The organism is Niveispirillum sp., assembly GCF_017996735.1.
Lineage (GTDB): Bacteria > Pseudomonadota > Alphaproteobacteria > Azospirillales > Azospirillaceae > Niveispirillum.
The window spans coordinates 1-57671 of sequence record NZ_JAGOGJ010000020.1 but is presented as its reverse complement, the minus strand read 5'-3'; the positions used below and the strand labels follow the sequence as shown (position 1 = coordinate 57671).

49 protein-coding genes (1 of these 49 running past the window's edge) are annotated in these 57671 nt (G+C 64.7%); 16 read left to right on the top strand and 33 right to left on the bottom strand.

Features of this window, described 5'->3' with window-relative positions; genetic code table 11:
• On the bottom strand, positions 1-1673 hold the 5' portion of the coding sequence (locus KBA48_RS09395; RefSeq protein ID WP_292905533.1) for a TonB-dependent receptor. It extends 571 nt beyond the left edge of the window; 1673 of the gene's 2244 nt are visible here — the first part of the coding sequence; its start codon is at positions 1671-1673; its stop codon lies beyond the left edge, outside the window.
• Positions 1674-1977: 304 nt separating this feature from the next.
• Positions 1978-2892 (bottom strand): LysR family transcriptional regulator, encoded by a 915-nt coding sequence (locus tag KBA48_RS09390; protein ID WP_292905531.1) that lies wholly within the window; start codon positions 2890-2892, stop codon positions 1978-1980.
• A gap of 118 nt (positions 2893-3010) precedes the next feature.
• Between KBA48_RS09390 and KBA48_RS09385 the strand changes: the two genes are divergently transcribed.
• Together KBA48_RS09385 and KBA48_RS09380 are read left to right on the top strand one after the other, a co-directional pair.
• A complete protein-coding gene (locus KBA48_RS09385; protein WP_292905529.1) occupies positions 3011-3796 on the top strand; it encodes an SDR family NAD(P)-dependent oxidoreductase in 786 nt (261 codons plus the stop codon).
• A gap of 20 nt (positions 3797-3816) precedes the next feature.
• On the top strand, positions 3817-4725 hold the full coding sequence (locus tag KBA48_RS09380) for an NAD-dependent epimerase/dehydratase family protein (protein ID WP_292905527.1): 909 nt from the start codon (positions 3817-3819) through the stop codon (positions 4723-4725).
• Here the strand turns inward: KBA48_RS09380 and KBA48_RS09375 are convergent.
• The 14 genes from KBA48_RS09375 to KBA48_RS09310 all read right to left on the bottom strand — a co-directional run bounded on the left by KBA48_RS09375 (position 4716) and on the right by KBA48_RS09310 (position 16787).
• The gene (locus KBA48_RS09375) at positions 4716-5489 is read right to left on the bottom strand and encodes a cyclase family protein (protein ID WP_292905525.1); all 774 of its coding nucleotides are present in this window, start codon (positions 5487-5489) and stop codon (positions 4716-4718) included. The two genes, KBA48_RS09380 and KBA48_RS09375, sit on opposite strands and share 10 nt — an antisense overlap.
• A 5-nt stretch (positions 5490-5494) precedes the next feature.
• Positions 5495-5788, bottom strand: coding sequence for a 2Fe-2S iron-sulfur cluster-binding protein (locus tag KBA48_RS09370; protein ID WP_292905523.1), 294 nt, complete (start codon positions 5786-5788; stop codon positions 5495-5497).
• Entirely contained in the window at positions 5785-6948 is a 1164-nt protein-coding gene (locus KBA48_RS09365; protein WP_292905521.1) for a prolyl oligopeptidase family serine peptidase, read from the bottom strand. Before KBA48_RS09365 ends, KBA48_RS09370 begins: the two co-directional genes overlap by 4 nt.
• 3 nt (positions 6949-6951) lie before the next feature.
• The gene (locus KBA48_RS09360; RefSeq protein WP_292905519.1) at positions 6952-7854 is read right to left on the bottom strand and encodes a VOC family protein; all 903 of its coding nucleotides are present in this window, start codon (positions 7852-7854) and stop codon (positions 6952-6954) included.
• Between the two features lie 20 nt (positions 7855-7874).
• Entirely contained in the window at positions 7875-8996 is a 1122-nt protein-coding gene (locus tag KBA48_RS09355; RefSeq protein WP_292905517.1) for an FAD-dependent oxidoreductase, read from the bottom strand.
• A 187-nt stretch (positions 8997-9183) separates the two neighbouring features.
• Positions 9184-10155: a fumarylacetoacetate hydrolase family protein gene (locus KBA48_RS09350; protein ID WP_292905515.1), complete on the bottom strand. Its 972-nt coding sequence runs from the start codon at positions 10153-10155 to the stop codon at positions 9184-9186.
• Between the two features lie 110 nt (positions 10156-10265).
• A complete protein-coding gene (locus KBA48_RS09345) occupies positions 10266-10694 on the bottom strand; it encodes a nuclear transport factor 2 family protein (protein WP_292905513.1) in 429 nt (142 codons plus the stop codon).
• 31 nt (positions 10695-10725) lie between these two features.
• A complete protein-coding gene (locus KBA48_RS09340; RefSeq protein WP_292905511.1) occupies positions 10726-11421 on the bottom strand; it encodes an alpha/beta hydrolase in 696 nt (231 codons plus the stop codon).
• Between the two features lie 44 nt (positions 11422-11465).
• On the bottom strand, positions 11466-12407 hold the full coding sequence (locus tag KBA48_RS09335) for a Gfo/Idh/MocA family oxidoreductase (protein WP_292905509.1): 942 nt from the start codon (positions 12405-12407) through the stop codon (positions 11466-11468).
• Positions 12404-13246, bottom strand: coding sequence for a class III extradiol dioxygenase subunit beta (locus tag KBA48_RS09330; RefSeq protein WP_292905507.1), 843 nt, complete (start codon positions 13244-13246; stop codon positions 12404-12406). The genes KBA48_RS09335 and KBA48_RS09330 overlap by 4 nt, the downstream gene beginning before the upstream one ends.
• 1 nt (position 13247) lies before the next feature.
• The gene (gene ligA, locus KBA48_RS09325; protein ID WP_292905505.1) at positions 13248-13667 is read right to left on the bottom strand and encodes a protocatechuate 4,5-dioxygenase subunit alpha; all 420 of its coding nucleotides are present in this window, start codon (positions 13665-13667) and stop codon (positions 13248-13250) included.
• Positions 13664-14689 (bottom strand): amidohydrolase family protein, encoded by a 1026-nt coding sequence (locus tag KBA48_RS09320; RefSeq protein WP_292905503.1) that lies wholly within the window; start codon positions 14687-14689, stop codon positions 13664-13666. Before KBA48_RS09320 ends, ligA begins: the two co-directional genes overlap by 4 nt.
• Complete coding sequence (locus KBA48_RS09315) at positions 14686-15561, bottom strand: NAD(P)-dependent oxidoreductase (RefSeq protein ID WP_292905501.1); 876 nt, start codon at positions 15559-15561, stop codon at positions 14686-14688. The genes KBA48_RS09320 and KBA48_RS09315 overlap by 4 nt, the downstream gene beginning before the upstream one ends.
• A 62-nt stretch (positions 15562-15623) precedes the next feature.
• Positions 15624-16787 carry a LysR family transcriptional regulator gene (locus KBA48_RS09310; RefSeq protein ID WP_292905499.1) on the bottom strand — a complete coding sequence of 388 codons (1164 nt, stop codon included), beginning with the start codon at positions 16785-16787 and terminating at the stop codon, positions 15624-15626.
• Between the two features lie 103 nt (positions 16788-16890).
• On the opposite strand from KBA48_RS09310, the gene ligK reads away from it, so the two are divergent.
• Both ligK and KBA48_RS09300 read left to right on the top strand, forming a co-directional pair.
• Entirely contained in the window at positions 16891-17565 is a 675-nt protein-coding gene (ligK, locus tag KBA48_RS09305) for a 4-carboxy-4-hydroxy-2-oxoadipate aldolase/oxaloacetate decarboxylase (RefSeq protein ID WP_292905497.1), read from the top strand.
• Positions 17558-18628 (top strand): 4-oxalomesaconate tautomerase, encoded by a 1071-nt coding sequence (locus tag KBA48_RS09300; RefSeq protein ID WP_292905495.1) that lies wholly within the window; start codon positions 17558-17560, stop codon positions 18626-18628. Before ligK ends, KBA48_RS09300 begins: the two co-directional genes overlap by 8 nt.
• A 291-nt stretch (positions 18629-18919) precedes the next feature.
• On the opposite strand, the gene KBA48_RS09295 is transcribed toward KBA48_RS09300, so the two are convergent.
• The 5 genes from KBA48_RS09295 to KBA48_RS09275 all read right to left on the bottom strand — a co-directional run bounded on the left by KBA48_RS09295 (position 18920) and on the right by KBA48_RS09275 (position 25611).
• Positions 18920-19540 carry a 2-dehydro-3-deoxy-6-phosphogalactonate aldolase gene (locus tag KBA48_RS09295; RefSeq protein WP_292905493.1) on the bottom strand — a complete coding sequence of 207 codons (621 nt, stop codon included), beginning with the start codon at positions 19538-19540 and terminating at the stop codon, positions 18920-18922.
• The gene (locus tag KBA48_RS09290; RefSeq protein ID WP_292905491.1) at positions 19540-20415 is read right to left on the bottom strand and encodes a 2-dehydro-3-deoxygalactonokinase; all 876 of its coding nucleotides are present in this window, start codon (positions 20413-20415) and stop codon (positions 19540-19542) included. Before KBA48_RS09290 ends, KBA48_RS09295 begins: the two co-directional genes overlap by 1 nt.
• Before the next feature lie 21 nt (positions 20416-20436).
• Positions 20437-22005 (bottom strand): beta-N-acetylhexosaminidase, encoded by a 1569-nt coding sequence (locus KBA48_RS09285; protein WP_292905489.1) that lies wholly within the window; start codon positions 22003-22005, stop codon positions 20437-20439.
• Positions 22002-24770 carry a TonB-dependent receptor gene (locus tag KBA48_RS09280; protein ID WP_292905487.1) on the bottom strand — a complete coding sequence of 923 codons (2769 nt, stop codon included), beginning with the start codon at positions 24768-24770 and terminating at the stop codon, positions 22002-22004. The genes KBA48_RS09285 and KBA48_RS09280 overlap by 4 nt, the downstream gene beginning before the upstream one ends.
• Positions 24771-24924: 154 nt before the next feature.
• The gene (locus KBA48_RS09275; protein WP_292905485.1) at positions 24925-25611 is read right to left on the bottom strand and encodes a hypothetical protein; all 687 of its coding nucleotides are present in this window, start codon (positions 25609-25611) and stop codon (positions 24925-24927) included.
• 49 nt (positions 25612-25660) lie between these two features.
• Here KBA48_RS09275 and KBA48_RS09270 point away from each other — a divergent pair, with 49 nt between their 5' ends.
• A complete protein-coding gene (locus tag KBA48_RS09270) occupies positions 25661-27229 on the top strand; it encodes a tetratricopeptide repeat-containing sulfotransferase family protein (protein ID WP_292905483.1) in 1569 nt (522 codons plus the stop codon).
• Here KBA48_RS09270 and KBA48_RS09265 read toward each other — a convergent pair.
• From KBA48_RS09265 to KBA48_RS09245, 5 genes are read right to left on the bottom strand one after another with little or no spacing between them, the layout of a single operon-like run.
• The gene (locus KBA48_RS09265; protein ID WP_292905481.1) at positions 27215-28669 is read right to left on the bottom strand and encodes an amidohydrolase family protein; all 1455 of its coding nucleotides are present in this window, start codon (positions 28667-28669) and stop codon (positions 27215-27217) included. The two genes, KBA48_RS09270 and KBA48_RS09265, sit on opposite strands and share 15 nt — an antisense overlap.
• A 13-nt stretch (positions 28670-28682) precedes the next feature.
• Positions 28683-29954: an alanine racemase gene (locus KBA48_RS09260; protein ID WP_292905479.1), complete on the bottom strand. Its 1272-nt coding sequence runs from the start codon at positions 29952-29954 to the stop codon at positions 28683-28685.
• A gap of 2 nt (positions 29955-29956) precedes the next feature.
• Positions 29957-30733 carry an SDR family oxidoreductase gene (locus KBA48_RS09255; protein ID WP_292905477.1) on the bottom strand — a complete coding sequence of 259 codons (777 nt, stop codon included), beginning with the start codon at positions 30731-30733 and terminating at the stop codon, positions 29957-29959.
• The gene (locus KBA48_RS09250) at positions 30726-31886 is read right to left on the bottom strand and encodes a hypothetical protein (protein WP_292905475.1); all 1161 of its coding nucleotides are present in this window, start codon (positions 31884-31886) and stop codon (positions 30726-30728) included. Before KBA48_RS09250 ends, KBA48_RS09255 begins: the two co-directional genes overlap by 8 nt.
• A gap of 2 nt (positions 31887-31888) precedes the next feature.
• The gene (locus KBA48_RS09245) at positions 31889-32278 is read right to left on the bottom strand and encodes a RidA family protein (RefSeq protein ID WP_292905545.1); all 390 of its coding nucleotides are present in this window, start codon (positions 32276-32278) and stop codon (positions 31889-31891) included.
• A gap of 370 nt (positions 32279-32648) precedes the next feature.
• Here KBA48_RS09245 and KBA48_RS09240 point away from each other — a divergent pair, with 370 nt between their 5' ends.
• The 3 genes from KBA48_RS09240 (at position 32649) to KBA48_RS09230 (ending at position 35706) form a co-directional block, all read left to right on the top strand.
• Positions 32649-33572, top strand: coding sequence for a MurR/RpiR family transcriptional regulator (locus KBA48_RS09240; RefSeq protein WP_292905473.1), 924 nt, complete (start codon positions 32649-32651; stop codon positions 33570-33572).
• Between the two features lie 260 nt (positions 33573-33832).
• Positions 33833-35095, top strand: a complete 1263-nt coding sequence (locus KBA48_RS09235; protein ID WP_292905471.1) for a sugar MFS transporter — start codon at positions 33833-33835, stop codon at positions 35093-35095.
• Positions 35096-35109: 14 nt separating this feature from the next.
• Positions 35110-35706 (top strand): aspartyl/asparaginyl beta-hydroxylase domain-containing protein, encoded by a 597-nt coding sequence (locus KBA48_RS09230; RefSeq protein ID WP_292905469.1) that lies wholly within the window; start codon positions 35110-35112, stop codon positions 35704-35706.
• Positions 35707-35805: 99 nt separating this feature from the next.
• On the opposite strand, the gene folD is transcribed toward KBA48_RS09230, so the two are convergent.
• The 5 genes from folD to KBA48_RS09205 are packed head-to-tail and all read right to left on the bottom strand — an operon-like array spanning position 35806 to position 41791.
• Positions 35806-36708, bottom strand: coding sequence for a bifunctional methylenetetrahydrofolate dehydrogenase/methenyltetrahydrofolate cyclohydrolase FolD (gene folD, locus KBA48_RS09225; protein ID WP_292905467.1), 903 nt, complete (start codon positions 36706-36708; stop codon positions 35806-35808).
• A gap of 38 nt (positions 36709-36746) precedes the next feature.
• On the bottom strand, positions 36747-37328 hold the full coding sequence (locus KBA48_RS09220) for a sarcosine oxidase subunit gamma (RefSeq protein WP_292905465.1): 582 nt from the start codon (positions 37326-37328) through the stop codon (positions 36747-36749).
• Positions 37321-40254 (bottom strand): sarcosine oxidase subunit alpha family protein, encoded by a 2934-nt coding sequence (locus tag KBA48_RS09215; protein WP_292905464.1) that lies wholly within the window; start codon positions 40252-40254, stop codon positions 37321-37323. The genes KBA48_RS09220 and KBA48_RS09215 overlap by 8 nt, the downstream gene beginning before the upstream one ends.
• On the bottom strand, positions 40254-40532 hold the full coding sequence (locus tag KBA48_RS09210) for a sarcosine oxidase subunit delta (protein WP_292905463.1): 279 nt from the start codon (positions 40530-40532) through the stop codon (positions 40254-40256). Before KBA48_RS09210 ends, KBA48_RS09215 begins: the two co-directional genes overlap by 1 nt.
• Positions 40533-40540: 8 nt before the next feature.
• Complete coding sequence (locus KBA48_RS09205) at positions 40541-41791, bottom strand: sarcosine oxidase subunit beta family protein (protein WP_292905461.1); 1251 nt, start codon at positions 41789-41791, stop codon at positions 40541-40543.
• 314 nt (positions 41792-42105) lie between these two features.
• On the opposite strand from KBA48_RS09205, the gene purU reads away from it, so the two are divergent.
• Positions 42106-42966 (top strand): formyltetrahydrofolate deformylase, encoded by an 861-nt coding sequence (gene purU, locus KBA48_RS09200; protein ID WP_292905459.1) that lies wholly within the window; start codon positions 42106-42108, stop codon positions 42964-42966.
• Between the two features lie 107 nt (positions 42967-43073).
• On the opposite strand, the gene KBA48_RS09195 is transcribed toward purU, so the two are convergent.
• On the bottom strand, positions 43074-43715 hold the full coding sequence (locus KBA48_RS09195) for a TetR/AcrR family transcriptional regulator (protein ID WP_292905457.1): 642 nt from the start codon (positions 43713-43715) through the stop codon (positions 43074-43076).
• 258 nt (positions 43716-43973) lie between these two features.
• On the opposite strand from KBA48_RS09195, the gene KBA48_RS09190 reads away from it, so the two are divergent.
• The 7 genes from KBA48_RS09190 (at position 43974) to KBA48_RS09160 (ending at position 55708) form a co-directional block, all read left to right on the top strand.
• Positions 43974-45212 carry an amidohydrolase family protein gene (locus tag KBA48_RS09190; protein ID WP_292905455.1) on the top strand — a complete coding sequence of 413 codons (1239 nt, stop codon included), beginning with the start codon at positions 43974-43976 and terminating at the stop codon, positions 45210-45212.
• A 348-nt stretch (positions 45213-45560) separates the two neighbouring features.
• Positions 45561-47774, top strand: coding sequence for a TonB-dependent receptor (locus tag KBA48_RS09185; RefSeq protein WP_292905453.1), 2214 nt, complete (start codon positions 45561-45563; stop codon positions 47772-47774).
• A gap of 47 nt (positions 47775-47821) precedes the next feature.
• Positions 47822-49456 carry a hypothetical protein gene (locus tag KBA48_RS09180; protein WP_292905451.1) on the top strand — a complete coding sequence of 545 codons (1635 nt, stop codon included), beginning with the start codon at positions 47822-47824 and terminating at the stop codon, positions 49454-49456.
• A complete protein-coding gene (locus tag KBA48_RS09175) occupies positions 49453-50859 on the top strand; it encodes an FAD-linked oxidase C-terminal domain-containing protein (protein WP_292905449.1) in 1407 nt (468 codons plus the stop codon). Before KBA48_RS09180 ends, KBA48_RS09175 begins: the two co-directional genes overlap by 4 nt.
• Before the next feature lie 83 nt (positions 50860-50942).
• The gene (locus KBA48_RS09170; protein WP_292905447.1) at positions 50943-52166 is read left to right on the top strand and encodes an MFS transporter; all 1224 of its coding nucleotides are present in this window, start codon (positions 50943-50945) and stop codon (positions 52164-52166) included.
• 252 nt (positions 52167-52418) lie between these two features.
• Positions 52419-54566 carry a TonB-dependent receptor gene (locus KBA48_RS09165; protein WP_292905445.1) on the top strand — a complete coding sequence of 716 codons (2148 nt, stop codon included), beginning with the start codon at positions 52419-52421 and terminating at the stop codon, positions 54564-54566.
• Positions 54567-54664: 98 nt separating this feature from the next.
• Positions 54665-55708 (top strand): alpha/beta hydrolase-fold protein, encoded by a 1044-nt coding sequence (locus tag KBA48_RS09160; protein WP_292905443.1) that lies wholly within the window; start codon positions 54665-54667, stop codon positions 55706-55708.
• A 65-nt stretch (positions 55709-55773) separates the two neighbouring features.
• On the opposite strand, the gene KBA48_RS09155 is transcribed toward KBA48_RS09160, so the two are convergent.
• Entirely contained in the window at positions 55774-57468 is a 1695-nt protein-coding gene (locus tag KBA48_RS09155) for a DUF885 family protein (RefSeq protein WP_292905441.1), read from the bottom strand.
• Positions 57469-57671 lie beyond the last annotated feature (203 nt).

Genomic DNA, 57671 nt, shown 5'->3' with positions numbered 1-57671 from the left:
CCGACATTGGCCGTCACGGACGCCTGGCCATAGACACCGGGACGAACCTCGACGGGGCCGATATAGCCGATCTGCTGATCCTTATAATCCCACCAGAACGCTTCGGCGTTCAGTTGCAGGCGGTTGTCCATGAACCGGTTCTTGGACCCGACCGTATAGGCCGTCAGCTTTTCCGGATCGAAGCTGTTCTTGCCCACCGCCGGGTAGAAGCCACCCGCCTTGAAGCCGGTCGCGATATTGGCATAGAGCAGCGATTGCGGCCCGGCATCATATTCGATGCCGGCTTTCCAGGTGACGCTGTTGAAATTCTCGTCACCGATGGCGGTCACGAAGGGCGGGTTGGGGTTGCTGACGCTGCTCTGGCGGACAGGGGTCTCCTGCTGCTTATTCTCATGCGTGTAGCGGACACCGGCAACCAGACGCAGCCCCTCGGCGACGTCATAGGTCCCCTGGCCGAACGCGGCCTTGCTGACCAGTTCCTGGTGCGGCATGAAGGTCGTGGTGGACAGCCCGCCCTGGAAGAAGCTGTTCAGCGCATTGACCTCGTCCCGGAACCAGAAGGCGCCAATGACATAGCGGAAGGCGCTGTCCTCAGCCGACGCGAAACGCACCTCCACCGAGCTTTGCTTGGACACTTCCTGTACTCTACCCTGGAAGCCGACGCTGTAGAAAAGGAAGTCCGGGCGGCTGTCGCGATAAGCGGGCAGAACCGTCAGGGTGCCGGCATCGAACTGGTAATCCAGCGTCGCCGTCACGCCCCAGAAGGTATTGTCATTAAAACCATCATCCTTGGGCGGCACCACCAGCCCGGGATTGATCAGGCCCGGGAAACGCAGGCGCAGTTCAGCAATGCTGGCCGTTTCCGATCCGCCGATCCGGTCCTTCACCGCGGGTGCCGTCGGGCTCAGGCTGCCGGGCACCAGGATGCCGCCCACACCCTTGCCACCCTGGTGGAAATAATCGCCCGACAGCAGCAGGCTCAGCCGGTCATCCGGTTCCCACAGCAGCGAGGCGCGGGCCGCCTGGCCTTCCTCATCATCGTAACCATCGGACAGGTAGCCGTTACGGTCCACCACCTGCCCCGCAACACGCAGGGCCAGCGTGTCGCTGACCGGGGTGTTGATCATGCCATTGGCCTTGCGCAGCCTGTAATTGCCGATTTCGAAGCCGGCATCGCCAGCGGTGCGGCTATTGTCGGGCCGGTTGGGGATGACGTTGACGGCGCCGCCAGTGGCGTTGCGGCCATAAAGCGTGCCCTGCGGTCCCTTCAGCACCTCGACACGGGCCAGATCGAAGAAGGTGCCCACCGGCGCCGTGGGCCGACCGATGAAGACGCCGCCATAGTTGAAGGCGATGGCATTTTCAGAGAAGGAATTAGGGCCCAGCGTGCCGACACCGCGCAGATAGAAGCCGGTATTGGACCCGCCGCCCGGCTGTACCACCAGGGCCGGCACCAGCTTGGTCAGGCCCGTCGTATCCGTGACGCCGGCCGTGATCAGATCGTCAGCGGAGACAGCCGACACCGCCACGGCCACCTTCTGCAGGTTCTCCGACCGGCGCTGGGCAGTGACGACAATCTCTTCCAACGTGCCGGTATCGGTGGATTGTGCCTGGACAGGGTAGGCTGCGACGGCGGTCAGGATGGCCGTGGACAACAGCAGGGGGGCACGCATTCTGGCTTCCTCCATGGTTCATCACCCACCACCCGGACAAGGTGGGGGCGTTTCCGGACGTGGCGCCGGATTAGGGATCAGACCGGAAAGTGACGAATGGGGGTGACAGGGTCCGTGCGGACGGTCCTGCCGCGTCGCGGTCATGAAGACTAAAATTTTGCCGCCAATGGCCGCCTTTCGCGGCCCCCTCCCCAAACGCCGACCTTCTGGCCAGTCTGATGTTTTTGGTTAGGCAACCATATCAGCGGCGAATGCATCACCGAAATCGTAATTTCTGATCCAACCTATCACTCTGGCCAATGGTTCAGCCGGCATCCTGTTCGGCGGCACAGCGGCGCATCAGGCTGCGGAACCAGACCAGGGCCGGGTCACGCTGAAAATGCCGATGCCATTGCACCATCTCCGTCAGCACCGGAAACTCGATGGGCAGCGGCAGGATACGCAGGGGAAGACGCTGCACATAAAGCCGCGCCAGCCGTTCATGCATGGTGGCCAGCAGATCCGTTCCGATCAGCATGCTGGGCACCGTAGTGAAGTCGGCCACGAACAGCTCGGCGTTGCGGCTATGGCCGAACCGGTCCAGAAACCATTGATCGAAACTGGGGGCACGTCGCTGGCCGAACCGCACCAGCACATGGCTTAGCGCCATATATTGCTCAAAGCTGATCGTGTCCGCGACCTTGGTATTCCCCTCCCACACCACGACGACATGGGTGTCGGTGAACAGTTTTTCCTTGGGATGATCGGGATCGGTGAAATTGTCGGGCGTGATGACAAAATCCACATGGCCCCGTGACAGCCGCTCCAGCACCAGATCATCCATGCCGTCGATTTCCACCTTGATACCGGGCGCCAGCCCCCGCGCCTCCCGGATCACCCGGGCCAACAGCACTTCGGTTACGTAATCCGATGCGTGCATGCGGATGGTGCGGGTGGCACTGGCGGGATCGAAGCTTGGCTTGGTTTCGATGGCGGCCTGGATTTGCATCAGGATATCGCGCACCGGCTCCGCCAGGCTTTCGGCCAGCGGGGTGGGCACCATCGACCGGCCGATCTGGGCCAGGATATCATCGTCGAAAAATTCGCGCAGACGGGCCAGATTGCCGCTGACGGCCGACTGGCTAAGGTTCAGGCGATTGGCCGCGCGCGATACGCTGCGTTCTTCCAGCAGCACATCCAGCACCACCAGCAGGTTCAGGTCCAGTTTCTGGAACCGCATTGTTTATCCTCCCATCCATCGGTCATGCCGATAGTTTGGTTCAGTAAATACGACTTCGGTGATGGACGTACAGCCCCTATCGTCGTCCCATCGACTTTCCCCCTGCCAAGGACTCCCCATGAACGCGACCGGCTATGGCCGCCTGTTCGACCTATCCGGTCGTCATGCCCTGGTCACCGGCGGACAGCGCGGGCTGGGTCTGGCCATTGCCACGGCCCTGGCCGGCCATGGCGCCACGGTGTGGATTTGCAGTGAGGATGCATCAGGCTGCGAAACGGCGGCGCAGGGGTTGCAGGCGCAGGGGCTGGCCGTACATGCCATTGCCTGCGACGTGATGGATCGCGCGGCGCTGTCCGCCCTGGTGGAACGGGTAACGGCGGCCCGGCCGCTGGATATCCTGGTCTGCAATGCCGGCGTGGCGCCGCATGCCGGGCCCATCAGCACGGCCAGTGACGCTGACTGGCAGGCGACCATGACCATCAATCTGCAAAGTGTGCTGTGGCTGGCCGGCATGGTCCTGCCCGGCATGGCGGCGGCGGGGGGCGGCAGCATGATCATCATGTCCTCCCTCGCCGGCCTGCGGGGGAACAAGGCGCTGGGCCTCTACGCCCTGTCCAAGGCTGCCAATGCGCAGTTGGCGCGCAATCTGGCCGTGGAATGGGGACCGTCCAACATCCGGGTCAATGCCATCTCCCCCGGTTTCATCCGCACCGATCTGGCGCGTGACCTGCTGTCCAATCCGGCCTTCATGGAACGGCGCATGGCCATGACGCCCCTGCGCCGACCAGGAGAGGTGACAGAGGTGGCCGGCGTCGCCGTCATGCTGGCGTCCGCCGCCGGGGCCTTCATCACGGGACAGAATATCGTGATTGATGGCGGCACCCTTATCACCGATGGAAGCTGAAGAAAGAGCGGAGAAACGCCGTGCATATCCTGATCACCGGCGCCGACGGTTTTGTCGGCCGTGCGCTTGTCCGCCGTCTGCTGTCGGGTACCCAAGCCCGTCTGACCCTGGTGGATCAGCGGTTCGGGGACCTGCCCGACGATCCGCGCCTATGCCCTGTCACCGGCAGTATCGCTGACAGCGCCCTGTGGAGCGACGCCTTGGCCCTTCCCGCCGATATCGTCTTTCATCTGGCCAGTGTGCCGGGCGGGCTGGCGGAGCGGGAATTTGACCTGGGCATGGCGGTGAACCTGCAGGGCACCCTGGGCCTGCTGGACGCGCTGCGGCGGCAGGGTCAGCCGGCAAAACTCGTCTTTGCCAGCAGCGTCGCCGTCTATGGCGACCCGCTGCCGGCCACGGTCGATGATGCCACCCCGCCCCGCCCCACCCTGTCCTATGGCGTACAGAAGCTGGCGGCAGAATTGATGGTGACCGAATACAGCCGGCGCGGCTTTATCGACGGGTGCAGCCTGCGCCTGCCCGGCATCGTGGCGCGCCCGCCGGCCCCCTCGGGCCTGATATCGGCCTTCATGAGCGAGGTAATGTGGGCGGCCGTGGAACGGCGCCCCGTGACCCTGCCCGTCGGGCCGGATGCTGTGTGCTGGTGGATGTCGGTGGCGTCCGCCGTGGATGCGCTGCTTCATGCCGTCACCCTGCCGGGACAGGGGCAGGTCTGGCTGCCGCCCGTCCTGCGGCTGACCATCGGCGAGTTGGTGGAGGCCCTGGCCCGCCGGTTCGGGCCGGTGGCCGTGACCTATGCCCCGGACCCGATGGTGGAGGCACGGTTTGGCCGCCAGCCGCCGCTGCGGGCGGATCGGGCACTGGCGGCGGGGTTCCTTGATGATGGGACCGTGGACCGGCTGATCGACCGGTCCCTGGATCAATCCTGAAGGATGGCGACGGCGCGGGTCCAGCCCGCACTGGCGGCCCGCACCTTGACGGGGAAGCAGGCGACGGTAAAGCCGGTGTCGGGCAGTGCCTCCAGGTTGGTCAGTTTTTCCATGTGGCAATAGCCAACATCCTTGCCGACATAGTGCCCCTCCCAGATCAGCGACGCGTCGCCCGTTTCCTTGAACTTCGCGGCGGTGAAGGGGAATGGCGCATCCCAGCTCCAGCCGTCGATGCCCGTGACGCGCACGCCGCGTTCGACCAGATACAAGGTCGCCTCCCGCCCCATGCCGCACCCTTTGGCCAGGAAGTCCGGCGTGCCATAGGCGGCAGCGGCGGCGGTGTTGACCAGCACGATATCCAGCGGCTGCAGCACATGGCCGATGCGGGCCAGTTCGGCCTCCACCTCGGCCGCCGTCACCACATGACCATCGGGCAGGTGACGGAAATCCAGCTTCACACCGGGGCGGAAACACCAGTCCAGCGGCACCTCGTCGATGGTGATGGCCCGTTTGCCGCCATCCATCGTGGAATGGTAATGCCAGGGTGCGTCCATATGGGTACCGTTATGGGTGGTCAGCTCCACCCATTCCGCCGCCGGCCCCTCGCCGTCGGGCAATTGCTCGGCCTTCAGGCCGGGGAACATCTGGCAATATTCCGCCGCCCCCTCGGCGTGGCTGGCATAACGGATCTTGGGCCGCATGAAGGGCGGGTCGGCGGGCACGTCATTTTCCAGATGCACCGACAGATCGACGATACGCGGCATGGCGCTTACTCCGGCTCGATGATTTCAACGCGCAGCCCGGTGGCGGGCCGCATCTGGCAGGCAAGACGGATGGCGGGGTCTGTAATGTCCAACTGACGGCGCAGATGCGCCTCATCCGGCCCCATCGGGCCGGGATCGCCCGACAGAACCCGCACCCGGCAGGTGCCACAAATGCAGCAACCGCCGCACAGGGCCGTGATCATTCCACGGTCCTGGACGGCGATGGCCTCAAACAGGGACTGGCCGGGCGTGACGTCCACCGTCACCTCCCCGCCAGTCCTATGCAGCGTCACACTCACGCCGTCCGCCCGCCCAGGGTCTCGGCAAACCAGTCGGCGATATAGTCGCGGCCGAACGACATGTTGTCGGCCCCGACATGTTCAACGCCCCCTTCCCGCTCGGTGAAGATTTTCAGTTCACGCCGGGGGGAGTTCACCAGTTGATCATAGGTCTGGTGGGCGTAATCGACGGAGATTTGGCGGTCCCTGGCCCCATGGGTGACCAGGAACGGCACCTTGATCCGGTCCAGCACCCCGTTCAGATGCATGCCTTCCGCCTTGGCGAAGAAATCATCCATGTCCGTGGCGCCAAAGACCCAGCGCACATGGCCCCAGTAATGCGGAACCGGGTTCTCTCCTTCCCGCTTCAGGCGCTTCTGCTGCACTTCGCGCCAATCATGGTTGGCACCCCATACGGCGCCGCTGGCAAAACGCGGCTCGAACGCCACCGCGCGCGGGGTGAAGTACCCGCCGAGCGAGATGCCGACCATGCCGATCCTGTCGGCGATCACATCGGGCCGGGCGGCCAGATAATCGAAGGCGGGCGTGGCCCAGCGTTCGGTTTCATGCGTGGCGTACAGGTTGTTGGCGCGCAGCGCCTCGCCCGTGCCCGGCTGGTCGATGCACAGGGTGGAGATGCCGCGCTTGGCCAGCGCCTGCGGCAGCCAGGACCAGAACAGCAGCTCCTTGCAGCTATCCAGCCCGTTGACATACAGCACGCAGGGCGCCGGCCCCTCCACCCCTTCGGCGCGCGTGAACAGGCCGGGGATGAAGCTGTCGCCGAACGGGATCTCGACACGGGTGCAGTTCTCCCGCGACAGGGCCGTGCCCTTACGGAAGGCATCCTGGCCTTTGCGGAAGGTCTCCTCCCGGCCCGGATGGCCGTGGCCCTGCATCCGTTCAGCGGTGATGTAATAGAGCGAGGCGCGTTGCAGCTTGGCCCCGGCGGAAAAGGCCCGTCCGCGTGCCTCATCCTCCGCCGCCAGTCCCACCAGCTTATCCGCCATGGCTACCCATTGCGCCAGGAAGGCGCCGGTGCCGGCATCCTCGCCGCGTGCCGCCGCGTCCAGCAGGGGGCGGCACATATCCTCGATCTCACCGACCCGACCACCGCTTTCGATGGCGATGTTGACGGACAGGTTCCAGATGTAATTGTTGGGGAAATACTGGAACAAAGCCATGGTTCAGACCCCCACTGCCTGGAACAGGCCCGCATCGGGCGCCGGGTGCGGCATGGTCTGCGGCCCGCCGCTGCCGGCGCCCCACTGATCCATGGTTTCCGGTGTGGGCTTGTGAACGGTGGCGACCCAGGTGGCGTCATCCACCTTTTCCAGCTCCGCCGTATATTCCACGGCAAAACCGGCCGGCGTCGTGAAATAGCTGAACGTGTTGTTGCCGGCCGTGTGCCGGCCGGGACCCCAGCGCAACTCCACTTCCGCCTTCTTCAGCTTGCCCACGCCGCGCATCATCGCGTCCATGTCGGGCATGTCATAGGCGACATGGTTCAGGCAGGGCGGGCCGGGCAGGAAGGCCACGCGGTGGTGCCATTCATTGCAGCGCAGGAAGCACATGAAATCGCCCAGCCAGTCCGACACACGGAAGCCCAGCACATTCACGAAGAAGTCCACGGCGCCCTTATGGTCGGGCGAATGCATGACGATGTGGCTGATCTTTTCCGGCAGCGCCTCCCGGGCCAGCACCGGTCGCGATGGCCCGCGCTCCACCCCGGCGGAAATTTCGAAGGTCAGGCCATCCTTGCCGAAGAAGCGGAAACCATAGCCGCCGCCAAAGGAGGACAGCGCCGTCGGCGCAAAGATCACACGGCAACCGGCGGCCACCACCTTGTCATGCAAGGCATCGACATCGGCATTGCTGTCGGCGGCCAGAGCGATGACATCCACACGCTGCACATCGGCCGCGCGCAGGCGAACCACATACAGCTCCGGCGCGCCCTCGGCCGCGAAATAGACCATGCCATCCTGGGCCGCCACCTCGCGCAGGCCCCATTTGTCGCGGTAGAAGGCGCGTTCGGCCTCCAGATCCGTCACGCCATAGCCGACATAGCGGATATCCGTCACACGGGTCATGTCAGGTCTCTCCCAAAAGATCAAAGCGGTTGGGCCAGGGCGGCCATGGCCTGATTCATCAGGCGGGGATGTTCGTCGCTATGCACGCCGCTCAGTTCGATCTCGCCCAACCGGACGGAATTGTTCACCACCATGGCGGCCCGGTCGTAACGCCGCGCCATGAAGGCGCCGAAGGCGGCGGACAGGCTGTCGGCACCCGCCAGCACATCGCCCAGCACCACCGCATCCTCCATCGCCATGCCGGCACCCGATGCCAGATGCGGGGTGGTGGCATGCGCGGCATCACCAATCAGCAGACCGCGCCGGGTATGCCAGGGACCGGGCAGCAGCAGCACCTCCAGCGGGCGGAAATTCACCACCGACCGGTCGCTGATCTGATCCCGGACAAAGCCGATGGAGCCGCCAAAACCCGCCAGCCGCTCGCGCAGCAGATCGGGCAGATCGGCTTCCGCATGGCGGGTGTTGGGGGCAATGGCCTCCAGGGCGAACAGATACATCTGGTCAGGCGAACAGGGGTTCACCCCGGCCTTGATGGGCGCGCCCAGGAACATCTCCACACCCGTCACGCCGTCCGGCCGGGGGGCCGTGGTGCGCCAGCAGGCCTGGCCCGTGAAACGCGGCTTGGGCGCGTCGGGGAACAGCAGGCCGCGGGTGCGGGAATAGATGCCATCGGCCCCGATCACCAGATCGTAACGGCCCGTGCGCCCGTCGCTGAACGTCACCTCCGCCCCATCGGCATCCTCGGCATAGTTGTCGATAGTGACGCCCAGGCGGATATCGGCCGCCGCCGCGCGGGTACGGCTGGCCAGGATCTCATGCAGCACGGGCCGCATGATGCCCCCGCCCGACGGCAGGTCGGCCGCCAGCGGCGGGATGGCCACTTCCCCGATCGGGTGGCCGGTGGGTGAGAACAGCCGCGTGCTGGCGGAGCAATAACCGTGCTGGCGGAACTCATCCAGGATGCCCAGCCGCTGAAACGCGCGCAGCGTCGGACCGGTGATGGAGATGCCGGCGCCATAGACACGCCAGGCCGGATCCTGGTCGATGACATCGACCGCCACCCCCAGGCGCGACAGCACCAAAGTGGTCGACATGCCGGCGATACCGCCGCCAACGACAAGCGCAGTACGGATCAAAGGCACATGCTCCTCCCAGGCCGCCCGCCCAGGGGGTGGCAGCCGGATAGCCCGCCGATGAAGCGGGTCGTTATCGTGGTTTGATGGGGAGGCCGCCGTCGCGTGCCTCCATGCAAAAACCATAAGCCCGCCGAACAAATCACCAAAGCCGTTTATACCGATACAAAGCATCGGCCTTGGTGATGGATGGCAATCAAGCCTTGATGACTTCCTGGTCGATGACGCCGAAGACGCTTTGCCCGTCGCGCAGCACCTCCATCCGCACCCGGTCGCCGAAATGCAGGAAGCTGGTGCGGGCCGCACCCTCGTCCAGCATTTCGATCCCCCGCCGTTCGGCGATGCAGCTCGACCCGACCTCACGATAATTCTCGTTCGACACCGTGCCCGATCCGATGATGGTGCCGGCGCACAGGTCGCGCGTGCGGGCGGCGTGCGCGATCAACTGGCCGAAGCAGAAACCCATGGCCCCGCCATTGGCGGCCCCGAAACGCTGGCCGTTCAGATCGACCAGCAGATCCAGATGCACACGGGCGTCGGCCCAGGCGTCACCCAGTTCATCCGGCGTCACGGCGATGGGGGCGACGGAACAGGCCGGTTTGGCCTGGACCCAGCCGAAGCCGGTCAGCATTTCCGCCCGCGCGGCGGCCCGCAGGGACCAGTCATTGAGCAACAGGACCAGCCGGATATGGTCGCGGGCGCGGGCCGCATCGGTTCCCATGGGAACCCCATCGGTGACCACCGCGAATTCACCTTCGAAATCGATCCCGTCCTCTTCCGTCGGAAAGGGTACGGGCGCCGTGGGGGCGATGAAACGGTGCGACATGCCCTGATACATCAGGGGCTTGTCGGTCTGCGGGTTTGTGATGCCGAAGACCTTCGCCATCAGTTCCCCATGCGCTTGGAAGGCAGAACCGTCCAGCCATTGCCACGCGCGCGGCAACGGGGCCAGGGCGCGCGACGGGTCGAACGGAACGGCCCCGGTAAGCGACCCGGCATTCAGCGCGTCCGACAGGGTCTGAAGACGCGGGGCAATACGCGCCCAATCATCCAGCGCATCCTGCAGGGTGTTGGCGATGTCGGTGGCGGGAACAGCGCGGGTCAGATCGCGGGAAACGACAAAAAGCCGCCCATCACGACCGCCAAGGTCAAGGCTTGCCAGCTTCATTTCTGTTCTCTGAAATTTGTAAGGGAATATTGGCATACGGGCAGTCGTGCCCGTCATCAAGTTGGGATGGCCGATCCGTCATATCGACCGCACCGATAGATCGGGTGATATCAACCGCCAAACTGCAAATCGATCATTCCTCTGCGCGACCTGAACAACCATTGCGCCCCTTGCTTCACGATCTCATCCGAAAAATGGCCCACCATGATGGGGGGTGCGGCGCTCCGGGTTTCCAGAGAGGCGGAATAGAGCGTGATGATGCTTCGGGCCTTGACGCTGGTCCCGCTTTCAATCGTGATCAAGATGTTGGAGACGATATGCACGGTCTTGCGCGGCGGCCTTGCCTGGAAAGCCTGCAATATCGTCTTGCGGCCGGTCAGGATTTCTTCCGGCCGGCTGGGTCTTGCGAATGTTCCGTCTTCGGTAAACAGCGCGACCAGCCTGTCATAGTCACCCGCATCATTCAGCGCCGAATAAAGGGTAATCAGGCTGGTGCATTCCTGGGTGATGCAAAGCTTCTCAACGGCACTGATTTCCATCTGATATTTCCCTTTGTTCGACATTCACCTGTCAATGTTCAAGCCAGGCCCGCAAGGCGGCCGCCACCTCCCGGCTGGCCTCGAACGGCGCCATATGGCCGCTGTCGGGGAAAACCACCAGCGAGGCGCCGTCAATATGCTGGGCGATGAGTTGATGCTGGCCGGACGGGCTCCACTCATCATGCTGTCCGACACCGACCAGGGTGGGGCAGCGGATCTGGCCAAGCCCTGCTGCGGCGTCAGGCCGGTTGAGCAGGGCTTTCACCTGCGCTTCATAAATATCCGGGGTCATGCGCAGCACCATGTCCCGCAACGGATCAATCATCGACGCCTGCGCCCGGTTGGCCGGTGCCAGCATGGGGGGCAGCCAGCGATCAGCAAGGGCTGCCATGCCTTGCGCATGGGCCAGATCGACCAGCTTCTGGCGGCTTTCCGCTTCACCTTGTTTGGCGGGATGGGTTCCGGTATCCAGAAGCGCCAGACGGTCGATCCTGTCGGGCGCGCGGCGATGGATTTCAAGGGCCACGCGCGCCCCCATCGAATGTCCGGCCAGGGCGAATGTGGCGGGGGCATTGTCCAGAACATACTCGGCCATGGCGCCGATGCTGTCGAATCCCCTGAAATCAAAGGCACGAACAGGGATCATGTCCGCCAGATCCGGGGTCAGCCGGGACCAGACGGTCTCATCGCACAGCAACCCCGACAGCAGCAGAAGTTCATGACGCACAGCATTATCCTCCAGGCCGACATCGGCCAATCAGGGGTCAGGGATCACCGGCTCAGTTGCTGTTCCAGCCTGTGCAGGGTCTCGTAACAAGGCAGGACCCTGGCGACACTGGCATTGGGTTCCCGGCCCTCCCGGATGGCGGCGATGAATTCGCGGTCCTGCAATTCAATGCCGTTCATCGACATGTCGACCTGTGACAGGTCGATCTTCTCCTCCCGCCCCGTGACCAGATCGTCATAGCGCGCGACATAGGTGCCCTTGTCGCAGATATAGCGGAAGAAACTACCCAGCGGCCCGTCATTGTTGAAGGACAGGGACAGGGTGCAGATCGCCCCCGTCTCCGCCTTCAACTGGATCGACATATCCATGGCGATGCCCAGTTCCGGATGGACCGGCCCCTGCAACACATTGGCCTGGACGATGCGACCGGACTGATAGGCGAACAGGTCCACAGTGTGGGCCGCATGGTGCCACAGCAGATGATCGGTCCAGCTCCGCGGTTCGCCCCTGGCGTTCATGTTCTGGCGCCGGAAGAAATAGGTCTGCACATCCATCTGCTGCAAAGCCAATTCACCCGACGCGATGCGCCGGTGCAGCCATTGGTGCGACGGGTTGAAACGCCGTGTATGGCCGACCATGCAGACCAGACCCGTTTCCCGCTGTTTCCTCCACACCGCCTGGGCGTCGGCCCAGTTATCGGCCAGCGGGATTTCCACCTGCACATGCTTGCCGGCATCCAGGCAGGCCATGGCCTGGGCGGCATGCATCGGCGTGGGGGTACAGAGGATCACCGCATCCACGTCCGGACGGGCCAAAACCTCGCCCAGGTCGGTGCCGGCATGCGCGGCACCGTATTTCTGCGCCACAGCGCGGGCCTGATCCAGGCGTCGGCTGATCACGGATGTCAGGGTGACACCTTGGATATTCTTCAGCGCGTCCAGATGTTTTTCCCCAAAGGCGCCGGCGCCGACCAGCGCGATCCTCATCGAACGGGCTCCAGCACAAGGTGCCCGACCGCCGTATTGCTGGCCGGCACATGATAGTGGCGATGAAGTTGCCGGACATCCGGCCCCAGCGCGCCACGCATGATCAGCCACATCACCATCTCGATGCCTTCCGTTCCCGTTTCCCGCAGATATTCGATATGCGGGATGGCGCGCAGGCGCTGGCTGTCCTGGCTCATCATGTCCAGGAACCGATTGTCCCAGGCGGCATTGATCAGGCCGGCGCGCGGGCCCTGCAACTGGTGGCTCATGCCGCCGGTGCCCCAGATCTGAACCTTCAGATCGCCTGGAAAGCTTTCCACCGCGCGGCGGATGGCCTCGCCCAGCATCCAGCACCGGTTCCCCGATGGCGGCGGATATGTCACGACATTGACCGCCAGCGGGATCACCTTCACCGGCCAGGCATCGGGCTGCCCGAACAGCAGGCTGAGCGGCACGGTCAGGCCGTGATCGACATCCATCTCGTTGATGATGGTCATGTCGAACTCGTCCAGGATACAGCTTTGCGCGATGTGCCAGGCCAGATCCGGGTGCCCCTGGACCATGGGCACGGGGCGGGGCCCCCAGCCTTCATCCGCCGGCTTGAAACTTTCCGCGCAGCCGATGGCGAAGGTCGGGATGATCCGCATGTCGAAGGCTGTGGCATGGTCGTTATAGACCAGGATCACCACATCGGGCTTTTCCTGCCTGATCCAGTTTCTCGACCAGTCATAGCCTGCCAGGACAGGCTGCCAGTACGGCTCCTGGGTCTTGCCCAGATCGATGGCGGCGCCGATGGCCGGAACATGGCTGGTGCCAACCCCTGCTGTGATGCGCGCCATGTCAGGTGCCCTCCTTGATGGACCGGACGCCGTCGGGCGCGCGGCCGCCGGCCAGCATCATGGCCTGATACGCCTCCACGCTCATCCCGGTCATGGTGCTGACGGCATGCAGGAAATTCTGCCCGTCGGTGGAGATGATCTTGGCCAGGAAATAGATATTGCCGCCCATATTGATCAGGCAGTTGTAATCGCGCGCCTGGATGGCGGCCTTATGCTCCGCGGTCAGGGGCCATTCATCCATATAGGCCTTCTCATCCGCCTTCCAGCGGGCGCGGTTTTCCGGCTTGATCAGGCTCATGGCGAACTGGTTGATCCAGTAGCCCTGACGCGCGCGGGCCACCGTAAAGACCGTTGTGCCGGGAATATCGTCGAACGCCGCCAGATAGGCGTGGATGTCCTCTCTGCTCTCATCCGCTGTCACAGCCCCCTCCCCTTCAGAAGCGCGTCCAGGCGCGGAAAGACGCGGCGGGCATTGCCTTCATAGATCTGGTGTCGTTCCGTCTCCGTAATGTCCAGCGCTTCGATATAGCGTTTGGTATCGTCGAAATAATGGCCGGTTGTCGGATCGATACCCCGAACCGCGCCTACCATTTCGGAACCGAAAAGGATGTTGCGATTGTCGATGACCCTGGCCATCAGGTCGATACCGGGCTGGTGATAAACGCAGGTGTCAAAGAAAACGTTCTTCATCACATGCGTGTCCAGCGACGGCTTCTTCAGCATGTCGGCCAGCCCGCGATAGCGGCCCCAATGGAAGGGTACGGCCCCGCCGCCATGCGGGATGATGAAGCGCAGGGTCGGGAAATCCCGGAACAGGTCCCCCTCGATCAATTGCATGAAGGCGATCGTATCGGCAGCGATATAAAAGGCGCCCGTGGCATGCAGACAGGCATTGCAGGACCCTGAAACATGGATCATGGCCGGCACGTCCAGTTCCACCATCTTCTCATAGAGCGGATACCAGTAGCGGTCGGTCAGGGCCGGGTGGCGGAAATGCCCGCCCCCGGGATCGGGGTTCAGGTTGCAGCCGATGAAGCCCAGGTCGTTGACGCAGCGGTCCAGTTCGGCGATCGACGCCTCCAGCCCCGCATCAGGCGATTGCGGCAGCATGCAGACGCCGACGAAGCTGTCCGGGAACAGCCTCACCACCCGCGCAATCAGATCGTTGCAACGCCGCGACCATTCCAGGCTGACGGCCTGGTCGCCGACATGATGCGCCATCGTAGAGGCACGCGGACTGAAAATGGTCAGGTCCGCCCCGCGTTCGCGGATCAGCCGAAGCTGGTTCTGCTCGATACTCTCAATGATCTCGGCATCGGAGATGTCGGGATAGGGCGGGGCCGGCTCCCCCTTGCGGAACGCGGCCACCTGCGCCTCGCGCCACGCGGTATGGGCATCGGGGGCCGTGGTATAATGGCCATGGCAATCGATCACGAGCGTCATGTCATCTCCGTCCCGTCGCGGGTCAGAAGTCTCAGCTTATGGTGCAGCCCGTCGGGCGAACCGGCGGCGATGGACCCGATCCTGTGCTGGCGGGCAATGGTGCCCCTTGTCATGGCGGGTTCGACGCCCAGATCCTCCAGGGTCCTGGCAACCTCGGCCATTTCGGCGGCGCGGCGCAGACCATGGACCAGCATGCGGTCCAGGTTGTAATCGGCGCGTGTTTGCCATTCCGGACCCAGCGAGGACAGGACCTCCCCCACCACACCGGCCCGGTCTGCGGCCAGCATCATTTCCGCCGTCAGGGCTTCGATGCCCTTCACCATTACCGACCGAACCATCTTGATGGAGGATGCGCGGCCCACCGCGTCCCCCACCGCAGCAACCCTGGCGAAACCGTTGGCGGAAAGGGCGGCAACAGCCCGGTCGGCATGGCGCCCGCTGACCAGCAGCGGCACCGACAGGCGGGCCGGCTCCACCGGGGCCATCACCGCCACATCCACATAGCGGCCGCCTGCCGCCTCGATCACCGCCGCCGCCTGCTGCTTGGTGCGGGGAGCCACCGAATTCATGTCGCACCAGAGCGTGCCGGGCAACAGGAACGGGGCACAGGCCTGCGCCGCCGACAGCGCCTGATCGGCGGTGACCAGGCTCAGGACCAGCGACCGGCCCGCCAGGGCGGCGGCGGCGCTTTCGCAGCCTTGCACGCCGGCGGCATCATAGTCGGCCCATTTGGCGGAGGCCGTATCCGGCCGCGTGGTCTTCACGTCGAAAACCGTGGCGGCTTTCCAGGCGCCCGCCAAGGCGAAGGTGCGCCCGGCCTCACCGAAGCCGATCAGGGCAAGGTCCGATAGGGGGGTGGGTTCGATCTGCATGGCCCAACCCTGACGACAAGCACAGGGCAAGGCCAATCAGTTCAGGCCGGCGGCTATAAGTTTTAGCTAATGACTTTGCCTATGCTACTGGCGACGGCGACCAAAGCCTTGATGAAATCGGCCTGGGCCGGCGTCGGGCGCCAGCCGGTACGGGTCGTGATGCCGATGGTGCGGTGCAGGTCGCCGGGCGCCGGGCCCAGTTGCGCCACCACACCCGCCTGCAGCTCCACCACGAACTGGTCGGGTGACATCAGGGTCAGGAAATCACTGTTCCGGATCAATTCACGTACCGTCAGCGCCGACCCGCATTCGATGGGCACGACCGGCACGGGCAGACCGGCGGCCCGGAACATCGTCTCCCACTGCGCCCGTAACGGCGTGCCGGTCGCCGGCACCACCCAGGGATAATCGCCAAGGCACACCCATGGATCGGGTTGCGTCAGGAGGGGATGGTCGGGCCGTGCGAAGACCACGGGCCGGTCGCCGAACAGGGCGCGCTGATCAACATCGACGGGTGGATGATCCAGGCGCAGCGCACCGATCAACAGGTCCAGATCGCCGTCGCGCAACGGCTCGATCAGTTCGGCATGCGACCCCTCGACAATGGTGACAGTGATGTCGGGATGGGCGCGGTGAAATGCGGCGACGGCGCCGGGCAGCAGCCGGGCGCGCGACAGAGGCATAGCCCCGATGGCCACCCGCCCCACCTCCACCCCGTCCAGGGCCTGCAATTCCGTCAGCGCCGCCGTCAGTTCCGCCCGCGCCAGCCGGAAGGCGCGCAGGGTCCGGTGCCCGGCCTCCGTCAGGGCGATGCCGCGCCCCCGCCGCTCGACCATGTCGCGGCGCAGCGCCAGCGACAGATCCTTCACCGCCCTGTGCAGGGTGGGCTGCGACAGACCACCCGCCTGCCCCGCCTCCGCCAGGCTGCCGGCACCCCCGACAAGGATCAGGGCGCGGACCTGCGCCATGGTCACACGTGGAGAGGCGATATGGGCCAGCGCCGCCTCCAGCCGTGGCTGCAACAATCGCGCAGCCTCCGTCATTTCCATGCCGTCGGCCCGCCGTTCGAACAAGGGCCGACCCAGTTCACGCTCCAGCCGGGCAAGCCCCTGCGTCACCGCCGGCTGGGTCAGGGCCACGGCCTGGGCGGCGGCACTGATACTGCCGCGCCGCATCACCTCAAGCGCGGCGCGCAGGTGGCGAAGATTAAGATTCCAGATATGCATTACACCACGATTAGCAAAAACTTATGGCACCGGACTGCTTCTGAATTGCCCCGGACGGCACGCGCGGTCAAGACAGTCTGATCGATTTCGCGGGAGAAGCGTCATGTCCGGTATCGTCGTCCAGAATATCCAGCGCGCCGAGGCGTCCGTCATTGACGGGTTGGCCCGCTGCGGCGTGGCAACGGTGCATGAGGCGCAGGGGCGGACCGGTCTGCTGGCCAGTCCTCTGCGGCCTATCTATGCCGGCGCACGCATTGCCGGATCGGCCGTCACCATCTCCGCCCCGCCGGGCGACAACTGGATGGTGCATGTAGCGATTGAGCAGATCAAACCGGGTGACATTCTGGTCCTGGCGCCGACCAGCCCCTGTGAGGATGGCTATTTCGGTGACCTGCTGGCCACATCGGCCATGGCGCGCGGTTGCCGTGGGCTGGTCATTGATGCCGGTGTGCGCGATGTCCGCGACCTGACGGAGATGAAATTCCCCGTCTGGTCCAAGGCCGTGTTCGCACAGGGCACGGTGAAGGCTACACTGGGATCGGTGAATGTGCCCATCGTCTGCGCAGGCGCCGCCATCCAGGCCGGCGACGTCATCGTCGCCGATGATGACGGCGTCTGTGTCGTCCCGCGCGCACAGGCCGCCGCCGTCCTGGACAAGGCCCAAGCGCGCGAGGCGGCAGAAGGGGCAAAGCGTACCCGTCTGGGGGCCGGTGAACTGGGCCTGGATATCTATGACATGCGGGGCAAGCTGGCGGCGATGGGGCTGAAATATGTCTGAAAGAGGGGGGCATAACGGTATCCGCTGCATGTGGATGCGCGGCGGCACGTCCAAGGGTGGCTATTTCCTGAAACAGGACCTGCCGGCCGATACGGCGCGGCGCGACGCCCTGCTACTGGCGATCATGGGATCACCGGATGCGCGGCAGATCGACGGCATGGGCGGGGCCGACCCGTTGACCAGCAAGGTGGCGGTTGTCAGCCGGTCGCAGCGGCCGGATATCGACGTGGATTATCTGTTTTTGCAGGTCTTCGTCGATCAGGCCATCGTCACCGACGCCCAGAATTGCGGGAACATCCTGGCCGGTGTCGGGCCGTTCGCCGTCGAACGCGGCCTGGTTGCCGCATCGGGGGACGAGACGCCGGTGCGCATCTTCATGGAAAATACCGGACAGGTGGCGGTCGCCACCGTCGCGACGCCGGGCGGCAAGGTGAACTATCAGGGTGACGCGCGCATCGATGGCGTGCCCGGCAGCCACGCGCCCGTGCCCGTGGAATTCCGCGACACGGCCGGGTCCTCCTGTGGTGCCCTGCTGCCCAGTGGCAATGCCCGTGATGTGATCGACGGGGTGAGTGTCACCCTGATCGACAATGGCATGCCCTGCATCGTGATGAAGGCGGCCGATGTCGGCATCACCGGGTATGAGGATCGCGAGACGCTGGACGCCGATACCGCGCTGAAGGCCCGGATCGAGGCGATCCGCCTGAAGGCCGGCCCCCTGATGAACCTGGGCGATGTGGCGGCCCAGTCGGTGCCCAAGATCATGCTGGTGGCCCCGCCGCGCAACGGGGGGGCCATCTGCGTGCGCAGCTTCATCCCCCACCGCGCCCACGCCACCATCGGGGTCCTGGGCGCGGTCAGTGTGGCCACGGCCTGTCTGGTGCCGGGATCACCCGCCGCCGAGGTGGCGATACTGCCGCCGGGGCCCCGCAAAACCCTGTCGGTGGAACACCCGACGGGGGAGATGAGCTGCGTTCTGGACCTGGATGAGAGCGGGGCGGTACGCACAGCCGCGTTGCTGCGCACGGCACGCAAGCTGATGGACGGGATGGTGTTCCCATGAGCCGAGACGTCCAAAGCTGTACATGTCGCGGACCCGACGGCCCACCCCCGGACATTCTGCTACGGGGAACAATGTGGAGCATTGCCGGCCGGTGTCAGCGCATCAGGTGGGGACCGCCCGCAGGCCGATGACACCGTACACGGCATCCTGAGGATATTGGTTGCCGGCCAGCGGCCGGAGGCCGGTATTGATCCTAAAGCCTGGTAATGGCAGGTGGCAGTGGGCAGGAAAATCCATCCATGTCGATTTAAATCAGGTGCCCATTTACGACGGTCGCCCGTCGCACGCTGTTCAAAGTTCTGCCGTGAACCGTCGGGCAATTGCCGCCACTTCCGTTGTCTTCATCCCGGGCCGGTAGAGAGCGGAGCCCAAACCGAAGCCATCGGCCATCGGGCGCCAATCACCCAGCGTTTCCGGTGTGATGCCCCCCACGGCCAGCACAGGCAGGTCAACAGGCAGCACGGTCCGCTGTGCCGCCAGGAAGCCGGGCGATGCCACCTCCGCCGGGAAGAGCTTCAGCCCCGTGGCCCCGGCGGCGATGGCGACCATCGCCTCCGACGGGGTGAGAAAGCCCGGCAGCGACACCATGCCGGCCGCGACGCTGGCCTTGATGACAGCGGCATCGGCATTGGGCGAGACAATCAGCCGCCCGCCGGCATCGCGTACCGCCGCCACCTGCCCGACCTCAAGCACCGTACCGGCCCCCACCAGCACCCGGTCACCCAGGCGCCGGGCCAGCAATTCGATGCTGCGCAGCGGGTCCGGGGAGTTCAACGGCACCTCGATCATCACGAAACCCGCTTCGACCAGGACATCCCCCACCGCCTCCACCTCATCGGGGGTGATGCCGCGCAGAATGGCGACCAGCGGGCATTCTGCCATTGCCCGGGCCAGGATTTCTTTTGCAGTCATCAAACCATGCTCCAGATAGAACTGATGCCGGCCAGGAATGCAGCCTGGCTGGAAACCGGGTGAACAACGCCGCCCGCCGTCGCGATCGCCGCGGCATAAAGTCGGGCCAGCCCCCCATCGGCCAGCAGATGTACCGGCTGACGGGGCGCCAGCGCCTGTTCGGCCACGTCCCCGCCGATCAGCAGCCCGCTGACCCGTGCGGCAACCTGCGCCGGTTGCCTCAGGCCCAGCAAGGTGGCCGCCCGCTCCCCGAACAGCCGGCCCAGCGGCGCGCCCTTCACTGCCAACGCCAACCCGGCATCAAAATCCGCCCCCGGCTCCACCGGCCCGTCCAGCAGGCCGGACAGCAGACTGTGGCGGCGCAGCAGCGCAAACAGTTCCCCCGTCATCGCGGTGCAAAAGCCGGTCAGCGCCCCACGCGACAAGGTCGCCCATTTGCAATGGGTTCCCGGCTGGCACAGCAGGGCATCGGGCGGCACCAACCCGGCCTGGAGGGCACCCAGAATCTGCACCTCCTCCCCGCGCATCACCTCCGGGCGGGCCGGATCGGCAATCGCGACGCCCGGCACGATGGCCGTGCGTCCCGGTTCGACCCAGTGCAGACGCGATGCAAGGTCGGACAAGGTGACCGGACAGGCAAGATAGGGCACCTCCACCCACCCCCGCGCCGATCCGACCATGCCGGCGGCGATGATGGCCAGGTCGCCGAACCGGTCACGCAAGGCCGCGATCTCCACCGGAAACTGCTCACGTGTCAGGGACAGAACGCCCCTGTCATCGACCTGCGTGGCCAGCAGGGAACCGTCCGTGCCCATGACATGGACGCGCCGGTTCGTCGTTCCCCAGTCGATGCCGAGGAAGGCGGGTTTGCTCATGATGTCAGTGCCTTGAAGGAGTTACCGTTCCGCCAGCCCGCGCCGGGCCGTATCGATGCGATCGGCGCGGCGCATCAGGTCCCAGACGCTACCCCGGGCCGGTCCCGTCCACAGCCGTTCGGCCATGACCAGCATCGGTTCCTCCGCCCGGCTCAGGAAATAATGATCCGTATGCCGTTCCGCCCGGTCCGCCCAGATGGCCAGCGCATAGCCCAGCACCTGGGGCGAGGTGTCGTGGGGATAGCGTTCATAGACCTTTTCCAGGTCGAACAGGCCGTAATTGCTGTTGCGGTTGATGTCTTCCCACGGGGTCACGTACATCGTGTCCTCCGGCGTCAGGATGATGTCGAAACCGTCCTTCTTGATCTGGGCCTCCATCTCCTGGTTCCAGACCTCCACGATGATGTCGCGGTCCGGCAGGGTGGAGGTCTTGTCATCCTTGAAGCCCCACCAGCTCCAGATCATGGTGCGCTTGCCATGGGCCTTCACCACCTGATTGGACTGGTTGATCCAGTCGATGAAGACATCGCCCGGATATTTCAGGCCCATGCGTTTCGTCGCTTCCATCAGTTCCGGGCAGCGTTCCTTGTCCGCGTCATACTGATACTCGTCGCCACCGACATGGAAATAGGGACCGGAGAACCAGGGAATGAATTCACCCAGCAGTCCCTTCAGCCATTCCGCATTCTCCGGCCGGGTGATATCGACGGTCCAGGCCTTGTCCCCGATGGTGGGCGCCGCCTCCCGCAGCCAGTGGGATGAACGCATGGACGGACATTTGAAGCCCAGTTCCGGCTTGTAATCGGTCAGGGCCACGGCATGGGCCGGGATGTCGATCTCCGGCACGATGGTGATGTGGTGTTGGGCCGCCCACGCCTCGATCTGCTTCACATCCTCCCGGCTGTAGGAGGCGCCGGCCGGCGCCAGGCCGGGATAGCGCGGGCTGTCCAGCCGGAAGGCCGGCCAGTCGGTGAAATGCAGATGCAGGGTGTTCAGCTTGTAAAAGCCCATGCGCGCGATCAGGGCCTTGATGCTGTCCATCTGGAAATAGCGCCGTCCCAGATCCAGCATGACAACGCGCCTGCCATAACGGGGATGGTCGTTGCCCACCCCGCGCGGCAGCAGCGCCTTGGCCGGATCGGGTGCCGTCAGCAGCCATTGCAGCAGGGTGCGCCCGCCATAATAGAGCCCCGCCGCGGCCGACGCCTCCACGGTGACCTTCATATCGACCGACAGGCGATAGCCTTCCGCCGCCAGGGGGGCGGATGTGGGGCGCAAAGCCACCTCGCCTTCCCGCGCGGCGCGGCGCACCACCTGCCATGTCCGGCCCGTCACCTTGGCCAGATCCTTGGCCAGCAGGTCCGCCTCCCCCGTCCAGTCGGCGGGGGCGGCGGGGTCGAGTGCCAGGGTGGATGTCGCGGCCAGCGACAGGGTGCCGGTGCCGCCCCGCCATTCCTGCATCAGCGGCAGAAGATGGTCGGCTGACAGCACGGCGCTGGTGGCGGCCACGGGCGGGACCGGGGGCTGTTTCCCCCAGGCCGGAACGCCCGCCAGCAGAGCCGCCGCGAGCAGGATCGACGCCGCCCTCACAGCTTCACCGACAGCATCAGGGTGAACCGGCGGCCATAATCGGTATAGCTCAGGAACTGGTTTTCATAACGGCCATTGGCCTTCACCTTTTCCTTGGTCAGGTTCACACCCGTCGCGGTCACGGCCATGCTCTGTGTCAACTGATAGCCCAGGCGCGCATCGATCTGGTGATAGGGCGCGAAATATTGCGGCTCGCCGGAACCGTTATAAAGCAGCGATCCCAGGAAGTCCGACCGCCAGTTATAGGCAAGCCGGGCCGAGAACGGCCCCTGTTCATAGAAGCCCACCAGATTAGCGGTATCGCTGAGCCCCGGCAGCGCAAAGCTGACATTGGGCTGTGACTTGTCCAGGGTGGCGTTGCTGGTGACGTGGGTATAGTTGGCCTGCACACCAAAGCCCATGTCGAAGGCATAGGTGAAGGAGGCGTTGACCCCCTCGATCGTGGCCTTTTCCGCATTCACCGGTCTTGTGACGATGAAGGTCTGGTAAGCCGGGTTCGCGACGGAGGCTATCACCTCCTCCGCCGTGCCCTGGACGATGAAATTATCCACCTTCTTGCGGAAATAGCCCAGCGCCAGGGCCCCGGTATCGGCGAAATACCACTCGGCCGAGGCATCGAAATTGGTCGACAGGAAGGGCTTCAGGTTCGGGTTGCTGCCCGTGGCATAGCGGGCCACGACAAACGTGCTGCCATAGGAGATCTGGGGTGCCAGATCCTCCAGCGTCGGCCGGGTCATGGTCCGCGACACGGCCCCGCGCAGCACCACGTCCGGATGGACATCCAGCTTGACGTTCAAGGATGGCAGCCAGTTGGTGTAGCTGTTCTTGGCACTGACCTGAGTCAGGTCGTTGCTGGCGAAGGTCTTGTACAGCACGCCCGGATTGTCGCCGGCCTGCACGGCCAGACCGGTCAGAACGCGCATGCGGCCCGTGGAGGTCAATTCCGTGTGGGACATACGCAGGCCCGCCGTGACATTGACGGGCATGTCGGCAATCTCGTCATCCAGCTTCACGCTGGCATAACCGGATGTCACCTTCTCCTTGATCTCGAAACTGTCGCCCGTCTCCACGGCTTTCCAGCTTCGGCCATTGGCGATGAAATCGGCCAGCCCGCCGGCAGAGGCGTTGCGCGTGCGATTGGCCAGGTTGACCGGGTCCGCCATCCAGGCCCGCAAGGCATCGCCATCGATCATGAACATGTCGGCGTTCAGCTTGTCGTTGCCGAACTTGTCGCCACCCCGATAGATGCCCTTGACGATCTTGGCATAGTCGATCACCTGCCCCATGGCATTGGCCTGATACAGGCGCTGGATCGGCAGCGGGGTTTCCCAGTTCTCGTTGGTCTTGCGCGCCTCGACATAGGCGGCACCGATATCAAGCTTCACATTGTCCAGCGCCTGCCAGCTCGTATCCAGCTTGGCCTGTCCCGTGCTGGCATCGATATAGGCGCCGCTGTTCTTGTTGATGCGGGCGCGCAGCAGCCGTTCGTTCGCCTCAGCCACCAGATTGCCGTTCTGGTCGAACCACGGCACACCGCCATCCATATGGACCAGGAAACCGGGCTGGTTCAGGATTTCCAGCGTCTGGCTTTCGTCCAGGCCGCGATTATCGTTACGCGCTGTGGAGTAGGAGGCGTCGAACACCGCCTTGAAGCTGTCGGACGGCTCCCACGCCGCATTGAACCCGCCCAGTTGTGTCGTGGTCGGTCGCTTCTTCTTCGTCAGGTTGAAAGCATAGCCCGACAGGTCATAGCCGATGCCATGGTCGAAGGTGGTGTAGGAACCGTTGGTGTCGATGACGTTGCGGTTGGTGTCCTGCACGGCCCAGAACCAGTTGCTGGCGCTGTTGATCTCCGTCGTCACGTTGAACTTCGAATAAAGATAGTCGAAGCCCAGCGTCAGGTCTTCCGTCGCCTCGAACTGCACCGCCAGGGTGCCGCCGGTACGGCTGCGCTTCTCCTCCACCACGCTGCGGGTCAGGTCCTGCATACGCCAGGCCTCGTCCCGGTCGTCGGAGACATAGGCATAGGCGTCGGCATCGAAGAACAGATTGTGGATCATGCCGCTGTTCTGGACATCATAGGTACGCTGCTTGCGCTCCTGATGCACGAAGGAAGCCAGGATGCCCAGACGGCCATCGTAAAACCGGTTGGACGTGACGAAGGAGATTTGCGGCGTCACATCCCGGCTGTTCTCCTCGTAATTGGCGGAGACATTGCCGGCAAAGGTGAAGCCCTTGAAATCGAAGGGCTTGGCGGTGACGATATCGACCGTGCCACCCACACCACCCTCCGGCACATTGGCGGGCTGGCTCTTATAGACCAGCACATTGCCGATCAGGTCGGATGCCACCGTGTCGAAGCTGAAGGAGCGGCCCGGATTCTCGCTGGCGATGGGGCGGCCGTTGAACAGGACATTGGCGAAGTCAGGGCCCAGCCCGTCGATGCTGATATAACGCCCCTCGCCGCCTGACCGGTCGATGGAAACGCCGGGGATGCGCTGCAGGGCCTCGGCGATATTGGCGTCCGGGAACTTGCCCACATCTTCCGACGAGATGCCGTCGACGATGGCGTCCGACGCGCGCTTCATGTCGATGGCGCTTTTCAGGCTGGCGCGCACGCCGGTGACAATGATCTCTTCCAACACATAGGGTTCATCACCCGCCGCCTGCGCGCCGGCAACAGGTGCCAAGGCCGCCAGCACCAGAACCGACGCCCCGGTCAGCAGCAGGCCGCGCCGCGGAAGATCCGTAAAGAAATGCTCCATCGCTCTACCCCCCGTGCCGGTCAATGCCGGCCGTCTTATGTATCCCGTTCCGGTCTTTCCCGGGATGTCACCCATCAGGAATTACCGGATGTCGGTACGTTACATTTTTGACCGCACAAATCAATCATTTTTGTATCAACACTACGACACAAGATCAGAACCGATAGTCATGGGCCTGGATCACCGTCTGCTCATGCTGGCCGACCAGATCGCGCAGGGACGGGCTGTAATAGTCACGGAAGGGGCCGTGCCGGCTGGTGTTCAGCGGCGGCGCCTGATCCAGGAACAGGGTGGCCAGCGGTCCCGCTTGCGTGGCCAGATCGGCCAGAAGGGCGCGCAACCCGTCGCGCAGGCATTCGGTGGGAATGATGCGCGGCGACGCGGCATCGGCATAAAGGCGGCGATAAAGAAAGCTGTAGAAACCCAGGCCGGAGCCCCGGATATGGGCGATACAGCGGCTGGTCAGGTTCAGCCCGTGCTGCATGAATTCACGCGGAAATGCAGCCTCCAGCGCCTTTATCCGCGACTCGTTTTCATGCAGGGTCACCAGATTGCGGATGGTGCCGTCGAAATCCAGCGCGCCCTTGTCGGAGCAGACCAGGAACAGGGCATTGGGCCGTTCCTGCTGACGCTGAAAGAAGTACCAGGAGACGTAATAGTCCCAGGGATTGCGGACGGTGCCGGCCACGGGCAGGTGACGGAACGCCGCCGGCAGCTCCGCGTAAGGCAGGTGATAACCCGCCCTATGCGCGCCGGGCACGCATTTCAGCAGCAGTTGATTGGCAAAAGTCCCGCCGGACTTGTGCAGATGGAGAAAAATGAATTCAGGGCAGATAATCATGTCGGTATGATATCATCCGATGTAGCGAAACTCCATATGATCCCCATCCATGACCGTAATGATTCGCCAAAATGATCTCCATGCCGCCGCGCTGGCCGCCCTGATCGCCGGCAGGCCGGACAAGGCCGAGGCTTTGCTGCGCCCGGCGCTGGCCTGCGATCCGGCGGATGCCGCCGGCTGGTCGCTGCTGGCCCGCGCCATGGGGGACAGGGGACGGTTCGTGGAGGAACTGGAGATGTGCGGACGGGCCGTGGCGCTGGCCCCGGCCACCGGTGAATATCAGGCGCAACTGGGCAAATGCCATGCACGGCGCATGGACATCGCGGCGGCGGAGCAATGCGCGCGGGCGGCACTGGCCTGTTCGCCCCTGTCCGATCTGGTGCTGGACGCCATTGCCGCCATCCATACAAGGCTGGGCCAGCATGAACAGGCGGCCAAGGTGCTGCGCCGGGCCGCCGATGAGGGGTCGCGCAACCCGGCCGTCCATTTCAACCTGGGCAGCAGCCTGAAATTCACCGGCGATTTCGATGGCGCCCGTGCGGCGCTGGAAACGGCGATCGGTCTGGCCCCGCGTTACATCAAGGCACACGCGGCCCTGACATCGCTGGGCGGCATCAGTGTGGAGCACAACCATCTGGACCGGCTGACGGGCCTGATCACGGCGGTGCCCGATGCCCGCGACCGCATCCATCTGGCCCATGCCGCCGCCAGGGAATGCGAGGCTTTGGGACGCTATGACGAGGCCTTTGCCCATCTGCGCGATGGCAAGGTGGCCCTGCTGAAGACCCTGGGCGCCGATCCGCGGGAGAGTGCCGGGGCACTCACGGCGGTCCTGGTGGCACCCACCCCGGCCATCGTCGGCACATCCCCGGCCAGACCCGTCTTTGTCGTCGGCATGCCCCGGTCGGGCACCACACTGGTCGACCGTATCCTGTCGGGCCATCCCGACCTGACCTCCATCGGGGAGTTCCAGCATTTCGCCCAGTTGCTGCGTCAGGCGACGGGCGTCGCCACCCGTCATCTGGTGGACGGCGCGGTGCTGGAAAAGGTGGCGGCAGGGCGCGTGGACCTTGACGGGATCGGCCATGCCTATGTGGAGAAGGGGCGGCAGCTTGCGGGCGGGGTGGAACGGTTCCTGGACAAGTTCCACCTGAATATCCAGCTTGTCGGCCTGATCGCCGCCGCCCTGCCCCAGGCCCGTTTTGTCTGCCTGATCCGCAATCCGCTGGATAGTGTGGTCAGCAATTACCGCCAGCTTTTCGAATTCGCCACCCCGCTCTACCGCTATTCCCTGGATCTGGCGGCGGCGGCGGAATTCTATACCGGCTTCCGGCAATTGGCGGCGCGCTGGGCGGCCCTGCTGCCCGACCGGTTCGAAATGGTGGAATATGAGGCGCTGGTGGCCGATCCGGAGCCGGGCGTGCGCCGCCTGCTGGATTTCTGCGGCCTGTCCTGGCACCCGGCCTGTGTCCGGATCGAGGAGAACCGCGCCGCCGTCGCCACGGCCAGCGCGGTGCAGGTGCGCCAGCCCATCAACACATCGTCGGTTGGCGGCTGGCGGCGTTACGCGGCCCATCTGGGTCCGGCGCAGGCGGTGCTGGGATCAGCAGCAGCCTGACCGCGCCAGGAACCGCCCCGCCCGTTCCCCCGCCAGCGTCCCGTCGGCCCAGGCCAGGGTGCCGTTCACATAGACAAGGTCGATCCCCGCCGCGATGGCCTTGGGATCGCTGTAGGTCGCCCGGTCGAGGATCACGGCCGGATCGAAAACCGTGATATCGGCGGCCATGCCCGGGGCGATACGGCCCCGGTCACCCAGTTGGAAGGTGGCGGCCGACAGCCCCGTCATCCGGTGCACCGCCTGTTCCAGCGAAAACAGCCCCAGGTCACGGGAATACCGGCCCAGAACGCGCGGGAAGGTGCCCCACAGGCGCGGATGCGGCAAGGGGTCGTTGGGCAACCCGTCGGAACCGACCATGCAGGCCTCATGCGACAGGATGCGCCGCATATCCTCCTCGTGAATCTGGAAATAGCTGGCGCCGCCGGGCATCAGCCGGGTCGCCGCTTCCGCCTGGGTACAGCCCCATTCGATGGCGATGTCCTTCATGGTGCGGCCGGCCATTTCCGGGTGCGGTTCGGACCAGTTGACCAGCACCTCGATCTCCCCATCCGCCAGATCGGCGCGGATGACGGTGGAGCCGGCATTGTAGGGATAGCAATCCATGAACACCGGCTGCGACGCCCGCGCGGCATCGATCAGGCCCAGCGTTTCCGCCGACCGGCCCCAATTGCGCACGCCGGCGCATTTATGGTGGGAGATGACCAGCGGCAGCCTGTCCGCCGCCGTCACGGCAAAGGCCTCGCGCAGGGCATCGGCCACCCCGTCATATTCGTTGCGGATATGGGCGGTATAGACCCCGCCTTCCGCCGCCACCAAATGCGCCAGACAGGTCAGTTCCGCGATATCGGCCGCCGCACCCGGCGCATAGAACACCCCGGAACTGAGGCCCAGGGCGCCGTTGCGCAGGGCGTCGCGCAGCAGGTCGCCCATGGCCCCGCATTCGCGTGCATCGGCCGGCCGGCCCAGATCATCCATGCACATCAGGCGCAGGGCCGAATGGCCGACCAGCGCGCCGACATTGACGCGCGGCACGACGCGTTCCACGGCGGCGCGATAGGCCGCGAAATCCGGATAACGGAAATCGCCGAGAGCCCCCAGCAGGTTGAACGGTTCCTCCACCCCGTCGGCAAAGCACAGCGGGGCGGCAGAGATGCCGCAATTGCCGACGACGACGCTGGTCACCCCCTGGCTGACCTTGGCCACCATGTCGGGATTGGTCAGGCAGGCCAGATCGTCATGGGTATGGACATCGATGAAGCCGGGGGCCACGGCCCGACCGGCCGCGTCGATCTCCTGCGCCGCGCGGACGCCGCGCAGGTCGCCGACGGCCAGGATGCGCCCGCCGCCCACCGCCACATCGGCCGTAAAGCCGGGCGCGCCGGTGCCGTCGATCACGGTGCCGCCGCGCAGCACCAGATCGGGTTGGATATCCGAAGCCACTTTGCGGGCCCTTTCAGAAGAAGGTTTTCAGGCCGCCGGTGACGCGGTAATCGTCATCGACTTCCAGCAGCACGCGCCATTTGTCGAAGGTCGTGCAGGGGTGCGAAATACCCAGCGCCACCATGTCGCCCACGCAAAGCGGCGTCGCCGCCGCCGGCATCTCGGCCAGAACATGGGCATGCTGGTCGCTCAGCTTCGTGATGCGCCAGCCATGGGTGGATTGCGGTGCCGTATGCAGCCCCGGCCGGAACCAGGATTTCAGGCCGGGCAGGTCGATATCATGGGACAGGTCACGCTTGCCCGCCGACAGGACCAGCAGCCCCGGTTCCGGCCGCGACAGAACCCGCGCCCAGACCTCCAGCGCCGGTTCCAGACCCGGTGCCTGCCCCCGTGCCGCCACGTCCCCCAGCAGGCGGCCATAGAAGCCGTCATCATGGGTGATGTAACAGCCGCTGCGCAGGATGGGCACGATGCCGGGCGCCGCAACACCACCGAACAGCCGGGCCACCAGATCGAAATAGGCCGACCCTCCCGCACTCAGCAGGATATGGTCGGGATCGGCAAAGCGCCCGTCGGCACGCAGGATGGTCAGCAGCCCGACCACATTGTCCAGATAGGCATCCACCGCCTGCGGGTCGGGCAGCAGCCCCTCATACCCTTCCACCCCCACCAGACGCAGCCGATCCAGGCGGCGGATCTCGTCGGCCAGGATAAGACCGCCTTCCAGGCTGCGCACGCCGCAGCGGCCGCCCGGAAACCCGACCTCGATCAGCACGCGGGCCGCTGGCGCGTCGGGCCGGGCGGCCATGGCCGCCTGCAACTGCCGCGCCCCCTCCACACTGTCCAGCAGCAGGTGATAGGTGCTGTCGGGCGCCCCGGCGCTCATGGTGGCGAAGGCGGCCAGTTCGGCCGGCCCCAGCACCTCATTGGCGATCAGCACGCGCTGCACGCCGATGGCGTGGCAAAGCGCCAGTTGTTGGATATTGGCAACGGTGATGCCCCAGGCCCCCGCCTGCAACTGCCGCTCGAACAATTGCGGGCACATCGTTGTCTTGCCGTGCGGGGCCAGCTTCATGCCGCTGGCGGCCAGATATTCCTGCATGCGGGCAATGTTGCGGTCCATGGCGGGCCGCTTCAGCACGGCCGCCGGCAGCGGTACATCCCCGGCCAGCACCCGCCAGCCCTGGCCCGCGATCTTGTCCAGCGTGAAACCGGGGGGCAGCGGGGGCAATCCCTTGGTGCCGGGGGGCAGCGGATCGGACAACAGGGGGGCGAGCTTCAGCATGATCAGAACTTTTCCAAGGTCAGTTCGGCCGCCATCACCGGATTGCCCGCCGTCAGGCCGGCATCCACGGGCAGCACCACGCCGGTGATCATGCGCGCATCATCGCCAGCCAGGAACGCAGCGGCCTTGGCGATGTCCGACGGGTCGGGGAAATCGCGCAGCGGGTACCATTTGCGCAAGGATGTGAAAATCTCCGGATTGCGCTCCGCCCGCGCGTTCCATGCCTGGGTGCGCACCGTGCCCGGACAGATGATGTTGGCGCGGATGCCCAGCGGCCCATATTCGATGGCCAGCGAACGGGTATAGGAAATCAACCCCGCCTTGGCGGCGCTATAGGCCGGGTGGCCCAGGGCCGTCATGGCATTGACGGTGCCGATATTGACGATGACGCCGGCGCCGCGCGCCATCATGGCGGGCTTCACCGCCTCCACGCAATGGTACGCCGCCGTCAGGTTGATGCCCAGATCATGCGCCCAGGCCTCTGGCGTCATGTTGACCAGGGCCGTGGCCGCCGCCGCACCGGCATTGTTGATCAGGATGTCGATGGCACCGAACCCATCCACCACGCCGCGCACCGCCGCCAGATCGGTCAGATCGACCGCGGCGACATGCAGCCGTTCGCCGGCATCCATGGCCCCTTTCAGCCGGTCCAGCCCGCCTGCATCCAGGTCCAGGGCCAGCACACGGGCACCGGCATCCAGGAAATGCCGGCACAGCCCGACGCCGATACCGCCGGCCGCCCCGGTGATCATGATGTTTTTCGCCGTAAAATCAGCCATTCGCCCCACCCTCGCGCAGCGTCCGCACCAGCCGATCGACCCAGCCGATCTGCGGCGCCGGCAGCAATCCGAAATTATAGAAGGAGATATCGTCGATGCCCTGGGCCCGCACGGCCGCCACCGTCTCCACCAACTGCGCCTCGCTGCCCATGTCGGGCAAGCCCGGACGCAGGATGACACGCGGCGCCGGCCCCTGCCCCGCCAGCAGGTCCAGGACATGGCGCAGATCCGCCGCCGCATCCGCCGCAGACCCCTGATAGAGGGGCAGTTCCAGCCCGTCGGTGACGGCGTTCAACGCACGCAGGTCGCCACCTTCACGATAGGTGGTGGCGTGGGGGCGCTGGCAGGTGGAGATGACGCGCACCGTCACCGCCGTCCGCACGGCAGCACGGATTTCAGCGCACAGGGCGGTGACGATGCCACAGCGCCATGCGTGGAAAGCCGCCAGCAGGTCTGCATCCACCGCCGCTTCACCCCCCGCCAGCGCCGCATCAATGGCGGCCCTAGCCTGAAGCCGCAGAGCATCGGCATCGATCCCGGCCGCCCTGGCGCCGACCCGGCAATGGTCACAGAAGCAGAGGCCCAGCAATTCTTCCGCTGCTTCCGGCAGCGTGCTTTGCGCAAATTCATGGTGATAGCCATGGGCATAGGTCAGCCAGCCCGGTGTTTCCAGCAGCAGGCTTTCCACATCCAGGCTGTCCGCGATATCGGCGCACAGCGCCACGGCATGGTCGCGCACCAAGGGATGGGCCGGGCACAGGCTGTAGATATAGGCATCGCCCCAGGCATTGCGGACGGTACAGTCCGGATGCATCAGGCCCAGGCGGCTATTGTGGTTCAGCACGGTCCAGGCCCGGATGGGCATTGTCCCGGCCGCACATAATTCGCCCAGCACGTCGCGCGCGCCGGTCACCGCCGCCATCTGCGGCTTCAGCGTGCCATGGCTCACGCGGCCCCGGCTGCGGAAATAGACGGTGCCATCCTCCGGGAAATAGACCCGCGCCACGGGGTCGCGCGGCTGAATGAACTTCCCGGCATGGTATGAGGTGGCAACCGTCAGGTGCATCATGCCGCCACCCTGCATGCGGGCCAGATCATGGACCGGGTCATGCAGGTTCCAGGGATAGGCGTACCAGCCCAGCGACAGGCCCATGGTCAGGCCGGCTCTCGATAGGCGGTGACGTCGATCTCCACCTTGGCATCGACCATCAGGGGGGATTGCACGCAGGACCGCGCCGGCGGGCCATCGGGGAAATAGCTGGCATAGACACGGTTGAAAGCCTGGAAGTCGCGGGCATCGTCCAGCCAGACATTGGCCTTCACCACATCGGCAAGCGTGCAGCCGGCCTTGTCCAGGATGGCGATGACATTGCGCATTGTCTGGTGCGTCTGTGGGACGATGCCACCATCGATGATCTCGCCTTGCGCATCCATGGCCACCTGGCCCGACACGAAGACGAAGCCGCCGGCCCGTGTCGCCTGACAGAAGGGCAGCGCCTGCCCGCCCGTGCCCGTCTTCACCCCGCCGATCCGTTCAATTGCCATGATCACCACCCTCTCCCCGACATCCGCCGTTCCATCGGCCTTTCTCCTTCATCCGCCGAATTGATCGGAACGTCAAACATAAAATGTAGCTTTGATACATTCTTGATCTGAAACCGGTAGTGCATCTTTGAATCCGGGGGCGGAGTCCGGGCAAACGACAGCCGGACGTCCCCACTCCGCGCCCCGGGCAGCGCCAAAAGGGCTACAGAAATTCTTTTTATAATCAACTCACTACCGAAAGGCGTCCTGCCCCTGCGTCGCCTCATCCAAAAATGTCGTTGATTGTTCGACCAAAATGTAACAAACATCCAACGACATCCGAACACAGCAGAATCCGGTGGGACGGTCGATGGGATATCAGGACAATGCGATGCCGGACGATCTGCTGGATCGTATAGAGGCGCTGCTGCCGTCGCTTTCCCGGTCAGAGGCGAAGATCGCGCGAAAGCTGATGGCCGAACCGGAAGAGTTCGTGCGTTCCAGCGTGCGCGCCATCGCGGCCGATATCGGGATCAGCGAGCCGACGGTTGTCCGCTTCTGCCGCACCATCGGCTGCGAAGGCTTCCGCGACCTGAAATACCGCATCATCCAGGATCTGGCCCTGCGTCAGGCCCAGCGTGATGCCCGCCTGCCGGCGGAGGCCGGCGGCACCGGCCCGGCCACCGAACCGCCCACCGGTTTCGACGGTGCCGCCAGCGTGGAATTCGCCCGCCACCTGCATGGCCGCGCGCTGGCCGCCCTGGACGGGGCGATGGCGGGACTGGATATGGAGATGATCGGCCGGGCCGCCGCCGCCCTGGCGCGGGCCCGCAAGGTGCTGATCTATGGCCTGGGCGGCAGTTCCGCCATCCTGGCGCAGGAGATGCACAACCGCCTGTTCCGTCTGGGCATCGCGTCCACCTTCTACACCGACAGCTACATGCAGCGGATGAGTGCCGCGACGCTGGAGGCGGCCGACGCCGCCATCTTCGTCTCCTCCACCGGCCGGCCGCGCGCCTTGCAGGACAGTGTCGAACTGGCCCGCTATTACCGGGCGCAGACGGTGGCCATTACCGACCGCGACAGCCCGCTGGGCCGCGACGCCGATATCTGCCTGCATGTCGACCTGACCCAGTCGGGCGTGCATGAGTTCCAGCCCAATCCGATGCGCTTCGCGCAACTGCTGATGATCGATCTGCTGGCCTATCAGGTTGCCGAAAGCCTGGGGCCCCGTGCCAAGCTGATGCTGCGCCAGACCCGGGCCAGCGTCGCCTCCCTGCACGGGATCGCCCCGCAACAGCCCATCGGCGACTGACCGCCTTATACCAGTTCCCGGTGGTCGGTACCGATCACCGGACCTCAATCGCCGGCGCCCACATCCGTGGGCCTGGCTACGCGCCACGTGGCGCGCGGCGGCCGTCGCCGCCGGACCGGCTCTTGATGTGTCAACCTCATCGAGAGCCGGTCTTACGCGCAATCCCGGAAAACCGGGGCGGACAGAGGGGGAACGCACAGACGGACGAGCAGACCGTCCGGATGGTGCCCTATGCCCGGACGAGAACAAGGGAAACAGGGATGAACACGGAATTGCCGGCCCCCGCCGCCCCGCGCGGCACCATCGCGATCCTGGGGGCCATGTTCTTCATCTTCGGCTTTGTCACCTGGCTGAACGGGCCGCTGATCTCCTTCGTGAAGCTGGCCTTCTCGCTGAGCGATGTCGGCGCCTTCCTGGTGCCGATGGTCTTCTATCTGTCCTATCTGGTGCTGGCCCTGCCCAGTGCCGCCATCCTGCGCCGTACGGGCATGAAGCGGGGCATGGCGCTGGGCCTGGGGGTCATGGCCGTGGGTGCGGTCCTGTTCGGGCAGTTCGCCACCATGCACTGGTTCCCCGGCGCGCTGGCCGGGCTGTTCGTCATCGGCGGCGGGCTGGCGGTTCTGCAGACAGCGGCCAATCCCTATGTCGTGCTGGCCGGCCCGCCGGAAAGTGCCGCCCGGCGCATCGCGGTGATGGGCATCTGCAACAAGGGGGCGGGCATGCTGGCGCCCATTGTCTTCGGCCTTCTGGTCATGCAGGGCGTGGGCGACCTGGCGGCGGAAGTGGCCAATACCGCGCCCGAGGCGCGCACACCGCTTCTGGAAAGCTTCGCGCAGAAGGTCCACGGCCCCTATCTGGCCATGGCCGCGATCCTGGCGCTGCTGGCGCTGGGCGTGTGGCGCTCCTCCCTGCCCGACCTGCAGGCGGCGGAGGACCGCAGCAGCGGCGGCGACTGGCGCGGGCTGCTGGGCTTCCGCCATCTCTGGCTGGGCGCGGTCGCCCTGTTCCTTTATGTCGGCGTGGAGGTGATGGCCGGCGATGCCATCGGCATTTATGGCGAGGCGTTCGGCCTGCCGTTCGAGCAGACGGCCTATTTCACCTCCCTGACGCTGGGCGGCATGATGATGGGCTATGTCGCGGGGCTGGTCCTGATCCCGCGCGTGGTCAGCCAGGAACGTTATCTGGCGCTTTCCGCCCTGTTGGGGGCGGCGGCGGCGGCGGGCGCCTGGGCAACCCACGGCTACGTCTCCGTCGGCTTCGTCGCGGCGCTGGGCTTTGCCAACGCCATGATGTGGCCCGCCATCTTCCCGCTGGCCATCAAGGGGCTGGGTCGGCACACCGGCACGGGTTCCGCCATCCTGGTCATGGCCATTTCCGGTGGTGCCGTCGTCCCGCAATTGTTCGCCCTGCTGAAACAGGTGGCGGATTTCCAGTGGGTGTTCCTGGTTCTGGTGGCACCATCCTACCTGTTCATCTGGTATTTCGCCGTGCGCGGCAGCCGGCCGGTCATACCGTCGGCGTGATCGGAGGAAAGCCCATGTATTTCGACGGGGAATACCGCCTCATCGGCAGCGCCGATCCCGCCTCCGCCCAGGCCGCCGTCGCCGTCATGGGGGAAGAGGCCTGGAGGGTGGAGACGGGGCGCCAGCAGGTCTATCGCGCCCATGCGCAGACCGAGACGGTGGTCCTGATCTTCGATCCGGACATGCGGCACACGGACGCCACCATCCAGCCTTCCTTCGCGCAGTTCCAGCCCCTGCTGGAACCGGTCATGGACATCGTCCGGGATTTCTACGCCCGCAACCCGCGTCCCGGCGCCACGGGTCCCGGCTATTTCCAGCGCATCATCCTGGTGCGGCTGGCGGCGGGGGGTTCCATCGGCTCGCATCGCGACAATGGTGCCTCGCTATCCCGCGCCCACCGCATCCATTTCCCCATCGTCACCGCGCCGGGCGTGGATTTCGCCATCGCCGGGGTGATCCGCCATCTGGCGGCCGGCGAGATCTGGGAGATCAACAACCGCAAGCCCCACGCCGTCCGCAACCAGAGCCGCCAGGCCCGTATCCATGCGATCCTGGACTACGTCCTGCCGGGCGAGATCGTGGAGGACCCCGACGGGCGGCTGGTGGCCTGATACCATTGACATGAAATACCGGCGATGGACTGCCATCCGATGTCTCCCACGCCATCACGGGACAAGACACGCAAGGGGCCCATCCGCGTGAGGAAAAGATCAGTAGTCCGCGATATAGCGGGGGATCGCCAGGCTGCGGCGGCGGCAGGCGGCGATGATAGTGTTCAACAGCAGGCAGGCAATGGTCATGGGGCCGACGCCGCCCGGCACCGGGGTCAAGGCACCCGCCACCTGCCGTGCTTCCTCATACGCGACATCGCCCACCAGCCGGCTGCCGCCGTCGGCGGTCGCCACACGATTGATGCCGACATCGATGACGACAGCACCGGGCTTCACCCAGTCGCCGCGCACCAGTTCCGGGCGGCCGACGGCCACCACGAGGATGTCGGCCTGGCGACAAAGCGCCGGCACGTCGCGCGAGCCCTTATGCGCGATCGTGACCGTGCAGTCGGCCCGCATCAGCAATTGGGCCATGGGCCGGCCCACGATGTTGGACCGGCCCAGCACCACGGCCGACAAACCCGCCATGGCGCGGGCCCCGAGGCAATGACGCAGCAGCATCAGGCAACCCAGCGGCGTGCAGGGCACCAGGCCTTTCTGGCCCGTGGCCAGCAGGCCGGCATTGATGGCGTGGAAGCCATCCACATCCTTGGCCGGGTCGATGGCCGCCAGCACACTGCCACTGTCGATGCCGGGCGGCAGGGGAAGCTGCACCAGGATGCCATCCACCGCGGGATCGCTGTTCAGATCGGCCACCACGCCGAGCAATTCCGTCTGGCTGGTGGAGGCCGGCAATCGCAGGGTGGTGGAGCGCAGGCCCGCTTCCCTTGCCTGTGCCTCCTTGCTGCGGACATAGACTTGGCTGGCGGGGTCCTCCCCCACCAGCACCACCGCCAAGCCGGGCGTCACATCCCAATCCTCCCGCAATTGGGCAACAGCCGCGCTGACCTGCTGGCGCAGGCTCGCGGCATAGGCTTTGCCATTGATGACCGTTGCGGTCATGGCATCCTCACTTTCCGATTTTTGGGACAGGCGGCGCGTCAGGTTTGGGCGTCGTCGGGCCGGAAACCACCGGCCGCCACGCTTATCCACTCCCGTAGATAGGCCGCCAGGCTGCGATCAACGACCAGATCGAAACGCGGCTCATCGCGGGTCTGCATCAGCAACACCGGCACACGGGCCAGCAGGGTCTGGGCGCACCGCCCGGTCGTAAACTGGCGCGGATGCAGGTCCAGGCTGCACCCCTTGGCCAGCAGGGTACGGGCGTTGCCGCCCGACAGGGCGATGACCTCGCGCCCGTCGGTGATGTCGGCCAGCAGATGCGGGATGTCGCCCAGGGCAGCCCCGATCGCCGCCAGGTCCGGCAAGCAGCCTTCCGCCACCATCAGCAGCCATTCCCCCGGACCGGTCCATATCAGGCGCCTGTCGCCCAGCCGGACGGTGTTGGGGGCCAAAGGCAGGTCCAGGCCCAGGGGCGCCAGGGCGGCGGCGGCCCGTGCCGCCTCCACCGCCCGCACCCGCAGCATGGCGGCCGGCAGCGGGCCCAGATGCTCCACCTGCAGCCCGTTGAACCGATGGATGGACGGCCTGGCGCGCCCGACTTTATCCTGTGCATCAGGCATTCAACCGCTCTCCTTCAGGATCATAGAACAGGGGGGAGACAATGCGGGCCTGAAAGGCGCCGGCGGGGGCCAGGACGCGCACCGTCTGGCCCATACGCTCCCGCCCGCCGCGCACCATGGCCAGGGAGATGGGCCGGCCCAGCGTGTCGGAGACACAGGCTGAGGTGACGTGGCCATCCGTGAGCCCGACCGTCCCGTCCGTAAAACGCAGATGGGCGCCGACGGGAATGGGCCGGACCCCGTCCACCGGCTCCAGGCCGACAAAATTCAGACGATCGGCCCGCGCGTTGCTGGAGCGCAGCAGCGAGCGTTTACCCACAAAATCCTTGGCCTTGCGCGAAACGGCGGGGCCCCAGCCCACATCCAGCGGCGTGGTGGTGCCGTCAGTGTCGGCGCCGACATGCAGGTAGCCCTTCTCCGTGCGCAAATCCATCCAGGCGTCAATGCCCACCGGCTGCAAACCCAGGGGGGCCCCTTCCCCCATGATGCGCTGCCACAGGGCGGTGGCCCGCCCGGCCGGCACGTTGATCTCATAAGAGACCTCACCGGTGAAGCTGACCCGGCAGACGCGGGCCGGGATACCGGCGACATGACCATCGCGAAAACTCATGTGAGGAAAGGCGGCGGCACCGATGTCGAAATCCGCCCCCACCCGCTCCAGGATGGCCCGCGCCCGTGGCCCGGTCAGGGTCAGCGTGGCCCAGGCGGTGGTCACCGGCATGGTGACCACGCGCAGGTCGGCCCACTCGCATTGCAGCCACTCCTCCAGCCACTCGGCAATGCGACCGGCATTGCCGCCCGTGGTGCCCACCAGGAAATGATCCGGCCCCAGGCGCGCCACCACGCCATCGTCGATGATGATGCCATTCTCGTTGGTCATCAGACCGTAGCGCAGGCGCCCGGGCTTCAGCGTGGATATGGTGTTGACGTAGATTCGGTCCAGGAACTCGGCTGCATCCGGTCCCTTGACCTCGATCTTGCCCAGGGGCGAGCCCTCGAACAGGCCGGCGGCGGTGCGCACCGCCCGGATCTCGCGATGCATGGCCTGTTCCCGCCCCTCGCCAGGACGCAGGTAGTGGACCGGCCGCTGCCAGCCGCCAAAATCCTCAAACACGGCACCCTGGGCCTGATGCCACTCATGCACAGGCATCTGGCGCCGGGGCCGGAACAGATCGGCACGGTAGGCGCCACGGAAGGCGCCCAGCGTCACCGGCGTGTAGGGTGGGCGAAAGCGGGTGGTGCCGGTCTGCGGGATGGTACGGCCGCATTGTTCCGCCAGGATGGCCAGACCGTTGATGTTGCTGGTCTTCCCCTGGTCCACCGCCATGCCGAGGGTGGTGTAGCGCTTCAGATGCTCCACGGAGCGGAAATTCTCCTGCGCCGCCAGCATGACGTCGCCGGCGGTGACGTCATTCTGGAAGTCCACCCACGCCTTGCCGCCCGGCACCTGCCACAGCGCCTGGATGGCGGTGGAGCCACCGTCGACATCCGTGGTGGGAGGAGGGCCATCCGTCACCGGCAGGCCGCACAGCCGCACAGCCTCGATGCCCGCCGCATAGCCATCGGCCAGACAGTCGGCCAGGGCCAGTTGCCCATTGCCGGCGCCCACACTGCGGCACGCCTGTCCCACTTTGCCCGGCGTGAACATCAGGGCGGCTTCGTCCCATGACAGGCTGCCGCCGGCCTGGCTGTGCAGATGCACAGCGGGGTTCCAGCCACCGGACATGCCCAGCACATCGCACGCCAGCCGGCGGCGTCCGGCAGGCGTGGCGACGGTGACCCCCGTCAAACCGGCCCGACCATGGGTCTTCTCCACCACCCCTTGCCAGATCAGGGGTATGCCTGCCCGTTCCAGCGCGGTGACCCCGGCGTTGCTGCGCCGCGCCCGGCAATCCACCACCGCAGCGATGGCAATGCCGGCCCTGTGCAACGCCAGTGCCTGTTGGTAGGCGGTGTCATTATTGGTGAACACCACGGCGCGCCGGCCGGCGGCCACACCGTACTGCGCAACATAGCGGCGCATGGCCGACAACAGCATGATGCCGGGCCGGTCATTGTCCGGGAACACCAGGGGCCGCTCCAGCGCACCGGTGGCCAGTACCACCCGCCGCGCCCGCACCTGCCACAGGCGCTGGCGCACAGGGCCAGCCGTGACCCGTTCCAGCAGGCTCAGCGCGTTGTGATCATAGTAGCCGGTGGCAGTGGTTCGGGCCAGCAGCGTCACCTCCGGCAGGGAGCCCAGGGCGCGCAACTGCCGCGCCAGCCAGTCCCTGCCCGGCAGGCCATCGACGACAACATCGGTGGTCAACAGGCTGCCACCGAACGCGGCCTCCTGCTCCACCATCATGACGCGCGCCCCGCTGCTCGCAGCGGCCACGGCCGCCGCCAATCCCGCCGGGCCGGAGCCGACCACCAGGACGTCGCAATGGGCATAATGATGTTCGTAGATTTCCGGGTCGGGACCGGCAGGCGCCGTGCCCAGACCGGCGGCCCGGCGCACCGCACCCTCGTACCAATGCCAGCTCGGCCACATGAAGGTCTTGTAATAGAACCCCGAGGGCATGAAACGGCCCAGCAGCCCCATCAGGGCGCCAGCATCATGGCGGGCGGTGGGCCAGCAATTGACGGGCCGGGCCACCAGACCGTCGACCAGTTCGACCTCCGTGGCCTTCAGGTTGGGCACGGATCGCTCGCCGTCACCCACCGTGACGATGGCATTGGGCTCCTCCACCCCGGCGGCCATGAGGCCCCGGGGACGGTGGTATTTAAAGCTGCGCCCCACGACGCGCACGCCGTTGGCCAGCAAGGCAGAGGCCAGGGTATCACCCTGGTAGCCCATATAGGTCCGGCCATCGAAGGTGAAGCGCAGGGGGCGGGACCGGTCGATCAGGCCGCCGGATGGCAATCGGTTGGACTGGCCGGCCATCACGCCACCTCCGGCCGGGCATGGCCCATCGGATAGACCGCCTTGATCTCATGGGTGACGGTATCGCGGAGGAGGTTGAACCATGTACGGCAGCCTGCGGCATGCAGCCAGCGCTCGGCATGCAGGCCACGCGGGTTCTGACGCATGAACAGATAGTCGGCCCAGGCGTCCTCGCTCACCGCTTCGGCGGGGCCGGGGCGAACCACATGGGTCTCACCGCCGCACCGGAACTCGATCTCGTCGCGGGGGCCGCAATGGGGACAGGAAATAAGCAGCATGATGACCTCTAATGCGCGATGCCGGCGGCGGCGGCTTCATCGATCAGGGCGCCGGTTGTGAAGCGCCGCAGGGAGAAGGGGGCGGCGACGGCATGGGGACTGCCGGTCGCGATATGGTGGGCCATCAGCCAGCCGCCGGCCGGGATGGCCTTGAAACCGCCCGTCCCCCAGCCGCAATTGATGAACAGGCCGGGCACGGGGGTTTCGCCCAGGATGGGGCTGCTGTCCTGCACCACGTCAACGATGCCGGCCCATTGCCGCAGCATGCGCAGGCGGCCGAGCGCGGGATATTGTTCCACCGCCGCCCCGGCGACATTCACAGCCGTGGGCAGGTTGCCGCGCTGGCCATAGGAATTGTAGAGATCCAGTGCGCCGCCAAGGACCATCTCCCCCTTGTCGCTCTGGCTGACATAGACGCCGGTGGCAAGCGACAGGATGACCACGTCCAGCAGGGGCTTCACCGGTTCCGACACCATGGCCTGCAGGGCGTAGCTGGTCACCGGCAGGCGGAATCCCGCCATGTCGGCCAGGACAGTGCTGTGACCGGCCACCGACATCACCACACAGTCGGCCTCGATCTCGCCGCGCGTGGTGCCCACTCCCGTCACGCGCCCGTCCGCACCACGGCGGATGGCGTTGACTTCGCAGTTCTGGACAATGTCCACGCCCAGGGCGCTGGCAGCGCGGGCGTAGCCCCAGGCCACCGCATCATGGCGCGCAGTCCCGCCACGCCTCTGGATGAAGCCGCCCCAGACGGGGTAGCGGGCCTGCGGACTGGTGTCGAAGATGGGTGCCAGTCGGGCGATCTCCGCCGGGGTCAGCAGGTCGCTGTCGATGCCGTTGGCCCGGATAGCCCCGGCCCAGCGCTGCACCACCTCAAGCTCGTGCCGGCTGTGCGCCACCGTGACAATGCCGCGCTGGCTCAGCATGATGTTGTAGTTCAGGTCCCGTGACAGCCCCTCGTACAGCTTCAGCGACATTTCGTAGAGGGCGGCACTTTCCGGGTAATAGTAGTTGGAACGGACGATGGTGGTGTTGCGGCCCGTATTGCCGCCGCCGATCCACGCCTTCTCCAGCACCGCCACGTCACGGATTCCATGGTTCTTCGCCAGGTAATAGGCGGTGGCGAGACCGTGGCCGCCGCCGCCGATGACGACGACCTTGTAGCGCTTGCGGGGCGTCGCATCGCGCCATGCCGGCGCCCAATCCCGCGCGCCCAGCCCATGCCGCAGCAAGCCCCAAGCCGAGTAGCTACTCATTCGACTCGCCTCTTTCCATTCCATACAGAACTGTTTTTAAGACGCTAGAACAAACCGGACCGGCTGACAAGGGGCATCATAACGTTTCCACGGCGCGCTATGCACGCAGGCACGGCCGTGTCCCGCCGGTCGGCACGGGCGCGCGAGAGGGCATTGACATCGGATCACAATACAATACTGTACTGGATTATCTGACCTGGACACCGGCTGCCGACCTTGTGCCACGGACGGCGGCAATAAGGATGCGCCGCCACCTGGATGATCGGCGCCACCGGGTCCAGACCTCCATTCAATTCCTGCGGAGTACCCGGCTCATGTCCACGCTTTCCACGTCCGCCCTGATCTTGAAATGCCCCGACCAGCGGGGCATCGTCGCCAATGTCTCCGGCTTCCTGGCCGACCATGGCGCGTCCATCGTGGAGTCCAACCAGTTCAACGACCCGGATACCGACACCTTCTATATGCGGGTAGAATTCCGGCTGGAGGACGGAACGACGGACTTGGCGGGGATCGAGCGGGCCTTCGCAGCCGTGGGGAACCGTTTCGACATGAACTGGACGCTGTTCGACATGACCGTCCGCCCCCGCGTCCTGATCGCCGTCTCCCGCTTCGGCCATTGCCTGTTCGACCTGCTGCACCGGTGGCGATCCGGGCTGCTGCCAGTGGAGGTGGTCGGCGTCGTCTCCAACCATGCCGACATGCGGTCCTTTGTGGAATGGAGCGGCCTGCCCTATCACCATTTGCCGGTCACCGGCAGCAGCAAGGCACAGCAGGAGGGCCAATTCCTGGAACTGGTACGCCAGTCCCGGGCCGATCTGGTGGTGCTCGCCCGCTATATGCAGATTCTGTCACCCGACCTGTGTGCCGCCCTGGCCGGCCGCTGCATCAACATCCACCATTCCTTTCTGCCCAGTTTCAAGGGCGCCAAGCCCTATCATCAAGCGCACATGCGTGGCGTGAAGCTGATCGGCGCCACGGCCCATTACGTGACCACCGACCTGGATGAAGGCCCCATCATCGAACAGGGTGTGGAACGGGTGAACCACAGCCAGACGGCAGAGCGCCTGGTGGAGATCGGCCGCGATATCGAATGCACAGTGCTGGCCCGCGCCGTGCGATGGCATGCGGAGCATCGCATCATTCTGAACGGCCAGAAGACTGTCGTCTTCGCGTGACTGAGGTGACGACGCCCAGGCCTGGCTCCCGTCACTCGCGGAAATGGCCTCCCCCGTTCGCGCGGGGGAGGCAAAGGACCGTTACGCCGCCCTTCCCCGACAAGGCGCTAAATAAGGCTGTCGGGCGGCATCAGGCCTGTCAGGATCTTATAATACAGCGGCAGGGTGGCCGTGCGCTCCGCCCGGGTTTCCTTGATGGCCAGGGCATAGTAACCGACCTGATGGAAATAAAGCACACGGGCGCGTACGCCACTTTCCGCGTCGTCATAACCCAGATTGCGGAAGATGTCGCTGAACAGCTGGATGCGTTCGTCATCCACCTTGCGCAACAGGGCCGCCGCCGTCTTGGAATGGCGTGCCCAATCGCGGACAGCCATATCGAAACTGGGGGAGAAATCCTTTTCTTCGACCCAGATGCGGATGATCGCCTTGAACTGGGCCATACCATCGCCACGGTTGCCCTGGATGGCGGTACGCAGGGCCGTGGTATTGGTATCGCCCCAATAGGTCAGCAGCGCCTGCAACAGGTCTCCCCGGCTTTTGAAATGCCAGTAGAAGCTGCCCCGTGTGACACCGAAATCCTTGGCCAGCCGGTCGACCTTCACCGCCTCGATGCCCCGCGCCATCAGGACCTTCTTGGCCGCCAAAACCCAATCCTCCCGCCCCAACCGTGGCCCTGACGGCGCGCGGCGGGGCCGCTTGGTCACGGAGGTGTCAATCGGATCGGTCTCCGGCATGTCCTTCTTCATCTTATGTCCCAACTGTCCCGCGAATAGACCTTGCCGGACATTGGCAAAGCCACCGGCCATCGTCAACAAACACCCGTGCAGTCGATAAAGACGTGCATCCGCCGCCATTGATTGGCTTGTGGAGCCAGCCGCTACCGGTGACATTCATCGAGCTGCCAGCCTAGCTGCGCACCAGATTCAGTTCAATACTGTATTTTATTGATTCCCCCGACACCCCCACCTATCATTCCGTCCGGCCCAACGCCGAGGGAGGAAAGCATGAGTCTGGTCCTGATCGAGAACGCACGCATCTTTGATGGCTTCAATGAAGAGTGCGCGGAGGGCATGTCCATACTGGTGGAGGGCGAACGCATCCGTGAAATCTCGCCGGGACCGATTGCCGTTCAGGATGCCGTGCGGCTCGACGCAGCCGGCAAAACGCTGATGCCGGGGCTGATCGACCTGCACATCCATGCCTATTTTTCCGACTTCAACGCAAAGGTCGTGGACGGTCGCGACGCCCCCTACCGGACGGCCTATGCCGCAAGAAAGCTCAGCCACGCGCTGGATTGCGGGTTCACCACTGTCCGCGATATCGGCGGCGGCGACTATCCGCTGGCTGCGGCGATCCAGGATGGGCTGATCCGCGGCCCACGCTTCTTCTATGCCGGCAAGGTCCTGTCGATGACCGGGGGGCATGTCGACTACCGTCTGCCCAACGAGAAGCACCATACCCATGGCTATTGCTCTTGCGGCGCGATGAACTGGGGCGGCGTGGTGGTCGACGGCGTCGATGAATGCATCAAGGCCGCCCGCGAAGAACTTCGACGCGGCGCCCATTGCATCAAGATCGTCGCGTCCGGCGGGGTGATGTCGCCCAGCGATCCCATGTGGATGAACCAGTTCCGCGAGGACGAAATCCGGGCGATCGTCAATGAATGCACCGAGCGCCGCACCTATGTGTCGGCCCATTGTCATCCGGTCAGCGCCATCCGCCGGTCGATCGAGTTCGGTGTCCGCTGCATCGAGCATGGGACGCTGATGGATGCCGAGACAGCCCGGTTCGTCGCCGAGCGCGGCGCCTATGTCGTGCCGACCATGGCGGTGATCTTCGCAACGATGGAGGTCGGCGCGAAGCTCGGCATGACGCCCGACAGCATGACCAAGCTCAAGGTCGCGGCGGACTCGGCGATCGAGGGGCTGCAACATATGCGTGATGCGGGGATCAAGATCGGCTTCGGCACCGACCTTCTCGCTTCGACCTATGATCAGCAATGCCGTGAGTTCGAACTGCGCCAACAGGTCTTCACCCCGCTGGAAATGCTGCGCCAGGCCACCTCTATGGGTGCCGAGATATTGATGCAGGAAGGCCAGCTCGGCTGCGTCAAGCCGGGTGCCTATGCGGATCTGATCGTCGTCGATGGCGATCCCCTGCGGGAGATCGGCCTGCTCGCCGCCAATGGCCGCAAGCTCGACCTGATCATGCGCAATGGCGAGATCGTCAAGAACAGCCTGTAAGCGACGCCCGCGGCTTCGCAATAGCGCAGGTCGCCCAAGGGCCTTATGACCTGAACGGACAGTGGACGCACCGGACAGCGCCGCTGTCCGCAACCTTTCCGGTGACTTTGGCGGCCTCCGCGCCCACCGGGCCCGTACCGGCGGAGGAGAACCGTACGGACGTGCATTCTTGCATCAAAATCCTGCGACGTCCGACAAGGGCTCAAACCCAATATCTCTAACCTCCATGCAGCATGGTGCGTCCGATTCCGCTTGACGCATGCATCGAACAAAAAATACAGTACAGCGCTGTATCTAATATGCCGATAAGAAGCCTAACGGCTCGATCACCTGAACAGGGGGATAACAATGGCTGCGGATTTGTTCAAAAGGCGGAAGGCCTTGCTCCTGTGCGGGGCCACCCTGCTGATCGCCACACCGGCGATAGCGCAGAATGTCGATGGGACGCCGGGTTCCGAAGAGAATTTCGAACTCACCGAGATCATCGTCACCGCCCAGAAGCGGTACGAGCGGCTGATCGACACCCCGCAATCGGTGACCGCCGTCACGGCGACGGACCTGGAAAAGCTGGGCGCGACGCAACTTGTCGATTTCGCCAACACCGTGCCGGGGCTGCAAGTCACCGGCCAGGGCGCGGGCCTGGGTGGGATCAGCATGCGCGGTGTCACCACCGGCGTCGATGTCGGCCCCACCGTCGGCATCTATGTCGACGATATTCCCTATGGCTCCAGCACCGTCTATGGCGGCTCCAGCACGTTCGTGACGGATGTCGCCCTTTTCGATCTTGACCGCGTGGAGGTATTGCGGGGGCCGCAAGGCACGCTGTACGGCGCCAGTTCGATGGGCGGCGTGCTCAAATATGTGACCAGCCAGCCTTCGCTGCGCACCTTCGGGGGCAGTGTCCAGGCCGGGGCTTCCGCCACGCGTCACGGCAACGCCAGCTATAACGGCAATGGGGTCGTGAATATACCGATCGTGACCGACAAGGTCGCAGTGCGCGCCAGCGGCTTCCATTCCAGGCCAGGCGGTTATTTCGACAATGCCATGACCGGGGACAGGAATGTCGACGCCACCAGGGTCGATGGCGGGCGTGCGGATATCCTGATCGAGCCGGCCGAGGGCCTCACCATTCGCCTTACCGGCTTCGGCCAGGATATCCGTCGTGACGGCAATGCCTATGCCGATTACACGCTCCAGGGCCAGCCGCTCAACGATCCGCTCCTTCAGTCTCATCCGCTGGTGGAGGGCTTCACCTCCACCTTCCGCGTCTATAGCGGCACGATTTCCTACGATTTCGGCGGCGCCACGCTGACCTCGATCACCGGCTATCAGAAGACCAAGCGCTATCAGCTTGCTGACAATTCAGCGCTTTATGCACCGTTGCTGCAAAGCCTGGGCATACCTGCGATCGCCGTCGGTAATGAGACCACGTATCTTATGCGGAAATTCACCGAGGAGGCGCGGCTGGCATCACCGACGGGTGACCGGTTCGAATGGCAGCTCGGCGGTTTCTATACGCATGAGGACGCGTCGGTGCGATCCGGACTCCCGGCCTACGGCACCGGGCTTGTGGAATTGCCGATCAATCTGGCAAATGCGACCGCGCCCAGCCTCTACCGGGAATATGCGTTTTTCGGCGACCTGACCTGGCATCTCACGGACAGGTTCGACGTGACCGGCGGCATCCGCTGGGCACAGAATGACCAGAAATACGCGCAAAACTCCACCGGCCTGCTTGTGCCCTCGGCCCCGGCGGCGAAATCGGACGAGGGTGTGACCACATATCTCGTCAGCGGACGCTACCGCTTCAACGATAATGTCATGGCCTATGCGAGTTACGCCACCGGCTTCCGCCCCGGAGGCCCGAATATCGCAAAAATCAACCCGACGACCGGCGCGCTGGTGGCGCCGCCGGCCTTCTCTTCCGACACGCTCCGCAGCTACCAGGGCGGCCTGAAGGCGGAAACCTCCGATCGCCGTTTTTCGCTGGACGGGTCTGTCTTCTATATCGACTGGCAGGATATTCAGTTGGCCACGGTTGTGGATGGTGTCTCGGCCATTCAGAACAGCGGCGGCGGTGCCCACATCAAGGGAGCGGAACTGGCATTGACCGCGCGCCCCACCGCTGGGCTGACCCTGAGCGGGGCTTTCGCCTATAATGACGGCGCCCTAGACCGTGCGGACGCGGCACTGGGCGCCAGGAAGGGCGAGCGGCTGCCCAACGCCGCCCGTTTCACGGCCAGCATCAACGCCGATTACGTCTTTCGACAGAGTGATCTTCAGCCCACCATCGGTGCAACATGGCGTTACGCCGGCAAACGTACGGCCAGCTTCGACGCCAATGCCGGCCTGCCGCAATATCGCCTGCCGGCCTATAATCTGACCGATATACGGGCCGGGATCACACTCGGGGAGGTCAATCTGCAGGCCTATGTCCACAACCTGTTCGACAAGCGCGCGCAGTTGAGTGCTGCGACAGCTTTGTCATCACTCGGGGGGCCCGCCCAGGTGACGATCCTCCGGCCCCGCACCATCGGCTTGACGGCAGGCTGGTATTTCTAGACGGGGGAAACCGCCCGCCATCGATCCCACGGCAGAAAGACCGACCAATGAGCGCCAGAATCCAGTTGCCGAAGCCCTCGGGTCCGTACCGCATCGGCGTGATGGACTTCGAACTCACCGACACAAGCCGCGAAGAAACGTTCAGTCCCGGCACAACGCGGCGCATTCCCGTCAGGGCCTGGTACCCGACGGCGGCGGAAGACGGCGTGCCGCGCCCCAATGCAAAGCCGGCGGAACTGCTGCATCAGGTAGCGCCATTTTTCAAATTGATCCCGACCAGCACCGATATCTCCGCCCTGCTGGATGTTTCCACGCATGCTTGGGAGGATGCGCCGCCGCTCATGGGAACACGGCGGCCGGTCCTGATCTTTTCCCATGGGGGCTTCGCCTGCCCGCAAACCAACATCATGCCGGTGGAGCATTTCGCCAGCCACGGTTACGTCGTTCTCTCCATCAGCCATCCTTATGTCGACCAGGCCACCCTTCACGAGAATGGTGATACCATCAAATGCCATCCGTCGCTTCTGGAGGATCTGACGGCAACCGCCGCCAAGCCCAGTTACGTTGCGGCATTCTCCGCACCGGACCCCGCCACGCGGCTGGACGCGATGCTTACCAATTGCCATGAAACGAAGATGGCAACCCAGTTCCGGGTTTGGGCAGGGGATTTTATCCACGTCATCGACCGGCTGCACGCGGCCGATCTGCCGGCCAAGGCAAAAGCGCTGCTCGATATCGTCGATCTTGACCGGCTCGGCACGTTCGGCATGTCCTTCGGCGGGGGCGCGGCGGTATCGGCGGCGCAGCGCGACCCGCGTGTCAGGGCCGGCATCAATCTGGATGGCGGCGTGTGGGACGCCGACATGCTGGACCGCGACTGCCATGCTCCCCTGCTGATCATGCACAGCGATTTGTCGCTGCTGCTGGCGGCCTTCGGTATCACGAACAGCCATCCGCACTCCGAACTCTTTCACGAGCGACTCGCAACCGCCGGAACCCGTGCCGATATCCATCGCGTGGAGGTGAGCGGTGCCACGCACCTCTCCTTCACCGACCTTTGCCTGATCCCGCCCGAACTGCGTGCCGACCCGGTGCTCGCGGCCATGATCGGTCCGATTGACGGCCAGCGCATGGCCAGCATCGTGAATGATTTCTGCCAAGCCTTCCTCGACCATTATCTCAGCCGTGAGGGGGCTGGCCTCGATCCGGCCTTCCGGGCGAACTATCCGGAAGTGTCTGACATCGACCTCGGCCCTGTGCGTGATTGGGCGGCCACGAGCCCGCCCCCTGGCTTCATGTCCTATCGGCATGTGCAGCTCATGAACCGGATTCTGGCCGACGACAAGCTTTCACAGGCCGCCGCGGCCAAGCTCACGCGCCCCTATCTTCTGGCTTATGAGCTGACCGGCGGCCCGGAAGGCCGGCCCGTGTGGTGGCAGATGCGCTTCGACCCAGAGGCAGGTGTGTCCTTCGCCCTGGGCGAACCGCAATCCTCGGCCGACCTCACCCTGACTGGCGACTGGCAGGAAGCTGTCCAGGATCTCGCCGCTCTACGGTACGCAAAGAAGGATGTAACCCTGCGGCTGAAGCCGGTGGGCGACGAGACGCTGATGGCCACGCTGGCCGAGGCCTTTTCGGCGGCGCAAAAGGCGGCTGCAATCCCCACGAGGGAAACAAAATGAAGGAAGTCAAAAGCCTGCCGCCGTCGGGCGGCTTGTCCCGTGCGGCGCGCGAAGCGCTCGACGGGACGCTCGGCGACCGCGTGAGCTATGCGGAGGCGATCCGGTCCCAACATGGAAGCAGCGAAACCCATTTCGCCCCAAGCCTGCCCGACGCGGTGGTTTTCGCCGAGAGCACCGAGGATGTCATCTTCGTTGTCCGGCTGTGCGCGGCGCATGACATCAAACTGACGGCATTCGGCGCCGGCACCTCGATCGAAGGCCAGGCCCTTCCGGTCGCCGGGGGCATTTCTCTGGACATGAGCCGGATGAACCGCGTTCTCGCCGTCAATGCCGAGGATTTCGACGTCACCGTCGAAGCCGGGGTGACGCGGGTGGCGCTCAACAACCATCTTCGCGACCAGGGACTGTTTTTCCCGGTCGATCCCGGTGCCGACGCGACGATCGGCGGCATGGCCTCGACACGCGCGTCAGGCACCAATGCCGTCCGCTATGGAACGATGCGCGAGGCGGTGCTTAGTCTGCGCGTCGTCACGGCGGACGGACGCGATATCCGCACCGCGCGGCGCGCGCGGAAATCGGCCGCGGGTTACGATCTGACCCGCCTGTTCGTCGGGGCCGAAGGCACGCTGGGCATCATCACCGAGGTGACGCTGCGCCTGCATCCCATCCCCGATATCATCGCGTCGGCGGTCTGTGGGTTCGAGACCCTGGACGGGGCCGCAAGGACGGTGATCGAGGCGATACAGCTCGGCGTGCCGCTGGCCCGGGCGGAACTTCTCGACGATGCGCAGATGCGGGCCGTCAATCGCTGGTCGACGCTCGACTATCCCGAGAAGACAACCTTGTTCCTGGAGTTTCACGGGTCACAGGCTGCGGTGGACGAGCAGGTTTCGATGGTCGGGGAGATCGCTGCGGCGAATGGCGGCGGCGCCTTCGCCTGGTCCTCCCAGGCGGAAGAGCGAACGCGCCTGTGGAAGGCCCGTCATGAGGCCTATTACGCAACCCTGGGGCTGCGCCCCGGATCGGTCGGCTGGGCGACCGACGTCTGCGTGCCCATCGGCCGGCTGGCGGACTGCATTTCCCAAACGAAGCGCGATCTCGACGCCGCATCGGTGCCAGCGACCATCTGCGGTCATGTCGGCGACGGCAATTTCCACGTCGTCTTCGCACTCGATCCCGACGCTCCGGCCGAATGGGAAGAAGTCGAGGCGATCAACACCCGCCTGGTTGCGCGGGCGCTGTCGATGGACGGGACCTGTACCGGCGAACATGGCATCGGTCTGGGTAAGCAGGAGGCACTGGTCGACGAACTCGGCGAGGCTGTCGATGTGATGTACCAGATCAAGCGCGCTCTCGATCCACGGGGGATGTTCAATCCCGGCAAGATCTTCAAGTCGAACTGATGACCAGCCAACCCTCAGCCTCCACGAACCCGCCATCTCCGCCGCAGCCATGGCAGCTCTTTTCGTTGCGGCAGCGCTGGAAGATGCTGGCCGTGCTGTTCCTGGTCTCAACCGTCAGCAATGTCGATCGCCAGATCATGACCGTCGCGATCGAACCGATCAAAGCCGAATTCAATGCCACCGACACCCAGATGGGATTGCTGACCGGCGTTGCTTTTGCCTTGTTTTACGCAACGCTCGGCCTGCCGATCGCCCGATGGGCCGACCGCGGCAATCGCAAGCTGATCATCACGATCTCGATCACCTTCTGGAGCCTGATGACCGCGATCTGTGGCGCTGCGCAGAATTTTGTACAGATGTTCTTCGCCCGCCTCGCCGTCGGGGGTGGGGAAGCCGGAGCGTTGCCGACCTCGCAGAGTCTGATCGCCGATTATTTTCCGCCGCAGGAACGGGGCAAGGCCATCGGGATCTTCGCCATGGCGGGAGTGGCAGGCTATGCGGCAGCATTGATTGGCGGGGCGCAGATCGCCAGTCTGTTCGGCTGGCGTGCCATGTTCGTGATCTTCGGCTTGTCCAGTCTGCTGGTTGCGATCATCGCCAGCCGCTGCCTGCTTGAGCCGCGCCACATGTTGCCGCGGGCGCGCACACAGGCTGCCGGCGAGCAACTTCGCCCCTCGATCACGGCGCTGGCCCGCAAGCCCAGTTTTCTGTGGCAGATCACAGGCGGTGGATTCTACGGTATCGTCAGCTACGGCGCGCTGATCTTCGTCGTGTCACACCTCGTGCGCAGTTTCGGTTTGTCGCTGTCCCATGCCGGTGCGGTCTACGGCTCGATATCGGCGGTCACTGCGATCGTCGGTGCGGTTGCTGGCGGATACCTGACCGACCGCCTGGGACGCCGCACTCCGGCGGCGGTACCCTTGCTGACAGGGTTGCTGATGATCGCGGCGCTGCCGGCCTATCTCGTCGCGCTGCTTACCCACGATTTCAACGTCTTTGTCATTGCGGCCTTGATCGGCGGCTGCCTGATCTTCGGCGCGGGCCCTTCCCTTTTCGCCGGCGTCCATATTGTCTGCGGATCGCCGCGCCGGGCGACGGCAATTGCGCTGCTGTATTTCGTGATGAATTCCATCGGCCTGAGCGGCGGGCCGGTACTCACTGGCGTCCTCAGTGACGGTTTCGGCGCACAACTTGGCACTGCGATGGGCTTGCGGATTGCCATGCTGATCGCCTTTGCAGCCCTGCTGCCGGGCGGCATCTGCTTTCTGCTGGCCGGTCGGACAATGAGGGCAGACGCCGAGAGCTGAGCGTCCGGTGCCAATGCTGCGCCGCGAAGAAGCGCTGACATGAGACCGCTGACCTGGGGGACGGCTGCGCTCTGCGGACAAACGACAGCTTGTCTGCACCGCACCTGGGACCCGTGCCGACCTCATCATCCTCGATGACGATCCTGTGGCGGATATCGGGCTGCTCTCCATCACACGGTGCAACTCTGATCTGAAGCCAGGGAACGGGGGAACCGTCAAAAAATCCACTGAACAGAACATGGGGAGATCAAGATGCGAATGCACAAAAAGGCCTTGCTTCTGGCTTATGCCAGCGTCCTACCAATGCAATCCGCGCTCGCACAGGATGTAGCGCAATCCAATCCGACAGATCAGGCGGCCGAATCCCCGGTCATGCTTGAGGAAATTGTCGTCACGGCGCGCAAGCGCGAGGAAAAAATTCTCGACATCCCGGCGACGATCGAAGTCTTTTCATCGAGAGACTTGGCGGCCAAGGGCAATATGACGATCAGCGATCTGTCGTCCAGGCTCCCGAACTTCTTCATCACGTCGCCGCGGGTCAATCGAATTTCGGTGACGATGCGCGGCCTGGGCGTGCCGGGTGTCGGCCTTTACATCGATGGCGTCTACCAGCCCTCGGCCGTGGCCTTCGCCATTCCGCTGTTCGATCTTGAACGGGTCGAGGTACTGAAAGGCCCACAGGGCACACTTTATGGACGCAACGCCTATTCAGGCGCGATCAGCTATGTCACCCGCGCCCCGACGAACCAGGCCGAAGCCGAGGTCAACGCCGAAGTGGGCAACGCTGGGACCAGACGAAGTTCAGCGACCGTTGCCGGACCCATCATCGAAGATCTGGTTACGGCTCGTCTGTCCGGCGCGATCCAGCGGCGCTCAGGCTTTCGCAATTTCAGCGACGGCAGCAATGCCGACCGCGACGACTACGAAGCCTTCACGGGTCGTGTGACGATCACGCCCGCCAGCAATCTTTCGCTCGATCTGAAATATTCCCACCTAAACAAGCTGGGGCCGTCGTTCCTTTATCATCAGGTATCCGACATCAACGACAAGCACGGCCGGCTGCTGTTGACCCCGACATTTGGCGCCCCGGCAGGCGTACTCGCGGGCAGTCGATCGGAAAGCCGGCTGCGCAGCGACAGTTATTCGGGCAAGATCACCTACTCCGCCGACGCGTTTGATGTGGTCGGTACGACAGCCTACAACACCCAGAAATTCAGCGACACCAACGACGCCGACATGGGCCCGTCCGACTTTTTCGCCGTGCGCGGGACAGGCGCCTTGGACGATTTCAGCCAGGAAGTGCGCGCCCAATCGACCGGCGATGGACCGTTCAAGTGGCTGGCGGGGATTTATTACAACCACGGCAAATCCGGAGATTGCGGTTCCTGCGGCAACCTGCTCGGCGGTGTCGCGTTTGGCGGCACATCGATATTCCAAGGCAATCCGACAACCGAATATACGGCCACCGCAGGGTTCACGGATCTGGAATATACGCTGAGTGACCATGTCGTGGTGGGCGGCGGCGTCCGCTACGACGAAATCAAATCGGAACTGCAGCCGCTGGCGAGCCCATCGATCAGCGCCAAATTTCACGGCCTTCAGCCCAAGTTGACAGCGCGCTACCTGTTCAATTCCGAAACGCAGATTTACGCATCCGTCAGCAAGGGATTCACGCAGGGCGGCTTCAACGCCCCGCTGGCCAACACGACCAGTCCGCAGAGGACGTTCCCCAACCAGACGCTGTGGTCGTATGAGACCGGCTTCAAGAGCAGTTTCGACGAGCAACGTGGCAATGTTTCCGTTGCCGTGTTCTATATCGATGCACAATCCTTCAACGCAGCAGCGACCGTCCCGACACCGATCGGACCGCGCGTCGTCACCGTTCCTGTCGGTAAGGTCAGATCCTACGGTGTGGAGGTCGACAGCTCCTATCGCATAACGCCTGAGCTGCTGCTGGAGGCGAACGGCGGCTATAACCCGGTAACGCCGACCGTCCTGTCGCCCAACATCGCACCCGGTATCGGCAATGTTGACGAGCAGTTCCAGCGTGCGCCGAAATGGAGCTATCGCCTCGCCGCCACCTACACCGAACCCGTGTCCGACGTGCTTTCGCTTGAATTCAGTGGCGCGGTCAACGGTGTCGGACCGACCCACTTCTGCGGTGAAGCGGCGGTGTTCGGGCCTTGCCCGACCCGCGATGCCTATAATCTGGTCGATGCCAGCGTATCACTGGTCTGGCCGCGTTATCGGATATCGCTCTTCGCGCGCAACCTGTTTGACAAGACCTACGTCACGGACTGGCTGGCCAAATCCGCCCTGGCCCAGTTCGGCGCGCCGTCGGCCGGGTCGGTCTACGGCGACCCCCGCTATTGGGGCATCCGCGCCAGCGCGAAATTCTGATCGAATTTGACGGCCGGTCTCGGCCGGTCGTCGATTTTCGTGACAGCGACGGCGACCGGCTGAAGCCCTGAAACAGCAATCCAACCGGGAGGGAGCCCATGGATAAACCTATCGATCGCAGATCCGCCTTGTCGACCGGCGCCAGCGCCCTTTTTGCCGCTGCGGCGACGACCCTGCCGGCACGCATGGCCGCCGCCGAACCGGCGGGCCCGGCACCGTCCGCGGCCATGGGCCCCGCCGGTCTTATGGAATCCGCGCCGTCGTTCGATGCCCTGTTTCCGTCAACGCGTTACTTCGAAATCGACTCAAAAATAGCCAACGCACGTTTCGCCGCCTGGGTGACGCTGCCAGCGCAATACAGTGCCGACAACAGCACAAGCTATCCAATCATCTATCAGATGGATGGAAACCTCTTCTTCCCGACGACTGCGCCATTTCATCAGGCGGGACAAGGCGACGCCCTGTCACCCCAACTCCCCTTCATCCTTGTATCCGTGGGCTATTCCAAACCAGAAAGCCATGCATGGGCTTGGCTGCGCATGCGCGACCTGACCCCGCCGGGTGAAGCCGTGCCTGAGATAATACGCCAAACCGTTGAGCCCGCTGTGAAAGCCGGGCGCCTGTCGCAAGACGAAGGTCGTCGCTATCTGGCAATGTTCGCCAGCCAGGCCGCCGATAAGTTCCTCGCCTTTCTCGAACAGGAGCTGCATCCCCAATTGGCAAAGACCTTCCGGATCGATGCGAGCAATATCGGCCTCTGGGGTTATTCCTATGGTGGCTTATTTACAACTTATGTCGCGATCAAACAATCAGCCCTCTTCAAATGCATCGGAGCCGGCAGCCCTGGGATTGTTGAGAAAGATAGCCAGATATTCCAGCTTTACAGGCAGGCCGTCGCTTCGAAACAGGACTATTCGGGGCGTCGGCTGCATGTCACCCTTGGCGTGCGCGAACTGACACAACCGGGCATCTATCAGTGGGTCACCGCCCGCGGCACGAGTGAGCTGCTTGCCCAGACTTCGCTGAATCCCTTGCCCAATTTGCAGGTTTCATCCGAACTCATCGCGCTGGAAACTCACCTGACGGGAGCCTTACCCGCCTGGTTCAGCTTTCTGCGCGCATGCTTTGGACGCAAGCCCTGACAACCCACCAACCGTGGCGGCATCGACGCAACCGCGCCGCCAGGTCAATAGCCACAGGCGGCCCGTCAGGCGGCACGCACCGTCTGGCGGGCTGTCCAGTCGGCCATCAACCCCTCCAGCATCCGCAGCGGAACCGGCCCGAGCGCCAGCAGCGCGTCGTGAAAGCGTCGCAGGTCGAACCCGTCGCCCAGGGCCTCCTCCGCCCGCTGCCGGATTTCGCGGAATTTCAGATTGCCAAGCTGATAGGCCAGGGCTTGGGCCGGCATCGCGACATGGCAATCGACCTCCGCCTCGACGGTGGACCGTGGCATCGACATGTGTTTTTCAAAAAATGCAACGGCCCGCTCACCGCTCCAGCCCAATGCATGCAGCCCCGTATCGACCACCAGCCGCACGGCGCGCCACATCTCCATCTCCAGGCGGCCATAGCGTTTCTCCGGCGTGTCATAAAGGCCCATCTCCGCGCCCAACTGCTCGCAATAAAGCGCCCAGCCCTTCAGGCATGCCGCATAACGATGGGCGCCGTAACGGCGGAACGGCGGCAGGTGCTTCATCTCCTGGGTCAGGGCCATTTGCATGAGATGACCGGGCCAGGCGTCATGCAGAACGATGGGTGCATGTGCATAACGCGGCAGCTTCCCCGGCACGGACGTGATCCACAGCACGCCGGCTGCGCTGCCATCGGCGGGATTGGGCTGGGCATAGGCCGGCGGCATCTTCTCGGAAATCGCCACCGGGATGCTGTTAACGCCAAAGGTGGCACGCGGGAGGCGGCCGAAAAATTCCGGGATGCGGGCGTCGATGCGTTTGCACAGCACCTCCATTTCCGTCCGCAGCATGTCGGCGCTGGTAGCATATTGCGACGGGTCGGCCTGCAATGAGGCACGGTAGCCCGGAAGATCGCCGGGCCAGCCCGCTGCCGCCGCGACCGTCAGCATCCGGGCACTGATCCGGTCCACCTCGGCAAGGCCCAGGGCATGGATCTCCTTGGGCGAGAGTTCAAGCGTCGTCGCCTGCGCCACCAGGAAGCGGTAATGGGCATCTCCGTCGATATCGTCGGTGCAGGCCACGCTGGTCCGCGTCCCCTCGCGCAGTTCTCGCGCCAGGAAGTTGGCATAGGCTTGCAGCGCTGGATAGATCTGGTCATTGATCAGCGCCAGCCCCTGCTCCACCACGGGGGCACGGGCGGCGATGCGCCCCGCCATGCGGCGCAGGGGCAACGCGAACGGATGTTCAGCCACAGGCACGGCCAGGGAGCCGCGTACCTGGGCCACGGCCCGATCGATAACCAGTTGCGGGTAACGAAACCCACGCTCCCGCCCCGCCCGTAACGTCTCACACAGGCCAGCCAGTGCGGCGGGCACAGCGGACAGGCGGGCCAGATAGCGCCGGGCCTCGGGCAGGTTCGACAGAACCGTGGCGCTGGCCCAGCAAGTCAACTTGAAGTCCGGCCCCATCGGATAGAGCGATGGCCGCAAATGCCCGCCGCAGGCCACCAGTTCGCCATAGGCAGCCAGTTCACGGCGCAGCAGCGCATGGGTCGTCCGATCGCCGCTATCCAGGCCCCGTGGATCGATGGCATCCAGTTCCGGCAACACCCGGTCGGCCCAGGCGGCACGGCGCAGATGATCGGCTGGCGCATCGCGCAGCAGCAGATCACCAGCGGCCGGCTGGCCCGCCTGAATGCCGATCAAAGGGAACTCCTCCCGCTGGAATGCCCAGTAGCGGTCGGCGAGTTCGTGCAGCCTCGTGTCGGCCATATCTCATCCTCTTCCGATCAATGGCCGCGATGCCGGCAAGGTGCGCATCGCCCCCGTGATGACGCAAGCGTATGGCAACACTCCATACAGTGCAATATGGTATTGTTTAGTCATTTGGAGATGGAGATATGCGAAAGCTATATCGTCACGAAAACAGGATATCGGCCACGAGAATAGCCGTTCCAGGCGCGTCAATTGGGAAT

What these genes read in the sequence shown, in the direction of transcription:
- KBA48_RS09320 (WP_292905503.1), bottom strand. Translation starts at nt 14,689, where the DNA reads ATGACGCTCGTGATCGATTGCCATGGCCATTATACCACGGCCCCCGAT.
- KBA48_RS09255 (WP_292905477.1), bottom strand. Translation starts at nt 30,733, where the DNA reads ATGGCTGATTTTACGGCGAAAAACATCATGATCACCGGGGCGGCCGGC.
- KBA48_RS09215 (WP_292905464.1), bottom strand. Translation starts at nt 40,254, where the DNA reads ATGGCCGGCCAGTCCAACCGATTGCCATCCGGCGGCCTGATCGACCGG.
- KBA48_RS09220 (WP_292905465.1), bottom strand. Translation starts at nt 37,328, where the DNA reads ATGCCTGATGCACAGGATAAAGTCGGGCGCGCCAGGCCGTCCATCCAT.
- purU (WP_292905459.1), top strand. Translation starts at nt 42,106, where the DNA reads ATGTCCACGCTTTCCACGTCCGCCCTGATCTTGAAATGCCCCGACCAG.
- KBA48_RS09195 (WP_292905457.1), bottom strand. Translation starts at nt 43,715, where the DNA reads ATGAAGAAGGACATGCCGGAGACCGATCCGATTGACACCTCCGTGACC.
- KBA48_RS09245 (WP_292905545.1), bottom strand. Translation starts at nt 32,278, where the DNA reads ATGGCAATTGAACGGATCGGCGGGGTGAAGACGGGCACGGGCGGGCAG.
- folD (WP_292905467.1), bottom strand. Translation starts at nt 36,708, where the DNA reads ATGACCGCAACGGTCATCAATGGCAAAGCCTATGCCGCGAGCCTGCGC.
- KBA48_RS09350 (WP_292905515.1), bottom strand. Translation starts at nt 10,155, where the DNA reads ATGAAGCTGGCAAGCCTTGACCTTGGCGGTCGTGATGGGCGGCTTTTT.
- KBA48_RS09390 (WP_292905531.1), bottom strand. Translation starts at nt 2,892, where the DNA reads ATGCGGTTCCAGAAACTGGACCTGAACCTGCTGGTGGTGCTGGATGTG.
- KBA48_RS09210 (WP_292905463.1), bottom strand. Translation starts at nt 40,532, where the DNA reads ATGCTGCTTATTTCCTGTCCCCATTGCGGCCCCCGCGACGAGATCGAG.
- KBA48_RS09175 (WP_292905449.1), top strand. Translation starts at nt 49,453, where the DNA reads ATGAAGGAAGTCAAAAGCCTGCCGCCGTCGGGCGGCTTGTCCCGTGCG.
- KBA48_RS09230 (WP_292905469.1), top strand. Translation starts at nt 35,110, where the DNA reads ATGTATTTCGACGGGGAATACCGCCTCATCGGCAGCGCCGATCCCGCC.
- KBA48_RS09360 (WP_292905519.1), bottom strand. Translation starts at nt 7,854, where the DNA reads ATGACCCGTGTGACGGATATCCGCTATGTCGGCTATGGCGTGACGGAT.
- KBA48_RS09250 (WP_292905475.1), bottom strand. Translation starts at nt 31,886, where the DNA reads ATGGGCCTGTCGCTGGGCTGGTACGCCTATCCCTGGAACCTGCATGAC.
- KBA48_RS09170 (WP_292905447.1), top strand. Translation starts at nt 50,943, where the DNA reads ATGCTGGCCGTGCTGTTCCTGGTCTCAACCGTCAGCAATGTCGATCGC.
- KBA48_RS09315 (WP_292905501.1), bottom strand. Translation starts at nt 15,561, where the DNA reads ATGCAGATCGAACCCACCCCCCTATCGGACCTTGCCCTGATCGGCTTC.
- KBA48_RS09165 (WP_292905445.1), top strand. Translation starts at nt 52,419, where the DNA reads ATGCGAATGCACAAAAAGGCCTTGCTTCTGGCTTATGCCAGCGTCCTA.
- KBA48_RS09310 (WP_292905499.1), bottom strand. Translation starts at nt 16,787, where the DNA reads ATGCATATCTGGAATCTTAATCTTCGCCACCTGCGCGCCGCGCTTGAG.
- KBA48_RS09345 (WP_292905513.1), bottom strand. Translation starts at nt 10,694, where the DNA reads ATGGAAATCAGTGCCGTTGAGAAGCTTTGCATCACCCAGGAATGCACC.
- KBA48_RS09290 (WP_292905491.1), bottom strand. Translation starts at nt 20,415, where the DNA reads ATGAGCAAACCCGCCTTCCTCGGCATCGACTGGGGAACGACGAACCGG.
- KBA48_RS09300 (WP_292905495.1), top strand. Translation starts at nt 17,558, where the DNA reads ATGTCTGAAAGAGGGGGGCATAACGGTATCCGCTGCATGTGGATGCGC.
- KBA48_RS09275 (WP_292905485.1), bottom strand. Translation starts at nt 25,611, where the DNA reads ATGATTATCTGCCCTGAATTCATTTTTCTCCATCTGCACAAGTCCGGC.
- KBA48_RS09190 (WP_292905455.1), top strand. Translation starts at nt 43,974, where the DNA reads ATGAGTCTGGTCCTGATCGAGAACGCACGCATCTTTGATGGCTTCAAT.
- KBA48_RS09280 (WP_292905487.1), bottom strand. Translation starts at nt 24,770, where the DNA reads ATGGAGCATTTCTTTACGGATCTTCCGCGGCGCGGCCTGCTGCTGACC.
- KBA48_RS09375 (WP_292905525.1), bottom strand. Translation starts at nt 5,489, where the DNA reads ATGCCGCGTATCGTCGATCTGTCGGTGCATCTGGAAAATGACGTGCCC.
- ligK (WP_292905497.1), top strand. Translation starts at nt 16,891, where the DNA reads ATGTCCGGTATCGTCGTCCAGAATATCCAGCGCGCCGAGGCGTCCGTC.
- KBA48_RS09235 (WP_292905471.1), top strand. Translation starts at nt 33,833, where the DNA reads ATGAACACGGAATTGCCGGCCCCCGCCGCCCCGCGCGGCACCATCGCG.
- KBA48_RS09330 (WP_292905507.1), bottom strand. Translation starts at nt 13,246, where the DNA reads ATGGCGCGCATCACAGCAGGGGTTGGCACCAGCCATGTTCCGGCCATC.
- KBA48_RS09240 (WP_292905473.1), top strand. Translation starts at nt 32,649, where the DNA reads ATGCCGGACGATCTGCTGGATCGTATAGAGGCGCTGCTGCCGTCGCTT.
- KBA48_RS09180 (WP_292905451.1), top strand. Translation starts at nt 47,822, where the DNA reads ATGAGCGCCAGAATCCAGTTGCCGAAGCCCTCGGGTCCGTACCGCATC.
- KBA48_RS09335 (WP_292905509.1), bottom strand. Translation starts at nt 12,407, where the DNA reads ATGAGGATCGCGCTGGTCGGCGCCGGCGCCTTTGGGGAAAAACATCTG.
- KBA48_RS09385 (WP_292905529.1), top strand. Translation starts at nt 3,011, where the DNA reads ATGAACGCGACCGGCTATGGCCGCCTGTTCGACCTATCCGGTCGTCAT.
- KBA48_RS09260 (WP_292905479.1), bottom strand. Translation starts at nt 29,954, where the DNA reads ATGCTGAAGCTCGCCCCCCTGTTGTCCGATCCGCTGCCCCCCGGCACC.
- KBA48_RS09160 (WP_292905443.1), top strand. Translation starts at nt 54,665, where the DNA reads ATGGATAAACCTATCGATCGCAGATCCGCCTTGTCGACCGGCGCCAGC.
- KBA48_RS09185 (WP_292905453.1), top strand. Translation starts at nt 45,561, where the DNA reads ATGGCTGCGGATTTGTTCAAAAGGCGGAAGGCCTTGCTCCTGTGCGGG.
- KBA48_RS09205 (WP_292905461.1), bottom strand. Translation starts at nt 41,791, where the DNA reads ATGAGTAGCTACTCGGCTTGGGGCTTGCTGCGGCATGGGCTGGGCGCG.
- KBA48_RS09270 (WP_292905483.1), top strand. Translation starts at nt 25,661, where the DNA reads ATGACCGTAATGATTCGCCAAAATGATCTCCATGCCGCCGCGCTGGCC.
- KBA48_RS09155 (WP_292905441.1), bottom strand. Translation starts at nt 57,468, where the DNA reads ATGGCCGACACGAGGCTGCACGAACTCGCCGACCGCTACTGGGCATTC.
- KBA48_RS09295 (WP_292905493.1), bottom strand. Translation starts at nt 19,540, where the DNA reads ATGACTGCAAAAGAAATCCTGGCCCGGGCAATGGCAGAATGCCCGCTG.
- KBA48_RS09365 (WP_292905521.1), bottom strand. Translation starts at nt 6,948, where the DNA reads ATGGCTTTGTTCCAGTATTTCCCCAACAATTACATCTGGAACCTGTCC.